The sequence below is a fragment of the Polynucleobacter sp. JS-JIR-5-A7 genome (assembly GCF_018687935.1).
Lineage (GTDB): Bacteria > Pseudomonadota > Gammaproteobacteria > Burkholderiales > Burkholderiaceae > Polynucleobacter.
The window spans coordinates 118,048-175,718 of record NZ_CP061308.1; the positions used below are offsets into that span (position 1 = coordinate 118,048).

Annotated in this window: 56 protein-coding genes and 1 tRNA gene (1 of these 57 running past the window's edge); 34 read left to right on the plus strand and 23 right to left on the minus strand. The window is 45.5% G+C overall.

The window, feature by feature from the left end:
* Positions 1-533 (minus strand): lipopolysaccharide assembly protein LapB (locus AOC29_RS00685; RefSeq protein ID WP_215296153.1); only part of this gene is annotated, 533 nt, incomplete at its 3' end.
* An 80-nt stretch (positions 534-613) separates the two neighbouring features.
* Positions 614-1,039, minus strand: a complete 426-nt coding sequence (mscL, locus tag AOC29_RS00690; RefSeq protein ID WP_215296154.1) for a large conductance mechanosensitive channel protein MscL — start codon at positions 1,037-1,039, stop codon at positions 614-616.
* A 138-nt stretch (positions 1,040-1,177) separates the two neighbouring features.
* On the opposite strand from mscL, the gene petA reads away from it, so the two are divergent.
* The 7 genes from petA to AOC29_RS00725 all read left to right on the plus strand — a co-directional run bounded on the left by petA (position 1,178) and on the right by AOC29_RS00725 (position 6,335).
* Positions 1,178-1,780 carry a ubiquinol-cytochrome c reductase iron-sulfur subunit gene (petA, locus tag AOC29_RS00695; RefSeq protein WP_215296155.1) on the plus strand — a complete coding sequence of 201 codons (603 nt, stop codon included), beginning with the start codon at positions 1,178-1,180 and terminating at the stop codon, positions 1,778-1,780.
* A gap of 10 nt (positions 1,781-1,790) precedes the next feature.
* Complete coding sequence (locus AOC29_RS00700; RefSeq protein ID WP_215296156.1) at positions 1,791-3,191, plus strand: cytochrome bc complex cytochrome b subunit; 1,401 nt, start codon at positions 1,791-1,793, stop codon at positions 3,189-3,191.
* 41 nt (positions 3,192-3,232) lie between these two features.
* The gene (locus AOC29_RS00705) at positions 3,233-4,006 is read left to right on the plus strand and encodes a cytochrome c1 (RefSeq protein WP_215296157.1); all 774 of its coding nucleotides are present in this window, start codon (positions 3,233-3,235) and stop codon (positions 4,004-4,006) included.
* Positions 4,007-4,098: 92 nt separating this feature from the next.
* Positions 4,099-4,710, plus strand: a complete 612-nt coding sequence (locus AOC29_RS00710; RefSeq protein WP_028819209.1) for a glutathione S-transferase N-terminal domain-containing protein — start codon at positions 4,099-4,101, stop codon at positions 4,708-4,710.
* 27 nt (positions 4,711-4,737) lie between these two features.
* The gene (locus tag AOC29_RS00715; protein ID WP_215296158.1) at positions 4,738-5,145 is read left to right on the plus strand and encodes a ClpXP protease specificity-enhancing factor; all 408 of its coding nucleotides are present in this window, start codon (positions 4,738-4,740) and stop codon (positions 5,143-5,145) included.
* A gap of 17 nt (positions 5,146-5,162) precedes the next feature.
* Positions 5,163-5,238: transfer RNA gene (locus AOC29_RS00720), tRNA-Thr, on the plus strand.
* A 29-nt stretch (positions 5,239-5,267) separates the two neighbouring features.
* Positions 5,268-6,335 carry a hypothetical protein gene (locus tag AOC29_RS00725; protein ID WP_251370021.1) on the plus strand — a complete coding sequence of 356 codons (1,068 nt, stop codon included), beginning with the start codon at positions 5,268-5,270 and terminating at the stop codon, positions 6,333-6,335.
* 1 nt (position 6,336) lies between these two features.
* Here the strand turns inward: AOC29_RS00725 and AOC29_RS00730 are convergent, their stop codons facing one another.
* From AOC29_RS00730 to AOC29_RS00775, 10 genes are all read right to left on the minus strand, one after another.
* Positions 6,337-7,683: an MFS transporter gene (locus AOC29_RS00730; RefSeq protein ID WP_215296159.1), complete on the minus strand. Its 1,347-nt coding sequence runs from the start codon at positions 7,681-7,683 to the stop codon at positions 6,337-6,339.
* Between the two features lies 1 nt (position 7,684).
* Positions 7,685-8,959: a DNA recombination protein RmuC gene (gene rmuC / locus AOC29_RS00735; protein WP_215296160.1), complete on the minus strand. Its 1,275-nt coding sequence runs from the start codon at positions 8,957-8,959 to the stop codon at positions 7,685-7,687.
* A 13-nt stretch (positions 8,960-8,972) separates the two neighbouring features.
* The gene (gene grxD, locus AOC29_RS00740) at positions 8,973-9,281 is read right to left on the minus strand and encodes a Grx4 family monothiol glutaredoxin (RefSeq protein ID WP_215296161.1); all 309 of its coding nucleotides are present in this window, start codon (positions 9,279-9,281) and stop codon (positions 8,973-8,975) included.
* A 90-nt stretch (positions 9,282-9,371) separates the two neighbouring features.
* Positions 9,372-10,223 carry a peptide chain release factor N(5)-glutamine methyltransferase gene (prmC, locus tag AOC29_RS00745; protein WP_215296162.1) on the minus strand — a complete coding sequence of 284 codons (852 nt, stop codon included), beginning with the start codon at positions 10,221-10,223 and terminating at the stop codon, positions 9,372-9,374.
* 17 nt (positions 10,224-10,240) lie between these two features.
* Positions 10,241-11,320 (minus strand): peptide chain release factor 1, encoded by a 1,080-nt coding sequence (prfA, locus tag AOC29_RS00750; protein ID WP_215296163.1) that lies wholly within the window; start codon positions 11,318-11,320, stop codon positions 10,241-10,243.
* On the minus strand, positions 11,321-12,637 hold the full coding sequence (gene hemA / locus AOC29_RS00755) for a glutamyl-tRNA reductase (protein ID WP_215296164.1): 1,317 nt from the start codon (positions 12,635-12,637) through the stop codon (positions 11,321-11,323). It abuts the gene before it with no gap.
* A gap of 229 nt (positions 12,638-12,866) precedes the next feature.
* Positions 12,867-13,700 (minus strand): uracil-DNA glycosylase, encoded by an 834-nt coding sequence (locus tag AOC29_RS00760; protein WP_215296165.1) that lies wholly within the window; start codon positions 13,698-13,700, stop codon positions 12,867-12,869.
* Complete coding sequence (locus AOC29_RS00765) at positions 13,700-15,493, minus strand: M61 family metallopeptidase (RefSeq protein ID WP_215296166.1); 1,794 nt, start codon at positions 15,491-15,493, stop codon at positions 13,700-13,702. Before AOC29_RS00765 ends, AOC29_RS00760 begins: the two co-directional genes overlap by 1 nt.
* A 14-nt stretch (positions 15,494-15,507) precedes the next feature.
* Positions 15,508-16,236 carry a DsbC family protein gene (locus tag AOC29_RS00770; RefSeq protein ID WP_251370022.1) on the minus strand — a complete coding sequence of 243 codons (729 nt, stop codon included), beginning with the start codon at positions 16,234-16,236 and terminating at the stop codon, positions 15,508-15,510.
* On the minus strand, positions 16,229-17,503 hold the full coding sequence (locus AOC29_RS00775; protein WP_215296167.1) for an FAD-dependent monooxygenase: 1,275 nt from the start codon (positions 17,501-17,503) through the stop codon (positions 16,229-16,231). Before AOC29_RS00775 ends, AOC29_RS00770 begins: the two co-directional genes overlap by 8 nt.
* A gap of 40 nt (positions 17,504-17,543) precedes the next feature.
* Between AOC29_RS00775 and ychF the strand changes: the two genes are divergently transcribed.
* The gene (gene ychF, locus AOC29_RS00780; RefSeq protein ID WP_215296168.1) at positions 17,544-18,638 is read left to right on the plus strand and encodes a redox-regulated ATPase YchF; all 1,095 of its coding nucleotides are present in this window, start codon (positions 17,544-17,546) and stop codon (positions 18,636-18,638) included.
* A gap of 81 nt (positions 18,639-18,719) precedes the next feature.
* Here ychF and trpC read toward each other — a convergent pair whose 3' ends face one another.
* The 5 genes from trpC to rpe are packed head-to-tail and all read right to left on the minus strand — an operon-like array spanning position 18,720 to position 23,363.
* Entirely contained in the window at positions 18,720-19,523 is an 804-nt protein-coding gene (gene trpC, locus AOC29_RS00785; protein ID WP_215296169.1) for an indole-3-glycerol phosphate synthase TrpC, read from the minus strand.
* Positions 19,524-19,533: 10 nt separating this feature from the next.
* Positions 19,534-20,559: an anthranilate phosphoribosyltransferase gene (gene trpD / locus AOC29_RS00790; protein ID WP_215296170.1), complete on the minus strand. Its 1,026-nt coding sequence runs from the start codon at positions 20,557-20,559 to the stop codon at positions 19,534-19,536.
* A gap of 23 nt (positions 20,560-20,582) precedes the next feature.
* Positions 20,583-21,149 (minus strand): aminodeoxychorismate/anthranilate synthase component II, encoded by a 567-nt coding sequence (locus AOC29_RS00795; RefSeq protein WP_215296171.1) that lies wholly within the window; start codon positions 21,147-21,149, stop codon positions 20,583-20,585.
* The gene (trpE, locus tag AOC29_RS00800) at positions 21,133-22,638 is read right to left on the minus strand and encodes an anthranilate synthase component I (protein ID WP_215296172.1); all 1,506 of its coding nucleotides are present in this window, start codon (positions 22,636-22,638) and stop codon (positions 21,133-21,135) included. The genes AOC29_RS00795 and trpE overlap by 17 nt, the downstream gene beginning before the upstream one ends.
* Positions 22,638-23,363 carry a ribulose-phosphate 3-epimerase gene (gene rpe, locus AOC29_RS00805; RefSeq protein ID WP_215296173.1) on the minus strand — a complete coding sequence of 242 codons (726 nt, stop codon included), beginning with the start codon at positions 23,361-23,363 and terminating at the stop codon, positions 22,638-22,640. Before rpe ends, trpE begins: the two co-directional genes overlap by 1 nt.
* A 49-nt stretch (positions 23,364-23,412) precedes the next feature.
* On the opposite strand from rpe, the gene apaG reads away from it, so the two are divergent.
* The 3 genes from apaG to AOC29_RS00820 all read left to right on the plus strand — a co-directional run bounded on the left by apaG (position 23,413) and on the right by AOC29_RS00820 (position 25,857).
* Positions 23,413-23,787, plus strand: coding sequence for a Co2+/Mg2+ efflux protein ApaG (gene apaG, locus AOC29_RS00810; RefSeq protein ID WP_215296174.1), 375 nt, complete (start codon positions 23,413-23,415; stop codon positions 23,785-23,787).
* 137 nt (positions 23,788-23,924) lie between these two features.
* Complete coding sequence (locus AOC29_RS00815; RefSeq protein ID WP_215296175.1) at positions 23,925-25,055, plus strand: murein transglycosylase A; 1,131 nt, start codon at positions 23,925-23,927, stop codon at positions 25,053-25,055.
* A 25-nt stretch (positions 25,056-25,080) separates the two neighbouring features.
* Positions 25,081-25,857, plus strand: coding sequence for an enoyl-CoA hydratase (locus AOC29_RS00820; protein WP_215296176.1), 777 nt, complete (start codon positions 25,081-25,083; stop codon positions 25,855-25,857).
* A gap of 12 nt (positions 25,858-25,869) precedes the next feature.
* Here the strand turns inward: AOC29_RS00820 and AOC29_RS00825 are convergent, their stop codons facing one another.
* From AOC29_RS00825 to bioA, 4 genes are all read right to left on the minus strand, one after another.
* The gene (locus AOC29_RS00825; protein WP_215296177.1) at positions 25,870-27,066 is read right to left on the minus strand and encodes a M20 aminoacylase family protein; all 1,197 of its coding nucleotides are present in this window, start codon (positions 27,064-27,066) and stop codon (positions 25,870-25,872) included.
* A gap of 80 nt (positions 27,067-27,146) precedes the next feature.
* Positions 27,147-27,866, minus strand: a complete 720-nt coding sequence (gene bioD, locus AOC29_RS00830; protein WP_215296178.1) for a dethiobiotin synthase — start codon at positions 27,864-27,866, stop codon at positions 27,147-27,149.
* On the minus strand, positions 27,866-29,098 hold the full coding sequence (locus tag AOC29_RS00835) for an 8-amino-7-oxononanoate synthase (protein ID WP_215296180.1): 1,233 nt from the start codon (positions 29,096-29,098) through the stop codon (positions 27,866-27,868). Before AOC29_RS00835 ends, bioD begins: the two co-directional genes overlap by 1 nt.
* Positions 29,091-30,440, minus strand: a complete 1,350-nt coding sequence (gene bioA, locus AOC29_RS00840) for an adenosylmethionine--8-amino-7-oxononanoate transaminase (RefSeq protein ID WP_215296181.1) — start codon at positions 30,438-30,440, stop codon at positions 29,091-29,093. The genes AOC29_RS00835 and bioA overlap by 8 nt, the downstream gene beginning before the upstream one ends.
* An 89-nt stretch (positions 30,441-30,529) precedes the next feature.
* Here bioA and bioB point away from each other — a divergent pair, with 89 nt between their 5' ends.
* The 19 genes from bioB to lpxC all read left to right on the plus strand — a co-directional run bounded on the left by bioB (position 30,530) and on the right by lpxC (position 51,536).
* Complete coding sequence (gene bioB / locus AOC29_RS00845) at positions 30,530-31,567, plus strand: biotin synthase BioB (RefSeq protein ID WP_215296183.1); 1,038 nt, start codon at positions 30,530-30,532, stop codon at positions 31,565-31,567.
* Positions 31,568-31,577: 10 nt separating this feature from the next.
* The gene (gene coq7 / locus AOC29_RS00850) at positions 31,578-32,210 is read left to right on the plus strand and encodes a 2-polyprenyl-3-methyl-6-methoxy-1,4-benzoquinone monooxygenase (RefSeq protein WP_215296184.1); all 633 of its coding nucleotides are present in this window, start codon (positions 31,578-31,580) and stop codon (positions 32,208-32,210) included.
* Between the two features lie 298 nt (positions 32,211-32,508).
* Positions 32,509-32,937, plus strand: a complete 429-nt coding sequence (mraZ, locus tag AOC29_RS00855) for a division/cell wall cluster transcriptional repressor MraZ (protein WP_215297238.1) — start codon at positions 32,509-32,511, stop codon at positions 32,935-32,937.
* Between the two features lie 12 nt (positions 32,938-32,949).
* Positions 32,950-33,900 (plus strand): 16S rRNA (cytosine(1402)-N(4))-methyltransferase RsmH, encoded by a 951-nt coding sequence (gene rsmH, locus AOC29_RS00860; protein ID WP_215296185.1) that lies wholly within the window; start codon positions 32,950-32,952, stop codon positions 33,898-33,900.
* Complete coding sequence (gene ftsL, locus AOC29_RS00865; protein ID WP_215296187.1) at positions 33,897-34,163, plus strand: cell division protein FtsL; 267 nt, start codon at positions 33,897-33,899, stop codon at positions 34,161-34,163. Before rsmH ends, ftsL begins: the two co-directional genes overlap by 4 nt.
* The gene (locus AOC29_RS00870; protein WP_215296189.1) at positions 34,160-35,932 is read left to right on the plus strand and encodes a penicillin-binding protein 2; all 1,773 of its coding nucleotides are present in this window, start codon (positions 34,160-34,162) and stop codon (positions 35,930-35,932) included. The genes ftsL and AOC29_RS00870 overlap by 4 nt, the downstream gene beginning before the upstream one ends.
* A gap of 14 nt (positions 35,933-35,946) precedes the next feature.
* Complete coding sequence (locus AOC29_RS00875) at positions 35,947-37,476, plus strand: UDP-N-acetylmuramoyl-L-alanyl-D-glutamate--2,6-diaminopimelate ligase (protein WP_251370023.1); 1,530 nt, start codon at positions 35,947-35,949, stop codon at positions 37,474-37,476.
* On the plus strand, positions 37,473-38,915 hold the full coding sequence (gene murF / locus AOC29_RS00880; RefSeq protein WP_371819543.1) for a UDP-N-acetylmuramoyl-tripeptide--D-alanyl-D-alanine ligase: 1,443 nt from the start codon (positions 37,473-37,475) through the stop codon (positions 38,913-38,915). Before AOC29_RS00875 ends, murF begins: the two co-directional genes overlap by 4 nt.
* Positions 38,906-40,075 carry a phospho-N-acetylmuramoyl-pentapeptide-transferase gene (gene mraY / locus AOC29_RS00885; RefSeq protein ID WP_215296192.1) on the plus strand — a complete coding sequence of 390 codons (1,170 nt, stop codon included), beginning with the start codon at positions 38,906-38,908 and terminating at the stop codon, positions 40,073-40,075. The genes murF and mraY overlap by 10 nt, the downstream gene beginning before the upstream one ends.
* A 14-nt stretch (positions 40,076-40,089) precedes the next feature.
* On the plus strand, positions 40,090-41,712 hold the full coding sequence (gene murD / locus AOC29_RS00890) for a UDP-N-acetylmuramoyl-L-alanine--D-glutamate ligase (RefSeq protein ID WP_215296193.1): 1,623 nt from the start codon (positions 40,090-40,092) through the stop codon (positions 41,710-41,712).
* Positions 41,709-42,980, plus strand: a complete 1,272-nt coding sequence (gene ftsW / locus AOC29_RS00895; protein ID WP_215296195.1) for a putative lipid II flippase FtsW — start codon at positions 41,709-41,711, stop codon at positions 42,978-42,980. The genes murD and ftsW overlap by 4 nt, the downstream gene beginning before the upstream one ends.
* Entirely contained in the window at positions 42,977-44,050 is a 1,074-nt protein-coding gene (gene murG / locus AOC29_RS00900; protein WP_256441761.1) for an undecaprenyldiphospho-muramoylpentapeptide beta-N-acetylglucosaminyltransferase, read from the plus strand. The genes ftsW and murG overlap by 4 nt, the downstream gene beginning before the upstream one ends.
* A complete protein-coding gene (gene murC, locus AOC29_RS00905; protein WP_215296196.1) occupies positions 44,047-45,483 on the plus strand; it encodes a UDP-N-acetylmuramate--L-alanine ligase in 1,437 nt (478 codons plus the stop codon). The genes murG and murC overlap by 4 nt, the downstream gene beginning before the upstream one ends.
* A complete protein-coding gene (locus AOC29_RS00910) occupies positions 45,476-46,483 on the plus strand; it encodes a D-alanine--D-alanine ligase (protein WP_215296197.1) in 1,008 nt (335 codons plus the stop codon). The genes murC and AOC29_RS00910 overlap by 8 nt, the downstream gene beginning before the upstream one ends.
* Positions 46,480-47,337, plus strand: a complete 858-nt coding sequence (locus AOC29_RS00915) for a cell division protein FtsQ/DivIB (protein WP_215296198.1) — start codon at positions 46,480-46,482, stop codon at positions 47,335-47,337. The genes AOC29_RS00910 and AOC29_RS00915 overlap by 4 nt, the downstream gene beginning before the upstream one ends.
* A gap of 10 nt (positions 47,338-47,347) precedes the next feature.
* Entirely contained in the window at positions 47,348-48,577 is a 1,230-nt protein-coding gene (gene ftsA / locus AOC29_RS00920; protein ID WP_215296200.1) for a cell division protein FtsA, read from the plus strand.
* Positions 48,578-48,624: 47 nt separating this feature from the next.
* Positions 48,625-49,965 (plus strand): cell division protein FtsZ, encoded by a 1,341-nt coding sequence (ftsZ, locus tag AOC29_RS00925; protein WP_215296202.1) that lies wholly within the window; start codon positions 48,625-48,627, stop codon positions 49,963-49,965.
* Between the two features lie 112 nt (positions 49,966-50,077).
* A complete protein-coding gene (locus AOC29_RS00930) occupies positions 50,078-50,578 on the plus strand; it encodes a peroxiredoxin (protein WP_215296203.1) in 501 nt (166 codons plus the stop codon).
* Positions 50,579-50,621: 43 nt separating this feature from the next.
* A complete protein-coding gene (gene lpxC, locus AOC29_RS00935) occupies positions 50,622-51,536 on the plus strand; it encodes a UDP-3-O-acyl-N-acetylglucosamine deacetylase (RefSeq protein WP_215296204.1) in 915 nt (304 codons plus the stop codon).
* An 8-nt stretch (positions 51,537-51,544) separates the two neighbouring features.
* On the opposite strand, the gene AOC29_RS00940 is transcribed toward lpxC, so the two are convergent.
* Positions 51,545-52,087 carry a hypothetical protein gene (locus AOC29_RS00940; protein WP_251370025.1) on the minus strand — a complete coding sequence of 181 codons (543 nt, stop codon included), beginning with the start codon at positions 52,085-52,087 and terminating at the stop codon, positions 51,545-51,547.
* Between the two features lie 15 nt (positions 52,088-52,102).
* On the opposite strand from AOC29_RS00940, the gene secA reads away from it, so the two are divergent.
* The 4 genes from secA (at position 52,103) to AOC29_RS00960 (ending at position 57,550) form a co-directional block, all read left to right on the plus strand.
* Positions 52,103-54,868, plus strand: a complete 2,766-nt coding sequence (secA, locus tag AOC29_RS00945; protein WP_215296205.1) for a preprotein translocase subunit SecA — start codon at positions 52,103-52,105, stop codon at positions 54,866-54,868.
* A gap of 143 nt (positions 54,869-55,011) precedes the next feature.
* Positions 55,012-56,247: a bifunctional glutamate N-acetyltransferase/amino-acid acetyltransferase ArgJ gene (gene argJ, locus AOC29_RS00950; RefSeq protein ID WP_215296206.1), complete on the plus strand. Its 1,236-nt coding sequence runs from the start codon at positions 55,012-55,014 to the stop codon at positions 56,245-56,247.
* Between the two features lie 13 nt (positions 56,248-56,260).
* The gene (locus AOC29_RS00955; RefSeq protein ID WP_215297246.1) at positions 56,261-57,118 is read left to right on the plus strand and encodes an ATP-binding protein; all 858 of its coding nucleotides are present in this window, start codon (positions 56,261-56,263) and stop codon (positions 57,116-57,118) included.
* 15 nt (positions 57,119-57,133) lie between these two features.
* Positions 57,134-57,550 (plus strand): NUDIX domain-containing protein, encoded by a 417-nt coding sequence (locus tag AOC29_RS00960; protein WP_215296207.1) that lies wholly within the window; start codon positions 57,134-57,136, stop codon positions 57,548-57,550.
* On the opposite strand, the gene zapD is transcribed toward AOC29_RS00960, so the two are convergent.
* Positions 57,547-57,671 carry the end of a cell division protein ZapD gene (gene zapD / locus AOC29_RS00965; protein WP_215296208.1) on the minus strand. Its footprint extends 628 nt past the window's final position, so the window shows 125 of its 753 coding nt (coding positions 629-753); its start codon lies beyond the right edge, outside the window — the gene reads right to left on this strand; its stop codon occupies positions 57,547-57,549. The genes AOC29_RS00960 and zapD overlap by 4 nt on opposite strands.

Sequence of the window (57,671 nt, forward strand, 5' to 3'; positions counted from 1 at the left end):
TAAATGGCGTTACCCCCCTCTAGTTCGCAGGCTCTGAGGATAAAAGGGAGGGCATCCTCATTTTTATGGAGGGCGGTAAGGCAATTGTTGAGATTATTTAGAGACTCAGTTGATGCTGGGTTGACAGAGACAGCTTTTTTAAATGCATTAATGGCGTTTTCGTAATCAAAACCTTTTGCGTAAGCCAGGCCTAAGTAGTGGTGAGATTCAAAAAAATGGACATTTTTAGAAATAGATTTTTTTAGTAAAGAAAGTCCCTTAAGAGGCTCTTCAGAGTCAACATAATATTTGCCTAAGTTATAGAGGGCCTCTGAGGAGCAGTTTTTTTGAGCGCATGCAATAGTCAGTAGTTCAATTGCAACGTTAATATTCCCAGTGCCTCCTTCCAAATAAGCTAGAAGTTCATTGGCTTTTGAAGAGTCGGGATTTTTTTGAAGAATTTTTAACAAGGTTTTTTTAGCAAGGTCAGAATTTCTGACATTCATGTATTGATGCGCAAGTGTGAGCAATGTTGATTCTTCAAGAGTATTCATGAGCATTAGCAGAGATTTGAATGAATACGATTATCCTCTTAGCCTAGTTGCATTGGCATTATGAGAATTTTGCAACTAAGCTATTTCTTCAGGCCATCTCGAATCTCTCTTAACAGAATAATATCTTCGGGGGTTGGTGGTGCTGATGATGGTGCATCCATGATGCGGATCTTATTTACTACTTTCACCATTTGAAAGATAACAAATGCCAGAAGAACAAAGTTGATTGAAATCGTGATGAAGTTGCCATAGGCAAAAATCGGCACCCCCGCTTTTTTGAGCGCATCAAAAGTTCTTGGCACCCCTTCTGGGACGCGCCCAAGAATAAGAAAGAGATTGGTAAAGTCAATATGGCCTCCTAAAAGAGTTGAAAAGACAGGCATAACGATGTCATTTACCAGGGAATCCACGATTTTTCCAAAAGCGCCACCAATAATGACACCCACGGCCAAATCGATCACATTACCCTTGATTGCAAAGTCCCGAAATTCCTTTAAAACACTCATAGATGCCCCCTTTTTTTGGTTGAAAACTAATTAACCCAAGATTAACCCCATAACTTTCTTGCTTACCCCACTTTTTACTTTAAAATGCTAGGTTTAAGTAATTTCCACCCCTAAATACCCTTTCTAGGAATTTTGTAAATGAGTGACAAGCCCAGTATGGACAAGGATCGTCGCAATTGGCTGATCGCCACATCCGCAGTAGGTGGCGTAGGTGCAGCAACAGCCCTTTACCCTTTTGTAGACAGTTTTGAGCCTTCCGAGCGTGCTAAAGCCGCTGGAGCTGCTGTTGAGATCGATATTACTGGCATGAAGCCAGATGAAATGCGCATGGTTGAGTGGCGCGGTAAGCCAGTATGGGTTGTGCGTCGAACCCCAGAGCAGGTTGCTGAATTATCCAAAATTGATGGTGAGTTAGCTGACCCAGATTCATTGCGTGATCCAGCTCAATTTACCCCTTCTTACGCCCAAAATCAATGGCGTTCAATCAAGCCTGAGTATTTGGTAGTAGTGGGCATTTGCACTCACTTAGGCTGCTCTCCAACGCCTAAATTTGAAGCAGGCGCACAGCCTTCTTTACCAAATACTTGGCCAGGCGGTTTTCTTTGCCCTTGTCATGGCTCGACCTTTGACATGGCAGGCCGTGTCTACAAAAACAAACCAGCCCCTGATAATCTTGAAGTTCCGCCACATATGTACTTGAGCGATACCAAGATTCTGGTTGGCGATGACAAGAAGGCCTAAGGAGAGATAAATGGCATTTCAAGAAAAACAAGTCCCAGAAAACGCTCCTCTAGCCCAGAAGGTATTGGCATGGGTTGACTCCCGTTTGCCCGTTACTGATGCATTTAAGCGGCATATGAGTGAGTATTACGCTCCGAAGAATCTGAATTTTTTCTACATCTTTGGAGCTTTAGCCATCGTGGTTTTGGCGATCCAAATTATTACTGGTATTTTCTTGGTCATGAACTACAAGCCTGATGCTGCAAAAGCATTTGAGTCTGTTGAGTACATCATGCGCGAAGTGCCATGGGGCTGGTTGATTCGCTATATGCATTCCACTGGTGCTTCAATGTTCTTCGTAGTGGTTTATTTGCATATGTTCCGCGGCTTGATCTACGGTTCATATCGCAAGCCACGTGAGCTCATTTGGATTTTCGGTTGTGCGATTTTCTTGTGCTTGATGGGCGAAGCTTTCTTTGGCTACTTGCTCCCGTGGGGACAAATGTCATATTGGGGTGCTCAAGTAATCGTTAACTTGTTCTCTGCAATTCCACTTATTGGTCCAGACCTATCGTTATGGTTGCGGGGCGATTATGTTGTGGGTGACGCTACCCTTAATCGCTTCTTTGCATTCCATGTGATTGCGATTCCTTTGGTATTGATTGGCTTGGTTGCTGCTCATATTCTTGCGCTACATGAAGTAGGCTCTAATAATCCAGATGGCGTTGAAATTAAAAATACGCTGGATGCGAATGGGCACCCTGTTGATGGTATTCCATTCCATCCTTTTTATAGCGTACACGATGTAATGTATCTGGGTGGCTTCTTGATGGTGTTTGCTTGCATCGTATTTTTTGCTCCGGAAATGGGCGGATATTTCTTAGAGGCGAATAACTTCATACCAGCAAATCCATTTGTGACCCCAACGCATATTGCACCGGTATGGTATTTCACGCCTTTCTACTCAATGTTGCGCGCAACAACGACTAACTTCTTATTGCCTTTATGGATCTTCTTAGCTGTCATTCTTGGAACGTTTGCTATGAGCGCCAAAGATATCAAAATCAAAGGTATTTGTGCTGCTATTGCAGTGGTTTTGGCTGCCGGCTTCTACGCGCTTGACGCAAAATTTTGGGGTGTGGTCATCATGGGCGGCTCAGTCGTGATTATGTTCTTTTTGCCATGGTTAGATCATTCTCCTGTGAAGTCGATTCGCTATCGTCCACAGTTTCATAAATACATCTATGGCATTTTTGTTGTGACTTTTGTAATCTTGGGTTATTTAGGTATTCAGCCACCATCACCTATCTTTGAAAAGATATCTCAGATCTGCACGATTTATTATCTGGGTTTTTTCTTGGCAATGCCCTTCTGGAGCAAGCTTGGCACATTTAAGCCAGTTCCAGACCGCGTAACTTTTGAGTCCCATTAATTCACGCTTGAGATATCAGCTAAGAGAAATTAGGAACTAGTATGAAACGAATTCTGCAAACTTTGATGGGCATCTGCCAAGTAACGGTATTGGTTACCGCCCTTGGCTTTAGTCTTAACGCCAATGCAAATGAAGGTGGCTTCCCATTGGATACTGCCCCTAACCGTGTCAGTAGCAATGCCTCTTTGCAAAATGGTGCGAAGATATTTGTTAACTACTGCTTGAACTGCCATGCAGCTGCGAGCATGCGTTATAACCGCTTGCGCGATATTGGTTTGACCGATCAACAAATTAAAGACAACTTGATTTTGACTGATGCAAAGGTTGGCGATTTAATGGCCATTGCAATGACGCCAAAAGAAGGTAAGGCTTATTTTGGCAAGACGCCGCCAGATCTCTCTGTTGAGGCTCGTGCGCGGGGTACTGATTGGCTTTATACCTACTTTCGCACTTTCTATAAAGATGACACTACTCAAACCGGTTGGAATAATATGGTGTATCCAAACGTAGGTATGCCGCATGTGCTCTGGCAGTTGCAAGGTGAGCGTGCTGCTAAGTTTGAGGAGCGCAAAGATCCTCATGACGAGAGCAGAATGGAAAAAGTATTCATTGGCTTTGAGCAGTTAACTCCGGGGACGATGAAGCCGCAAGAGTATGACGACAATATTGCTGATTTGGTCGCATTCATGTCTTGGATGGCTGAGCCTGTTCAACTTGAGCGCAAGCGCCTTGGCGTGGTGGCTCTCTTGTTTTTGGCAATCTTCACCATCTTAGCCTGGCGCTTAAATAAAGCTTATTGGAAAGATATCCACTAAAAATAGATGGTGCTAGATTCCCATCTTTCAGTTAAAGCCGCTAGTTGTCATGCGTTTGTTGTATTGAAGTTGAAATTTAAGGAAATAAATTTATGATGGTGTTGTACTCGGGTACTAATTGCCCATTCTCGCAACGCTGCCGTTTGGTGCTTTTTGAAAAAGGTATGGATTTTGAAATCCGTGATGTCGACTTGTTTAATAAACCAGAAGATATCTCAGTGATGAACCCTTATGGTCAAGTTCCCATTCTGGTTGAGCGCGATTTAATTTTGTATGAATCAAACATCATCAATGAATATATTGATGAGCGTTTTCCTCATCCACAGTTGATGCCTCCTGATCCTGTAGCACGCGCACGCGCACGCCTTTTTCTCTTTAATTTTGAAAAAGAGTTGTTTGTCCACGTGGCTGCTTTGGAAAACGAAAAAGGGAAAGCTGCTGAAAAAACTCATGAAAAAGCTCGCTTAGCCATACGTGATCGTTTAACTCAGTTAGCGCCAATTTTCGTAAAGAATAAGTACATGTTGGGCGATGAGTTCTCCATGCTAGATGTCGCTATTGCCCCATTATTATGGCGTCTCGAACACTATGGCATTGATCTTTCTCGTAATGCCGCCGCTCTATTGAAATACGCTGAGCGTATTTTTAGTAGACCCGCTTACATCGAGGCATTGACCCCTTCCGAAAAGGTCATGCGCCGCTAAATTTGCTAGCGGTTCATTTTGCTCAGAATGTCTGGCATCCCAAGTAACAAACCCTACCTAATCCGTGCTCTACATCAGTGGTGTACGGATTTTGGTTTTACACCTTTCATAGCTGTGTTTGTAGATGCTAGCGTTGAGGTGCCCATGGAGTTTGTTAAGAATGACGAGATTGTCTTAAATCTCTCCCTAGAGGCCTGCCATCAGCTAGAAATGGAAAATGATTGGATTAGTTTCCAGGCTAGGTTTGGGGGTATTCCAAAGAAGATTATGGTACCTGTGAGCCATATTTTGGCAATTTATGCTAGGGAGAGCGGCCAGGGAATGTCATTCCCGTTTGATCCATCCCAGATTAGAGATTTGCAGGCTGCAGGCTCATCAGATAATGTGCTTGAAAAGCCAAAAACTGCCAGACCGTCTTTGAAGATTGTGAAATAGGCTAAAATAGTGCCATTGCCCCTTTAGCTCATCTGGTAGAGCAACTGATTTGTAATCAGTAGGTGGTCTGTTCGAGTCGGACAAGGGGCACCATCCAATTTCTGGCATTTAAAATTATCTAGATGTCATATACCAAAATCGGATTTGATGCAGGCTTAATGTCTCTTCGAGGCACTCATGTAGCCATCTTTGATTACGCCCTTCAGAATCAAAAAATTTTAGGAAAAGAGTCGGTTGTCTTCTATGATCGCCGCTCGGAGCATATGCAATCAACAGTTTTACAAAAATTTCAGTCAAAATTTCGATTGATTCCCTATGATCAATTGAATGACATTCAATCTTCAGTTGCTAAACACTCGATCGATGCGATGTACTTAATTAAGTCTGGAGAGTGTGATAACTATTCGGTTGCCAATATTCCTAACTTGATTCATGCAGTCTTTCCCCAGAAATTGCGAGAGATACACGGCGATATTTATGCATTTGTATCGAAGTGGCTTAGTAATGAATGTTCAAATGGAAAGATTCCATTTGTACCCCATATGATTACCTTGCCTTTAAATGGACCCTCGCTAAAAAATAGTTTAGGTATTTCGGGGCATTCGACTATCTTCGGGTGCTATGGAGGGAGCGATAGTTTCAATATTGGATTTGTAAGATCAACAATTGCTGAAGTGCTGGCCCAAAGTCCTCACACTTTCTTTCTTTTTATGAATATCGATCATCCCCGAGCAATTTTTTTGCCAGGCAATTCTGATCCTTTATATAAATCTAGCTTCATTAACACCTGCGATGCTATGATTCATGCTCGCGGCATTGGTGAGAGTTTTGGTTTGGCTTGCGGCGAATTCTCAATACATAATAAGCCAGTAATTACATATGCGCTTTCACCGCAACGAAATCATATTGATGTTCTAGGAAAAAAAGCTATCTTGTATAGGGGGCCTAGGGAGCTTCAAAAAATCTTTTTAGATTTTGATAAGTCTTGGTATCAAAAACAAGATTGGGATTGTTACTCCCTTGATTTTTCCCCGCCAGTTGTTATGAAAAAGTTTGCATCAGTTTTTCTAGATGAGCGGGTATTGCCAGTAGAAAAAATCCAAATAAGTCCTTTGGATATGGCAGTTATTCAAACAAAACGCTTCAGAAAAAAATACGCAGCTTATCGCGAAAGTTATATCAATAATTAGCTTAGCGAAGAAGTACGATTTTTTTTGTTTCAGGCAGATATAAGAACGCAATAATCGCACTAGCTGCTAAAAATAGTGTTGGATACCAGAGGCCGGCAATACTACTCGCCAATTTTTGATTGATCCACATCACAATTAGTGGTAATAGTCCTCCAATCCAGCCAGCAGCTAAATTATGTGGAAGAGTTGCGGCACTGTTACGATTTTTAGCTGGAAATAGTTCTGCCAAGAGTGCAGTCTGTGGCCCCACTACTAGTCCAAGGGATAACGCAAGTACCATCAATATTGCTCCTATTCCCAGTAGTGAACTGAAAGCCGGAGACTGAATATATAGATTGCCCAAGACCTGAAGTAATTGAAAGGCGGGTTGTATAAAAATTACTCCAAGAATAATACCGCTCAAAATAATGGGCTTTCGGCCAACTCGATCCGAAAGCCATCCGGCAAAGATTGTTAGAGGAAAAAGCACGATGGTAGCGAAGATGCTGAATTGATCAACTAATGCTGGATTTAGTCCTACAGATATTTTCAAAAAAATCGCTGTGTAAACCTGAACGCAAAAGAATAAAATTGCTCCGCTAGAGGATATGCAAAAAAATAACAAAATCATTCTCTTGCGTATTTCTGGATCTTTGAAATTATTGATTAGCTGTGATTCATTTTTCTCAACATTTTTACTGAGCTCTAAAAATATGGGGGTTTCCTCAAGAGCCATACGTGCTTTGAATGCAATAAGCAGCAGCAATATCGAAATCCAAAACGGCACGCGCCAACCCCATGCCTGAAATTCTTCTGGTGAAAGCCATTGCTGAAGGGAGGCAATTTGCATTGTCGATACTAAGATCCCCAATGGCCCCATTAGTTGTAAAAAACTTGTTTTGAACCCTCGGTTTTCGTTGCCCGCATGTTCTGTGAGATAGACGGCACTGCCACCAATTTCACCCCCAGCAGAGAGCCCCTGAAGTAGTCGTAAGCCAACTAAAAGTATGGGCGCCCAAATGCCAATTTGGGCATAGGTCGGTAAAAAGCCTATGCTTACGGTTGCTATACCCATTAAGGCAATTGTGATCATAAAGACCGGTTTTCGGCCTATGCGATCCCCCAAAGACCCAAATATGGCTGATCCAATAGGCCTTACTACCATTCCAACCCCAAAAGTTGCAAGGCTGGCTAAAAGACCCGTATTAGGGTCATTGGAGGGAAAAAATAAAGGACCAAGAACAACTGCTAGGGTTGCAAATGTTAGGAAGTCGTACCACTCTAGAAAAGTCCCAAAACAAGCGGCAATAGCCACCTTTCTGTAATGCTGTGAAGCTCTTACTTCTTCTATCTTTTTAAGATTGTTCAATTTATTCAGAATCTGATGAAGATTCTATTAGGGGGGCGGATAGATTTTTGCTGGGTTTAACGCCGAGTTCACGCACTCTCTCTGCAGAGCGAATCAAATTACCTTTGCCAGTCTTCAGTTTATTAAAGACATCGTGGTAGCTAGTTTGAGCCTGGTCCAATCGCTGACCGAGTTTCTCGAGATCCTCTACAAATCCTACAAACTTGTCGTAGAGACTGCCGCATTGTTTTGCAATCTCTAAAGCGTTGCGGTTTTGGTGATCCTGCCTCCAGAGATGGGCCACTGTTCGCAGAGTAGCCATTAAAGTGCTTGGGCATACCAACACAATATTTTTGGCAAGCGCTTCTTGATATAAGTTTGGCGCAGTTTTCAGGGCTAGCAAGAACGCAGGCTCAATGGGAACAAACATGAGTACAAAATCTACGGATCCTGCGCCATAGAGAGAGCTGTAGTTCTTTCCAGATAACCCTTGGATATGCTGACGTAATGATTGAATATGGGTAGCCAGTTCTCGCTCTGCAGTATCTGCATCGGTGGTTTCTGCATGGCGGGCATAGGCCGTAATCGATACTTTGCTATCAACCACCAAACTCCTACCTTCGGGAAGTTTAATTACTACATCAGGTTGAAGGCGTGAGCCATCACTTTGTGTATGGCTATCTTGAACTACATATTCCTCGCCTTTACGAAGACCTGATGATTCAAGAATGGATTCAAGCACTAGTTCACCCCAGTTGCCTTGAACTTTGGAGTCACCCTTTAGGGCTTGAGTCAAAGAGCGAGTCTCATCTGACATGCGTAAATTGAGATTTGCTAGGCGCTCAATTTCACTTTTGAGTGCAAAGCGTTCACGGGCTTCATTCCCATAGGAGGTATTAACTTGCTCTTTGAATTCAGTGAGCTTGGTTTGCAATGGTTTTAAAAGAGCATCAAGGCTAGCAGCGTTTTGTTCTGTGAAACGTTTGGATTTGTCTTCCAGAATTTCATTAGCCAAATTTTTGAATTGGCTAGTTAGTGCTTCTTTAGCTTCATTGAGCGACTCAATCCGTCCAAGTCCTTGTTTGCGTTCTGAATCAAGTTCTGCTTCAAGCCGAATGGCGTTTTGTAATGCTTGATCTCGTTCAGCTCTTAGGCTGAGAGCTGAAGCAATTTCTGTTTTGGCTTGAAGTTCAGCTCTAGTAATACTAGAGCGTAAATTTAGTACATAAACCAAAAGGCCTGCGCACAATCCGAGTGGCAGACCAAATAGTAGAAGGGAACTTAGATCAAAAGTCACCAGGAAAACGAATTTAAGCTTTAACTAATTTTTGAAGTTCACCAGACTCGAACATCTCTGACATGATGTCTGAGCCACCGATGAATTCACCATTGATATAGAGCTGAGGTATTGTTGGCCAATTGGCAAATTGCTTAATACCTTCCCGAATCCCGGCATCTTCCAATACATTGACAGTATGGAGTGTTTCAACGCCACTAGCGCGAAGAATATTGATGGCGTTGCCAGAGAAGCCGCACTGCGGAAATTGAGCAGTACCCTTCATAAACAAAACAACGGGATGGCTAGTAACGATTTCTTTGATTTGAGCTTGAGTATCCATAAATTCTTTCTATAAAAACGATAACGATAGTTTGACGCCTGCTATGGGTTTGATTTTAAGACTTAATGCAAAAAAGGGTGATTTAAGGTCTCATTTTCGTGCTGATACTGCCCGGTTATGACCAGCTAAATCTTGGTGGGTTTGAATATCGCACAATCCTGCATCTTTCATCAGGCTGACCACCGCCTCTGATTGATCAAACCCATGCTCCACGGCAATCAGACCCATGGATTTTAAGTGGTTTGAAGCCCCATGAATGATTGCTTCAAGGCAGGTGAGCCCATTGGCATGGTCGGTTAATGCGGAAATGGGTTCAAAACGTAGATCGCCTTGAGTGAGATGGGGATCCTCGTTAGCGATATAGGGAGGGTTGCTTAAGATGACATCAAACAAGGTGATATCTCCCAAGGCTTCATACCAGCTCCCTTGGGCAAATTGCACCCTAGATTCAAGATCTAACTGCTTTGCATTGGCTCTAGCAATTGCGAGGGCCTCAGGAGACTGATCAGTTGCAGTAACGATGGCATCTGGAGCTGCATGAGCAATTGCTAATGCAATCGCGCCAGAACCCGTTCCCAGATCAAGCAACTTAGGGGTGGAAACCTCATTTTCAATTCGCCCAATCTCACGAAGTCCAATGTCTACTAGTAGCTCAGTTTCAGGTCGTGGTATCAATACCCCTGATGCAACCTGTAGTTCAATATTGTGGAAGCCTCGTTTACCGATGAGGTAGGCAATAGGTTCACCTTTTAGTCGCCTCAATTCAAGTACTTTCCAGTCCTCAAGGGCATTGGCATTCAGCTCCATATCATCACGCGATAGCAGGGCAGAGCGCGGAAGTTGGTAGTGCTTATCCAGTACATTTGCCATCAGAATGCGCGCTTCATTTAGGGGAAGAGGCGAAGCGCCCAACAAAGAGCGCAGACTGAAATCTTGACTCATGAAAGTGATGCTATCGCTTAATTGTCACCAAGAGCGGCAAGTAATTCTGCTTGATGCTCAGATGCAAGGGCATTGCAAAGATCATTAATATCGCCATCCATCATGGCATCAATTTTGTAGAGCGTAAGATTAATGCGGTGATCGGTAATACGACCTTGTGGAAAGTTGTAAGTCCGAATGCGGTCACTACGATCGCCTGAGCCAATCAAGGATTTCCTAGTTTGTGCTTCGAGCTGATGCTTCTCACGCTCGCGTGCATCCATGATGCGTGAAACCAATACTTTCATTGCCTGCTCACGGTTGCGGTGTTGGCTGCGATCGTCCTGACATTCCACTACGGTGCCTGTTGGTAGGTGAGTAATACGAACAGCTGAATCCGTCTTATTAATGTGCTGGCCACCAGCACCAGAAGCACGGAAGGTATCGATGCGTAATTCGGCAGGATTAATTTTAACGGCCTCTAGTTCATCAGCTTCTGGCATGACTGCAACGGTACAAGCAGATGTATGAATACGTCCTTGGGTCTCTGTTTGGGGTACACGTTGTACGCGATGACCGCCCGACTCAAATTTCAGGCGCGAGTATACAGATTGACCTACCAAGCGCAGGACAACCTCTTTATAACCCCCTAAATCGGATTCAGCTGCACTGACTACTTCCACTTTCCAGCCTTGACGTTCTGCAAAGCGGGTATACATCCGCAAAAGATCGCCAGCAAATAGAGCACTTTCATCGCCGCCAGTCCCCGCACGAATCTCTAAGAACACATTGCGCTCATCATTTTCGTCTTTGGGTAACAAGAGCTTTTGCAGTGCTGCCTCAAGCTCTTCCATAGTTGATTGAGCTTGTTTCTGCTCTTCGTCCGCAAAGTCCTTCATATCGGGATCTTTGCGCATCTCTTCTGCAGCTTGCGCGTCCGCCTCAGCCTGTTTGTAAAGGCCAAATTGCTCAACGACAGTTGCAATATCCGAATGCTCACGCGTGAGCTTCCGATAAGCATCCATATCTTTGGTTGCTTCTTCAGAAGTTAAAAGGGAGTTGAGTTCGGCTAAGCGCGTGTCTAGATGATCTAGCTTAGCCCGCATGCTGGGCTTCATCTAATGGTCTTCTGGTTTGGAATGTGAGGCGAATAGTTTTGGTAACAATTTAATCAAAGCATCACGCTCAGCGCCGTTTGAGTGCTGCAAAGCATGGAGTGAGCCATGCAAGAATTTATTGGTAAGACCTTGTGCCATTGCATTAAGGACTTCTTGTGGATCATCACCACGTATTAAGCGTTTCATGGCACGCTCTAACTCAAGTTGTCTTAAACGCTCGCCTTGCTGCTGAATATCTTGAATTATAGGAACGGCATTACGGCCTTGCATCCAATGCATAAAATTACCAACACGATCTTCAATGATCGCCTCTGCTTGGCTCACAGCCGCTTGGCGCAAACTTGCTCCTGTTTGAATCATGACACCTAAGTCATCAACTGTATAAAGATACACATCACCCAGCCTAGAAATTTCTGGCTCAAAGTCACGCGGCACTGCTAAATCAATCATCACCATAGGCTTTTGGCGGCGCTGCTTGAGAGCACTTTCTACCATCCCCAAGCCAATGATAGGCAAAGATGAAGCAGTGCTTGAAACAATAATGTCGAACTCATGTAAGCGGCTAGGGAGTTCAGAAAGCTTGAAGGATTCAGCTTGGATATCTTGTTCAGCAATCGAGTCTGCTAATTCTTGTCCACGTTCGATAGTGCGATTGGCAATGGCTACATTTTTTGGTTTACGAGCAACAAAGTGAGTTGCGCATAATGTGATCATTTCACCAGCGCCAATGAATAAAACTTTTTGATTGGATATTTTTTCAAAGATCCGCTCTGAAAGTCGCACTGATGCAGCAGCCATAGAAATCGAGTGCGCGCCAATTTCAGTAGAGCCGCGAACTTCCTTGGCAACGGCAAACGTTTTTTGAAATAACTGATTGAGGTAAGTGCCCAAAACACCTGCATCATTTGCAGTACGGACAGCATCTTTCATCTGACCCAAAATTTGGGTTTCACCAATCACCATCGAATCTAAACCGCAGGCTACTCTAAAGGCATGACGCACGGCATCGGATTGGGGAAGAGAGTAGATGTGCGGTTCAAGACTGCTTGGGGCAAGCTGCTGAGTTTTGGCAAGCCAATCAAACGTCGCTTCGTGAAGAATATCGGCAGCATGAGGATCATTGGCGGCGCAATAGACCTCGGTGCGGTTGCAAGTTGATAGGATGGTGGCTTCGGGCAGGCCGGATTGATTCGCCCCAAGCAAATGTTGGCGAAGATCGTGCAACGCTTCTTGAAGAAATTCAGGATCAAAGGCGACCTTTTCCCGAATGGCGACCGGCGCTGTGTGATGATTGATGCCGAGTGTCAACAACTTCATAATGGTGATTATAGATTTGATGACGTCATTATTGGGGGTAAGAATGGGGTTTTTGGCTTTTCTGCTAATTGGGGGTTTATCTGGGGCTTCTTCCTGGATTTTTTACCCTGGTCGATCCAGAAGTCCAAACACTTTAGGCTTCCTCATGGCTGCATTGATGGGCTTTATTGCAGCGGCAGCAAGCTCTTACTTGGGTCAATACACCGGTTTTTTTCAATCCGGCCAAATGCTAGAGTGGCTTGCAGCTATCTTGGCCTCTTGCACCATTGGGTGCATCTATACCGCTTTCGCTAAATAGATCGACTTGCTCCCCTTTTCTTGGGGCTTTTGCAGAGCTATTAATCCATTCAATAGGAGCAAGCTTATTTGCTAGTAGCCATTCATTGGTTTTGGTGAAGTGATTACAACTACCAGCGCCACCCGGATCTAAAAACGGCTTATCGGTTTTATAGACTCCTAGCCCTGAAGGATGTGAGGATTGCAAAATCAACTGATCTTTTCCTGCTTCAATGAGGGGTAACTTAGATTGAGCATGCCCTCCCCAAAGCATCCAGACTAAGCATGGCTTTTCTAGAGCAAGCGATGAAATTAAGCGATCAATTAGATCTTGCCATCCGAGCTTAGTATGACTACCGGCTTCACCTAATTGAACGCTGAGTGCCGTGTTGAGCAGCAGCACTCCTTGCTTGCTCCAAGCGTGTAAGTCACCATTAGGGAGGCTACCAAAACCCTCAAGTGTTAGTGCCTTGCTAATATTGCGCAGCGAACTCGGAAACGCACGAGAATTTGTTGGAATGCTCTCGGGAATTGAAAATGCAAGCCCTTGAGCAAGCCTGGGTGAGTGATAGGGATCTTGTCCAATAATCACGACCTTTACTGAATTTAATGGGGTTAACTTGAGCGCTTTAAAAAAATTCTGTGGCTCAGGGCAGACACTTGCAAAATCAGCATCTAAGACTGCTCGAATATTTTTTTCTAAATTACTCCAAGCCGGTGAAGCGAAATAGTCACCCAATAATTTACGCCAGTCCTGCGGGATATCATCTTTAGAAAAAGAGGACATTAGTTTTGTTTGGAGCTAGTGTTCGCCGAAATCAGCTCATATTGTGCCGGGAGCTGAGTAGGTCCTAGAACCAAGATACGTTCATGTTCAAGATCGTCGCGATAAAACGATATGCTGATGGTCTCGTTTTCTGAAAGACCCTGGAGTACCTTATCCCAGCGTGTATTCGTGATGCGTTGACCATTGATGCTTGCTAGTAAGTCACCTGCTGCTAAGCCTGCTGCTTGTGCTGCACCACCATCTAACACATGAGTGACTTTAAGCCAGCCATTGACATCAGTGTGGCGTATACCTAGCTGCAACTTTATTTTCTCCAGCTTAGTTTGTGTTTTCGGTTTCACTGACACTAGCTTTGAAGTAATCCATGTTTGAATTGGAATATCTTCGACGCCAAAAACATAGCGAGACTTGATGTCGCTCCATATTTTGCTAAAGCCATTTCCTAGTAGCTCATAGATCAACTCATCCAAGCCATCCTCAGAAATTCCATCTAATGTGACGCCGTGTCTTTGCCAAATGAGGCGCATGAGATCATCCAAAGATTTTTTATTCTTGGAGAATGAACGAATTTGTAAATCTAAGCCTAGGGCTAGCAAAGCCCCTTTACCGTAATAGCTCACAACTGCGTTAGGAGTGTTCTCATCTGCTTGGTAGTACTTGGTCCAAGCATCAAATGAGCTATCAGCCAAGCTTTGCTTTAATCTGCCTGGCCCACGTAAGACGCCGTTCCAATTATCAGAAACCAGCTTCAAATACGTGCTTAGATCAATGCGTTTGCTACGGAATAGTTGCAGATCATCATAGTAGCTAGTAAAGCCTTCAAATAACCAAAGAAGGCGAGTGTGATGTCTATCTCCTAGTGCGTAGGGTTGGAAAGCCTTCGGCTGAATACGCTTTACTAACCATGCATGGAAATACTCATGACTACATAAGCCTAAGAATTCACGATAACTTACTTCGTCTAAGGGAATATTCTTCTGCGGGATTTGATCTCGACGACACAATAGTGCAGTGCTATTGCGATGCTCAAGACCACCATAAGCATTTAAAACAGCATTGACTAAAAATAAGTAGTTAGTGAATGGCGCCTTTTTTATTTTGGGCTCGAAAAGATTGATAGTGCAAGAGCAAATTGCTTGCAAGTCACTTGCTAGGCGTACTTCATCAATTGGATTTATACATCCTTGAATCGCCATGCTATGAGACGTATTGTTTGATTTCCAGTGCACCATCTGAAACTCGCCCATAGCCACTGGGTGATCAATCAGATCATCATAGTTTTGGGCAAGATAAAACCCAAAACCACGCTCATCAGTTTTTGCAGATCGCAAAGTGGTTTGCACAGTCCAGTGATCAGCAAATCCACCTTCAGGCGACACGATTGCTAAAGAGCAGGGAATATTTTCTTGCCCCTTGACTGTCAGGCAGAGACTGGTTGCGTTGAAGAATGCACGTTCTGTATCAAGGTAAGCTGCTCGAACAGAGTTATCGAAAGCATAAACTGTTGTCAGGATATCTACGGCACCAACCGCTGTTGGTAAAAGCCATTGATTGTTATCAATACGCTCCAGAGCAATTTTTTTCTTAGTGGATTCTGCGCTAAACGCCTCGATGGTTTCAATATGTTTTGAAAAGTCCCGAATCAAATAGCTGCCCGGTATCCATGCAGGCATTTGTAGAATTTGTCCTTTGGGATCAGGGTGAGCAATATGAAGCTTTACCTGAAAACGATGGCCATGAAGGTCTGCAGGCCAGACAGTGTATTGAATTGCTGGCAGATCGGTTTTATTCATTATTCTTTAATTCGTTATTTCAGAGACGAAAATTTCTTTTCAATATCGGCAATCTGAACTGCGCCTGGGAAGCGGCTGCCATCGGTAAAGAAGAGGGTAGGGGTGCCGGTGATGCCATAGGTTTTGGCAAAGGTTAGATTTTTATCTAGTGGATTACTACAGTCCGTTTTCCCGGTAGGCGCAATACCATTGACCATCCAATCAATATAAGCTTTATTAGGATCAGCTGAGCACCATATCTGCTTAGATTTCTGTGCGGAGTCTGCCGAGAGAATCGGAATGAGATAGGTATAAATAGTGACATTGTCTAATTGCTGCAACGATTTCTCGAGGCGCTTGCAATAGCCACAATTTGGATCTGAAAAAATAGCTAATTGGCGAGTGCCATTGCCCCGTACTACCTTGAAGGCATTAGCTTGATTAAGATCAGCCCATTTAATTCGGTTTAAGTCAGTCTGTCTTTGCTCCGTAATGTTTTTACCAGTAGCGAGCTCAATGATTTCACCTTGGATTAGGTATTTTCCTGAGCTGTCAGTGTAGAAAATATCATTACCCACCAGCACCTCATATAGCCCGGGTACTGGTGCAGGCGTAACGCTGCGTACTTTAGCATTTGCACCTAGTTTTTTCTGGATATCTGCTTTGATTTGCTGATCAACTTGGGCTTGAACTGATCCAGAAAAAATCATGCTGGTGCACATGAATGCAAGCATGGATAAAGCTACCGATAAAAATTTATTCAAAATCAATTTCTCCTAATGCGCGCTCAATGAGGCGCTGTTTAATGAAGTGACTTTTATTCACCAAGCCTAGCCCCCAATTACGTAACTGCTTTTCAGTGCTGCTGCTACCAGAGAACAATTTTTTCAACTTATCGGTAACCCATAAAAGTGCGCTAGTGTCGCCTTGTCGCTGACGTTCATAGCGACGTAATAAGTTCAGATCGCTTAGTGAGCGAAAAGATTCCCGTTTGCTAAAGATATTGAGTAGAACGGCTACATCTCTCAATCCCAAGTTGAGGCCTTGGCCTGCTAGTGGGTGCATAACATGAGCCGCATCGCCAATCAATACCACTTTTGGATTTGCCTCTGGGCCAATAAAGCGCGTAGCCCGAATCTTTCTTAGTGGATATGCGGCAGGAGCGGAGTTAAGGGTGAGCTCGCCCAATTGTTTAGTAATTGCACCATTCGCAATGGATGTGAAACGATCTAACCACTGGGATTGACTCAGTTGCAAGAGTTCTGCAGCCAGCTCCGGTGAAGTAGACCACACCATAGATACTTGTTTATTGGGCAAGGGGAGCATGGCAACAATATCACCCCCTGGTAGGAACCACTGAAAAGCAGTTTCTAGGTGAGGATAAGTACAAGTCCAATTGGCTACAACAGCACTTTGTGAATAACTTTCTTCGTTAGCACTGATACCAATCTCAGATCGAATCGGTGAGTTCGCGCCATCAGCAGCGATCACGAGCGATGCGCGAATAATGCCACCATTTTTTAAATATAATGAACTTCCTTCTGTATCAACTTCAATTTTTTCTACAGTATCTGAAATCCGCTCTAATTTATTTTGAAAACGCGATGCTTGATCTAGTGTGTGCTCGATAAAATTCGATTCACCAATCCATGCGAGTTGTGGTGTACCAGCTTCAAATGCAGAAAGATGAAGCTGATCATTTTTCTCGCCGCGATCACCGTATATCCGCATATCGCGGACCACTTGAAGGCGACTATGGTCTAGTGCATCCCAAATCTGTAAATGGGCCAGGAGCTTTTGGGTGCTCGGTGAAAAGGCATAAATTCGTTGGCCCCATTGACTTCCTTGAGGGTTAGGGACGGTTTGCCCTAAATCAGGGGCAATTTCTAGGGTCTGAAGCCCAAGTTGAGCCATGCCAAGGGCACAAGCCTTGCCAGTAATGCCTCCACCGACCACAACAACATCAACAGAGCGAATTTGTGGCGAATGGGAAGGCATCTTAGATAAATGATTTGAGTGAGCTTCTGACATAACTCGATGATATCGAAACCAGCCCCTTTACAATAAAGCCATGTCTTTAAAATGTGGCATCGTCGGCCTGCCTAATGTCGGCAAATCTACCCTCTTTAATGCGCTTACCAAGGCTGGGATCGCAGCGGAAAACTATCCTTTCTGCACGATTGAGCCTAATGTAGGCGTAGTTGAGGTTCCTGACCCCCGTCTGGCTGCTTTGGCTGAGATCGTGAAGCCTGAGCGAATTCTGCCTGCCGCAGTAGAGTTTGTTGATATTGCAGGATTAGTGGCGGGTGCCTCAAAAGGCGAAGGTCTTGGCAATCAATTTTTGGCCAATATTCGGGAAACTGACGCTATTACCCATGTGGTGCGCTGTTTTGAAGATCCTAACGTGATCCACGTCGCAGGCAAGATTGATCCGATTGCTGATATTGGTGTCATTGATACCGAGCTAGCACTCTCTGATTTAGCGACAGTGGAAAAGACACTCAATCGTTCTACTAAAGCTGCAAAGTCAGGTAATGATAAAGAGGCTGCTGCTTTGGTGGCGGTCCTAACAAAAGTTCAAGCCCATCTAGACTCTGCTTTACCGGTGCGCAGTATGAATTTATCTGATGATGAAAAACTCCTAATTAAGCCCCTTTGCTTGATTACCGCCAAGCCTGCGATGTATGTAGCCAATGTAAAAGAAGATGGCTTTGAAAATAATCCACATCTTGAGGCTGTCAAGCAACATGCTTCTAAAGAAAAAGCCCCAGTTGTGGCTGTATGTGCAGCGATTGAGGCTGAAATTGCCGATTTAGATGATGCAGATAAAACGGAGTTCTTGGCTGATTTAGGGATGGAAGAGCCGGGCTTAGATCGTGTCATCCGTGCGGGTTATTCATTGTTGGGTCTACATACTTATTTCACGGCAGGTGTTAAAGAAGTACGCGCTTGGACTATTCACCAAGGCGATACTGCTCCACAAGCCGCTGGTGTGATCCATACCGATTTTGAGCGCGGGTTTATTCGGGCGCAAACTATTGCTTATGATGACTTCATTCAATTTAAGGGTGAGTCAGGCGCTAAAGAAGCCGGCAAGATGCGCGCTGAAGGGAAAGAGTATGTTGTAAAAGATGGCGATGTCTTGAACTTCTTGTTCAATGTATAAATCTTGACTCATTACTCGTTTGAGCCCTAAATAAAAAAGCCCTTCTTGAAGGGCTTTTTAACAATGAAATTCAAAAGCAGCCTAGGAAAACAGCTCGCTGAGGGCGACGCCAGGATCGGGTGAGCGCATAAATGCTTCGCCAACTAAGAATGCATTTATATGATTGGCACGCATGAGTTGAACATCTGCGCGACTCAATATTCCCGATTCAGTGACTAATATTTTATTGCTTGGAATAGAGGATAGGAGCGAGAGAGTAGTTTGAAGAGTTACTTCAAATGTTTTAAGGTTGCGATTATTGATTCCTAGCAATGGTGTCTTGAGTTCCAGCGCTTGATCAAGTTCAGCAGCGTTATGCACCTCTACTAAGACATCAAGACCTAATTCATGAGCACAAGCTTCAAGCTCTTTCATTTGGTTTAATTCAAGGCAGGCCACAATCAGCAAAATAGCATCCGCACCAATCGCCCGCGCTTCATAAATTTGGTAGGGATCAATCGTGAAATCTTTCCGCAATACTGGAATACTACAAGCGGCGCGAGCTTGCTGAAGAAATGCGTTGCAGCCTTGAAAGTAATCGATATCTGTTAAGACTGATAAGCAGGCCGCACTATGTTTTTCATAGGACTTAGCAATGTTGGCTGGAATAAAGTTCTCACGCAAAATACCCTTACTTGGGCTTGCTTTCTTGATTTCGGTGATCACGCCAGCTTTACCCGCTGCGATTTTCTGCTCAATGGAACGTATAAAGCCTCTAGGCTTTAACGCTGGATCTTGATTGTTTGCCTGCGCTTGATCGCGTTGATTTGCGAGCGAGAGTTGTTTTAAGTTTTGTGCAATCTCTATCTTCTTTGTTGCAACAATTTTTTCGAGAATATCGCTCATGAACCGTGATTTATTTAGATTGAGTTGCTGCAACAAAGGCATCTAATTTTTGCCGGGCAGCGCCTGATGTAATGGCAGCTTTAGCTTTTGCAATACCGCTGGCAATATCAGGGGCAACGCCAGCTACATACAGTGTGGCGCCTGCATTAAGGCAGACAATATCACTTGCTGCACCAGGCTTATTGTCGATGACATCAAGCACAATGTTCTTGGATTCTTCAGCATTAGCAACCTTGAAACTACTCGTGAGAGCGGTATTTAATCCAAAGTCTTTTGGATGAATTTCATATTCACGCACAATCCCGTCTTTAAGCTCGCCTACAAGAGTAGGGCCTTCAAGTGAAATTTCATCAAGGCCATCACGACCATACACTACTAAAGCATGTTCCATGCCGAGTGCCTCTAATACGCGCGCCTGAATGCCAACGAGATCTGCATGGAATACACCCATCAAAATACGTTTAGCATCTGCTGGATTGGTTAATGGACCCAGGATATTAAAAATAGTGCGCACACCCAATTGCTTACGAATCGGTACAACATTTTTCATGGCAGGGTGATGATTGGGCGCAAACATGAAACCAGCGCCAGCTTGAGAGATACATGCTGCCACTTGCTCTGCGGAAAGTGCGAGATTGACGCCAAGCGCCTCTAATACGTCGGCGCTACCAGACTTACTGCTTACGCTGCGATTGCCATGTTTAGCAATTTTTGCACCTGCTGCCGCTGCAACAAACATCGCTGCAGTAGAAATATTGAATGTATGGGCTCCATCGCCACCAGTACCCACAACATCAACTAAATGAGAGCGGTCATCTACATGAACCGCAGTAGCAAACTCACGCATCACTTGTGCGGCGGCTGCGATTTCACCAACGGTTTCTTTTTTAGTGCGTAGAGCAACTAAGAGACCGGCTACAAGCTCGGGTGACATTTCGCCACTCATGATGAGGCGCATCATTGCCGTCATTTCATCATGGAAGAGTTCGCGATGTTCGATGCAACGTTGGAGGGCTTCTTGTGGAGTAATTGGCATGACGCTTTTATATGTTTGCTGAGTTACTTGTTTTCTAGAAAATTCTTGAGCAGGGCATGACCATGCTCAGAAAGAATTGATTCTGGATGAAACTGGACGCCTTCAACTGCCAATTCTTTGTGACGCACACCCATGATCTCTCCATCAGAGGAGGTGGCAGTAACTTCCAAGCATGCTGGCAAAGAGCTTTTTTCAATTGCCAAAGAGTGATAGCGAGTGACCTTGAATGGGTCTGGTAGGTTTTTAAATACACCAACGCCAGTGTGATGAATGCTATCCGTCTTGCCGTGCATTACTTTCTGAGCGCGAATTACCTTGCCCCCAAAAGCTTCACCAATCGCTTGATGACCTAAGCACACACCCAAGATAGGAATCTTTCCAGCATATTGTTTGATAGTCTCTACAGAGATACCAGCTTCTGCTGGGCTGCATGGTCCTGGAGAAATGCAAATGCGTGCAGGATTGAGTTTTGCAATCGCTTCAACGGTAATTTCATCATTTCGAAATACTTTGACCTCTTCACCTAGCTCAGCAAAGTACTGCACGAGGTTGTAGGTAAATGAATCATAGTTATCAATCATTAGGAGCATCGAGTCCTCCTTGTACTAAATCGGCCGCTGTTAATACTGCGCGTGCCTTAGCTTCAGTTTCTTTCCATTCAGCTGTGGGATCTGAGTCAGCTACGACACCAGCGCCAGCCTGCGAGTGCAGCATACCATCACGAATGATTCCAGTGCGAATCGCAATCGCTACATCCATATCACCTGAGAAGGAGAGGTAACCTACTGCGCCACCATAAACACCGCGTTTCACAATTTCCATTTCATCAATGATTTCCATTGCCCGAATTTTTGGCGCGCCTGATAAGGTGCCTGCAGGGAAAGTGGCACGCAAAACATCCATATTGCTCATATTGTCTAAAAGATCACCCTCAACCGAGCTCACAATATGTTGCACGTGAGAGTACTTTTCAATGGACATAGAGTCAGTCACCTTGACCGAGCCTGTTTTAGCAATACGACCAACGTCATTGCGAGCAAGGTCAATCAGCATAACGTGCTCAGCGATTTCTTTCGGGTCTGCTAAGAGTTCTTTAGCAAGGCGCTCATCTTCTTCTGGGTTGGCGCCACGGGGACGTGTTCCAGCAAGCGGCCGAATCGTCACAATTTTTTCTGCTGCACGTTTTTCTTGGCGTACTAAGATTTCTGGGGAAGAGCCAACGATCTGCATATCGCCAAAATCATAGAAATACATATAGGGCGATGGGTTCAATGAGCGCAATGCTCTGTAGAGCGCAAGCGGTGAATCGGTAAAGGGTTTACTAATGCGCTGACCGATAACTACCTGCATACAATCGCCAGCCAAAATATATTCTTTAGTTTTACGAACGGCATCTTCGAAATCTACCACTTTGAATTTACGAATCAGATCAGTTTTACTGCTTGCCAAAGAAGGCGGCATGTTGACTTGCTTGCTCAGACAGGCAAGTAATTCTTTCAAGCGAGCCTGGGCTTTTTCAAAGTCATCAGTCAAGCTCGGATCAGCATAGACGATGAGATAAATTTTTCCCGCAACGTTATCAATGACAGCCAACTCTTCAGTGAGCATGAGTTGAATATCAGGAACACCCAGCTCATCTGGTAGTGAATGTTTGGCAAGACGTGATTCGATATAACGAACTGTGTCATATCCAAAGTAGCCAGCTAGACCTCCACAAAAGCGCGGTAGCCCCACCTCTACTGCAACCTTAAATCTTTTGAAATAAGCATCTATAAAATCTAGTGGATTATCTGTATTGGTCTCAACTACTTTGCCATCAGTAAGCACTTCGTTAACGGGTTTAGATGGGGTGCCTACTGAACGAATAACAGTCCTGGCAGGCAGGCCAATAAAGGAGAAGCGACCAAAGCGCTCGCCACCTAAAACTGATTCCAAAAGGTAGGTATTTTTTTTGCCAAAAGCTTGGCTCAACTTGACGTAGAGCGATAGCGGCGTTTCTAAATCCGCCAAAACCTCTTTCACTAGAGGAATGCGATTGAAACCCTGCTTTGCTAGGGCATTGAATTCCTCGCGCAGCATTAGGCTTTTCCTGACTTTCCTAACTCTGCGCGCATTGCGTCAATGACTTGGGCGTAATTCTCTTGACCAAAAATAGCTGAGCCTGCAACAAAAGTATCTGCACCTGCTTGTGCAACTTGTGCAATGTTATCGACCTTAATCCCACCATCCACTTCAAGACGAATGTGACGACCTGTCTCTGCTTCGTAGCGATCTAAACGGGAACGCACTTGAGCAATCTTTTGAAGAGTGCTTGGAATAAATGATTGACCACCAAAGCCAGGATTGACTGACATGAGTAGTACAAGATCTAGCAGGTCTAAGGTGTGATCCAAATGATCAAGTGGTGTTGCGGGATTGAAAACTAGCCCTGCTTGACAGCCTTGATCACGAATTAAATTCAATGTGCGATTCACATGAGGGCTTGCCTCTGGATGAATGCTAATCAAATTGGCGCCAGCTTTTGCAAAATCAGGAACGATGCGATCAACCGGTTCAATCATTAAGTGAACATCGATAAGCGCAGACGTGCCATTTTTATTTGCATAGGGGCGAATGGCCTCACACACTAAGGGGCCAATAGTGAGATTAGGCACGTAATGGTTGTCCATCACGTCAAAGTGAATCCAGTCAGCGCCAGCCCCTAAAACATCTTGTACTTCCTTGCCAAGGCAGGCAAAGTCAGCCGACAAAATGGAGGGGGCAATCAGAAATTGATGATCAGATGATGTTTTTTGGCTTTCCATCCCTAGATTCTAGCTTGCAGTTGGCCTTGGGATGGAGCAGAATTCGAGCATGAATCCCCATGAAATCAGCATTACGGTTAAGACCCAGTACCTTCCAGACCAATCTGACCCAGATAATCGCCAATTTGCCTTTGCCTATACGGTCATCATCCGCAATACGGGATCAGCCAGTATTCAGTTGATTGCCCGCCATTGGTTCATTACAGACGGGGACAACGACGTCCAAGAGGTGCGCGGTCTTGGGGTTGTTGGTCAGCAACCTCTATTGCGCTCCGGTGAGCATTTTGAGTACACCAGTTGGGCTACCCTGCCAACGCCCGCCGGAACGATGCGGGGCGAGTATTTTTGCGTAACCGAGGATGCGCAGTTTTTTCAGGCGCCCATCCCAGAATTTGCACTGGTAATGCCCCGCACCCTCCACTAAGCAAGGGGCCTTATTTTTTGGAGGCTTACTTTTTGCCTTTGCCAGTCCAAAGGACGATGAATAATAAAAGTCCTAAGGCAATAGCACCCTCAAGGACAAACAGTAGCATTGGGTATTCATCAAGTAAATTGGCAATCATGATTTCTAAAGTTAAATTGTTCCAGACAAGTGTATTCGCTATTGTTCTTGCCAGCTTGCTGGTTGCTTGTTCAACGCCCCCTACTCGAAGTACCGGATATCGATCCAGTGGGTCGGGTACTGCACCATCCACCTATAGCTCATCCATTGCCAGTTTTAGCGCCGTATCTTGGCAAGCCTTACCGGGTTGGCAGGAAGATGATATGGCGCTGGCATGGCCAGCTTGGCTCAAGAGCTGCGAGGCCTTGCGCAGACGCAGTGGCGAAACCAACTGGCGCCAAGTCTGTAGTCAGGCCACCAGTGTCTCGAGCAGCGATAGCCAAGCGATTCGTCGCTATTTTGAAAATTATTTTCAGGCTTATGAAATTCGCAATAGCTCTGGAAGTGATACAGGCTTGATCACAGGTTATTACGAGCCAGTCATGAATGGTTCGCAAACGAGAACCGGTATGTACAGCGTGCCGCTCTATGCCTACCCCAATGCTTGGAAAAAATCTAAGCCAAATCCAGGACCATCGCGAGCAGAGTTAATGAGCTCAGGAATGCTGAAGGGATCTGAAATTGCATGGGTACAAGATCCTGTTGCGGCTGTGTTTATGCAAATACAAGGCTCTGGAAAAATTCGCCTTGACGATGGTCGCGTTCTGCGTTTAGGTTACGCGGGTACGAATGACCAACCCTTTAAATCTTTTGCGCAATGGTTGCTTGATCGCAAAGAAATTACACGCAGCGAGGCAACGATGCAGGGAATTTCACAATGGGCTAAGCGCAACCCAGGGCGTGTGAATGAAATGCTCAACGCTAATCCTCGGTTTGTCTTTTTCAAAGAGCTGCCAGGCAATGTAGAGGCTGATTTGGGCCCCAATGGTGCGCTAGGAGTACCTTTAACGAGTGAGCGGAGTGTTGCGATCGATCTTCAGGCAATGCCTTTAGGCGCGCCTGTATTCTTGGCCACCACCAAACCCTTAAGTAGCCAGCCCCTGCAAAAGCTGGTAATGGCGCAGGATACTGGCAAAGCAATTGTGGGCGGCGTCAGAGCTGATTACTATTGGGGATCGGGTGAGGCTGCCGGAGAAATGGCGGGGCGCATGAAACAAAATGGCAAGATGTGGTTATTGTTGCCGCGTTAATGAATGTCACATTAGAGAGAAAACTATGAGCTACAAAACTATTTTGACTGAGGTGGATGGCAAGGTTGCTACCATTACTTTGAATCGTCCTGAGGTACTCAATGCACTTAACGATCAACTAATGGATGAGCTTGGCGCTGCATTACTGAGTTTTGATGCGGATGACAATATTGCTTGCATCATCGTTACAGGCAGTGAAAAAGCTTTTGCTGCTGGCGCTGATATTGCATCAATGGCAAAGCGTAACTTGCAAGATGTCTATCGTCACAATTTTATTTCGCGTAACTGGGAGCATATGCAAAAAGTACGCAAGCCTGTAATTGCTGCGGTATCAGGCTATGCACTAGGTGGTGGTTGTGAACTGGCCATGATGTGCGACACCATCATGGCGGCTGATAACGCTAAGTTTGCTCAGCCAGAAATTAAATTAGGCATCATCCCAGGCGCTGGTGGTACACAACGTTTGCCACGTGCGATATCTAAAGCGAAGGCGATGGATCTTGCGTTGACAGGTCGCATGATGGATGCAGCAGAAGCTGAACGTTCAGGCTTGGTATCCCGCGTCTTTCCCAAAGCGGATTTATTAAAAGAGGTGAAAGCAATTGCTAAAGACATTGCTGATATGCCCTTATTGACCACAATGATGGTGAAAGAGGCGGTGAATACCGCTTACGAAACTACACTGTCACAAGGCATTCATTTTGAACGCCGTTTGTTCCATACCTGCTTTGGAACAAATGATCAAAAAGAAGGCATGGCAGCATTTATTGAAAAACGCCCTGCCAAATTTACGAATTCTTAACGATTCAATTGCTTAATTTTTTTCTAGGTAGCGTTGAGCTAGTTTGACCCAATAGCTCACACCTACTGGTATCAAAGCGTCATTGAAGTCATATGAAGGATTATGAAGATGGCACGGTCCCATGCCATGTCCTACTGAGCGATGATCACCATCGCCATTGCCTAAAAAAACGTAGCAACCAGGCTTATCTAGCAACATAAAAGCAAAATCCTCTGCACCCATGGTTGGGTCAATCGAGGTATTTACATTTTGCTTACCAACTAACTCGCTCATCACCTCGCTGGCAAATACGACTTCCTTTTCATGATTGATTAATGGTGGATAGTTTCTTGAGAACTGAATTTCCGCCTGACAATCAAATGCAGCTGCGACCTGATGGGTGATATCTCGCAAGCGTTGCTCAATTAAATCTAAGACCTCAAGCGTAAAGGTGCGAACAGTGCCGCCAATGAACGCACTATCAGGAATGACATTGCTGGTCTCGCCTGCATGAAATTGTGTGACTGAAAGCACGGCTGCGTCTACAGGTCGTTTATTACGGGTAATGATGCTCTGTAGGGCCAGCACTACTTGCGCACCCGTAAGCACGGGATCAGCGCTGTTGTGCGGCAAGGCGGCATGACCACCTTTGCCAGTAATAGTAATTTCAAAAGCATTGCTCGATGCCATCATTGGGCCTGCGGTCACACCAAAATGACCTTCAGCCAAACCAGGCCAATTGTGTAATCCAAATACAGCATCACACGGAAACTGCTCAAACAAGCCATCTTTGATCATTTCGCGAGCACCGGCACCACCCTCTTCGGCCGGCTGAAAAATAAAAATCACCGCACCTTTAAAGTCGCGATGATTCGATAAATATTGTGCTGCGCCCAAGAGCATGGCAGTGTGACCATCATGACCGCAGGCATGCATCTTTCCAGGATTACGAGAGGTGTGCGCAAAGTTGTTGTGTTCCTGGAGTGGGAGTGCATCCATGTCTGCACGCAAACCAATCATCTTGCCTGCGCCTAAATCTCCATCTAGTCGTCCAACCACCCCGGTTTTGCCCATGCCACGAAAGACAGTAATGCCCCAGCTTGATAAAGCTTCTGCAACAAGATCAGCTGTGCGGTTTTCTTCGAAACGCAATTCAGGATGAGCATGAATATTGCGACGAATATCTTGGATTGCTTCTGTGGATGCAACGATTTCAGAAAGTAAATGCATGCCTTTATCTTATCTGAAAGTGGCTCTAGGCGCACCCTAGCTGGGCTTAATGGGGCGATTACAGATAGCTATGAATGTATTTATGTATTGGGTAGTTGAATGTGCTGTGCAGCAAATTCGAGCGCTTCTACAGAGTAGGGGCTGTTATCAGGCTTTTGAATTGCAGCGGGCAATTGAGGGATCAGCCCTAAAAAAGGAGCATCTATCTTAGATTGCAGCGATTCGATGTTTTCAGTGAGTAAATGCATTTTTTGAGAAAGGGTATTCGCAACCCAGCCAGCAATTTTTAAGTGGCGTACCTTGATTGCTTCTATGGTGAGTAAAGCATGATTCATGCAGCCTAATTGCATGCCTACAACCAGAAGGGCCGGTAAATTGATTCGCTCTGCGAAGTTTCCCAAATCTTCATGATCATTTAGTGGGGTTAAAAAACCACCAGCTCCTTCCACCACCATACAGTCGCTTTGCTTCTGAATCTCACTGTAAGCTCTCATCATTGTGTCAAGCTCAAGCCGAATATTTTTAGATTTGGCAACTAAGTGGGGTGCTGCTGGAGTATCTAAAACATAAGGACATAGAGTTAGTTGACCTGGGGCTAAATTCGAAGCGATACGTAAAGTCTCTACATCTTCATTGAGCCATTGACCTTCATTGCTTTGATAGGTACCAGCAACCACAGGCTTAAAGCCAAGAACATGTTTACCTTGCTTACGCAATTTGAGAATCAAGGCGCCGCTGACTAGCGTTTTGCCAACTTCAGTATCCGTGCCGGTAATAAAGAACCCAGGATGTTGATTCATCAAAGACTCTTTTCAATCACTTGTTGTTCGATTGACTGTAGTGTGTTGATCAGGGCGCGCAGATCATCTTCGCTATGGTTTGCAGAAAACGTAATACGCAAGCGTGCACTGCCTACGGGAACGGTGGGCGGCCTAATTGCCGGAATCCAATAGCCTGCATCATCCAATAACTGAGCCGCTAATAAAGCATTGGCATTGCTACCAAGAATCAGTGGCTGAATGGGTGTGCTTGAAGAAATCTTTTTCCATGCTGAGAAATGCATTTCTTTTTGCCAGATATCAATCAGTTTATCTAAGTGAGCGCGGCGTTGTTTGCCGTCATCTGTTTCAATAATCTCTAGGCTTGTGAGAAGTGCATGAGCAATCGCAGGGGGCGTAGCTGTGCTGTAGATATAAGGACGACCCTTTTGAATCAGCCACTCGATAAAAGAGTCTTGTGCGCAGATAAAAGCACCACTGACCCCAGCAGCCTTGCCTAGCGTGCCGATATAGATGATACGATCCGAGCAAATATTCTTTTGCTCCAAAATACCATGACCCTGTTTGCCTAGCACTCCAAATCCATGAGCATCATCTACCATCAAGAGGGCATCGTATTGCTCAGCAATAGCTAGCAGTTCTGTGACAGACGCGAGATCACCATCCATGCTGAACACGCCATCAGTCACAATCAATTTAAAAGGCCTGGCATCCTTTTTGATTGCTTCAATTAAAGAGTCTAGTTGTGTGTGATCAAACAGCGTCACTACAGCGTTGGTTTGTGCGCTCGCTAAGCGAACACCATCAATCAAAGAAGCATGATTGAGTTTTGCTGAATAAATACTGGCATTACCCGGAGAAGCAAGCCTTACCAAGCCAGTAATAGCCGTGAGGTTTGCAAGATAGCCGGCACTAAAAAATAATGTACGCGGCTTAGGAATGTGGTGGCTCTGAAATGCAGCGAGTCTTTTTTCTAGTAACTCATGGGCAATGCTATGGCCACTGATGAGGTGGGAGGCACCACTTCCTACGCCATATTTTTGAGCGCCCTCAGACCATGCATTGGCAATCTCAGGGTGGTTTGCAAGACCAAGATAGTCATTACTACAAAAGGCTTTCAGTTCTCGTTCTTCTATCAATACTTTGGAATCGCAAGGGGATGAAGTAATACGCAGCTTGCGCTTAAGTAATTGCAGATCTAAATCTGCAATTTGCTCTTCTGCTAATTTGAGCGCATTAAAAGATTTAGACATTTACAACCTGATTGAGTGCACGTTGTACTGCCTGACCCATTTGCTCAGTTTCTTGTGCAGACAAAATATAGGGAGGCATTACATAAACAGTATTACCAATTGGTCTTATCAAAATACCTTCATTCAAACTCTTTGCAAACATCTCGCGAGGAAAAGCATTGGCATTTGTGAGCTTAGAAGCTTTGACATCAAACGCCAAGATCATCCCTTGTTGGCGCCAATGCTCAATGCGGGCATCTGATTTAGCCCAAGCAAATGCATTGGCTAAATCTTGTGAGCGAATGATATTTTTTTCAAGAACTTGTTCTGTTTCAAAGAGCTCGAGACTGGCTAGCGCCGCTGCGCAAGCCAGTGGGTTACCAGTGTAAGAATGCGAATGTAAGAATCCATGCTTGGTTTGATCGTTGTAAAAGGCGCGATAAATTTTATCGGTAGTCATGCAAAGCGAGAGGGGTAAATACCCTCCGCTAATTCCTTTGGAGAGCGTTAAAAAGTCAGGCCAAATTCCAGCATGTTCGCAGGCAAAGAACTTTCCGCTGCGACCGCATCCTACTGCGATCTCGTCCGCAATTAGGTGGACTTGATAGCGTTCACATAAATCTTTAATGAGTCGTAGATATTCGGGGGAATACATCGCCATTTGGCCAGCACATTGCACGAGCGGTTCAATAATGATTGCGGCAATCTGTTCATGCTCTTTTGCAAATAATTGCTCGAGCTCATTCGCTGCCTGTCTTGCAACATCCTCTGCGCTTTCACCATTTTTTGCTTTACGCACATCGGGTGAGCTTACTGTGTAGACATCCTGCAAAAGCGATCCGTAAGCCTCTCGGAAAATCGCAACATCGGTAACCGCAAGTGCACCAAGCGTTTCTCCGTGATAGCCATTTTCAAGACAAACAAACTTTTTCTTTTGTGGTTTGCCATTGAGTTGCCAAAAGTGGTGACTCATCTTTAATGCAATCTCCACTGCGGAAGCGCCATCAGATGCGTAGAAGACGTGACCTAAATTCCCTTTGGTCAGTACTGCTAGTTTTTCAGACAACTCTATTACTGGAGGATGTGTGAAGCCGGCAAGCATGACATGCTCAATCTTTTCTAGTTGTCTAGTGATGGCTTGATTGATGTGAGGGTTCGAGTGTCCAAAGAGATTGGTCCACCATGAGCTGATGCAATCGAGTAGGGCATTTCCATGCTCGTCATAAAGCCAGGCCCCTTTGCCTTTAGTGATCGCCACCAGCGGAAAAGATTCATGGTGTTTCATTTGGGTGCAGGGGTGCCAAACAGCAGCTAGGCTGCGATCTACTAAGCGGGTTTGATTTAAATCAGAAATAACCTTCATGTTTGATATTTGACCACTAGTTTTTCCTAATTCAGGCTTGTATCTGTTATGTTTATGCCTTGGATTGACCTATTTTCTGGAATTTACCGATGCAGTACGCTCAAACCGTAGAAAAACCCCTGACCCAAGTTAAATCGAAGGCTGATTTGCGAAAAGAGCTTGATGTATCTGGTAAGTGGACGGTTGCTCAGGTTGAGGCCCTATTTGCCTTGTCTTTCAATGAGTTGATGCTTAAGGCCCAAGAGACCCATAAAGCTTATTTCCCTGAGGGTGATGTGGAGTTAGCCACTTTGCTGTCGATTAAGACTGGTGGCTGCCCAGAGGATTGTGCATATTGCCCCCAAGCTGCTCGCTATGACACTGATGTGAAGGCTGAAAAGCTTATGGGTCTAGAGGAGGTTTTAGAGGCGGCTAAGGCGGCTAAGGCGGCTGGTTCGAACCGTTTCTGTATGGGCGCTGCTTGGCGCGAACCCAAAGATCGTGATATTGAAAAAGTGACCGCCATGATTAAGGGGGTTAAGGCTTTAGGTCTTGAGACTTGCGCCACCTTGGGCATGTTGGAGGCTAAGCAAGCCCAGGCCCTGTCAGATGCGGGCTTAGATTTTTATAACCACAATCTTGATACGAGTGAAGATTTTTATCGCTCCGTGATTTCTACCCGCGACTATCAAGATCGCTTAGATACCATTTCTCATGTTCGTTCAGCAGGCATGTCTGTTTGTTGTGGCGGCATTGTGGGGATGGGCGAATCCCGTGAACAGCGTGCCGCATTTTTGACCCGTTTAGCTAACTTGAGCCCTTATCCCGAGTCAGTGCCAATCAATCATTTAGTGCCAGTTGCAGGTACACCATTGGCGGATCAAAAGCCTTTAGACCCCCTTGAATTTGTCAGAACAATTGCAGTTGCCCGCATCACGATGCCTCAGGCACGCGTGCGTTTATCTGCTGGTCGACAAGAGCTTGGCAGGGCTGTTCAGGCTATGTGTTTCTTGGCTGGTGCCAATTCCATTTTCTATGGTGAGCAACTACTCACTACCGCTAACCCTGAGGCGGAGCAAGATCGTGCGCTCTTAACTGAGCTGGGCCTCAAGACCAAGCAAAGCTGTAAAACCGAGGTTTTAGTTTAAGTTTATGGCCATGACCTCGCCCATTGATAAGCTGATTATTGAGTTTGATACCGCCTTGCGATCTGTCTTTGGTGGGGCAAATGCTGGGCGACCAACACCAGGGTCAGCAGTGACTCCAAGCCATTCTTTGGATGCAGCGGAACGTAAACATGCTGCAGGTCTCATGCGCGTCAATCACGTTGGCGAGGTGTGCGCGCAGGCGCTCTATCAATCACAAAAATTAGTTGCCAGAAATCCGCAAATTCAAGAGATGTTCAATCATTCCGCTCAAGAAGAAATGGACCACTTGGCATGGTGCGAAACTCGCCTGGAAGAGCTTGGCTCGCATACCAGTTATCTCAATCCATTATGGTACGCAGGATCCTTTGCAATCGGCTTGGCAGCTGGCTTAGCGGGTGATCAATGGAGTCTAGGTTTTGTGGTTGAAACAGAAAAGCAAGTTGAAAATCATCTTCAGAGTCATCTTGAAAAATTACCACCAGAAGATCATCGCTCACGCGCGATTGTTGATCAAATGCGGATCGATGAAATTGAGCACGGACAAGCTGCCTTGCATGCTGGCGGAGTAAGCTTGCCTGAGCCAGTTCATAAAATGATGCAGGCCGCATCTAAAGTGATGACTACAACCGCTTACAAAATTTAAGTTGCCTGATAGTGGCACTGAAGAGTTTGAAAATAATTTTTTTTGATTTATTTTTTACAGATACTGTTTATAAAAACAGTATATTTATCCATTATCTAGCTCTATAGCTAAGATGTATTCTTAAGTATATTTTCCAAGCCATTGTTTCAAGTAGCTATTTTATTATCACCATTTTATGAACATACGACGCTAAGTGTTTGTAAACACTAGAGAAATTCCCAAAAAATAGCCAAAAACACTTGACCCCCCTATTGCAATCCTCTAAAGTGGGAGGAAGTGTGAAAAAGTGGGGTAAATGGTGTTTCAAGGTGCGTCAGCTCTCAATTTAGATGCAAAAGGTCGGATGTCGATTCCGGCAAAGCATCGTGACGCCCTAATGGTGCAGGGTGACGGCCGTGTCACGCTCACAAAACACCCCGATGGCTGCCTTCTTTTGTTCCCAAGACCAGAGTGGGAGGGCTTCAGAGCTAGGGTTGCGCAACTGCCCATGGACGCTCATTGGTGGCGCAGAATTTTTCTTGGCAATGCTGCTGAGATTGATCTTGATAGCGCAGGTCGTGTTTTGGTCAGTCCAGAATTACGTGCTGCCGCAGGAATCGAAAAAGAAGTGATCTTGCTCGGTATGGGCAGTCACTTGGAATTGTGGGACGCAGCTACATACGCCGCAAAAGAACAGGCTGCGATTGCGCAAGGTATGCCTGAAGCGCTCAAGCAATTTAATTTTTGATGACAGGGTGCTATGAACATAACTCATCGCCCAGTGTTACTGGCCGAGGCGGTGACGGCGCTAGTCAATGGTCCGCTCATTCGGAATCAAAGTGCAACCCAAAACATGCTAGTCATCGATGGAACGTTTGGGCGCGGCGGTCATACACAAGCACTGCTCAAGCAATTACCAGCCTCAGCTCGCATGATTTCATTCGACAAGGATTTGGATGCGATTGCCGTAGCACAACAAATCAACGATCCACGCTTAAGGATCGTACACGACAGTTTTGCGCAGATGGATCAGTACGCAGCACCAGAATCGGTCGATGGAATTTTGTTAGATCTGGGGATCAGTTCGCCCCAAGTGGACGAAGCGCATCGGGGATTTTCTTTTCGGCGCGAAGGTCCACTCGATATGCGGATGAACACCAATCAAGGTTTGACGGCTGCAGAGTGGTTAGAGCAAGCACCGCAGGAGGAAATCACGCACGTGATTAAGACTTACGGGGAAGAGCGTTTTGCATTTCAAATCGCAAAGGCGATTGTGGCTAAGCGAGAAGAGGGCTTGTCGCCGCAAACGACTACGCAATTAGCAAGTCTCGTTGCAGGTGTAGTGCGTACCCGCGAGGCTGGACAAGATCCTGCCACTAGAACTTTTCAGGCCTTACGTATCTTTATCAATCGTGAGCTAGAAGATTTAGAGTTAGGTCTAAAGGCGGCCCTGAAATTATTGAAGCCAGGCGCAAGGCTTGCAGTGATTAGTTTTCACTCATTAGAAGATCGCATTGTTAAACAATTTTTACAAGCCCATGCAAAAGTAGAAATACCTCGTGGGTTACCGGTGCGTGAAAAAGATTTACCCCAAAGTATGATTGAGATTATTGGGCGCATAAAGCCCAGCGATGAAGAGGTTGCGGAAAATCCGCGCGCTCGCTCAGCCATTATGCGAGTAGCAGAAAAGCGATTGGGGGTGGTCACATGAATCGCGCAACCTTGACCTTATTAGCTTTGTTATTGCTTTGTGCATTATCTTTGGTCGCCGCACAGCAACGTGCTCGTCAATTATTCATCGCCCAAGAGCGCGCTCAGATTGAAGAGCGTAAGTTGAATCAAGAGTGGTTGCGTTTGGAATACGAGCAGCGCAATCTTTCAAAATCCGCGCGTATACGAAGCGTAGCGCGTAATCAATTGCATATGGCACCGATTTCTCCTGAACGTACTTTGTACATCAAGGAGGCCCCATGAGAACGGTTGGATTTTCAACGACGCCAAACTTAGTATTGCGTCTGCCTATGTGGCGGTCGCGCTTGATGCTATTTCTTTTGTTTTTTGTCTTCATGTTGCTATTGCTGCGCGCGTTCTGGATTCAAGGTCCAGGTAATGCCTTTTATGAGGCAAAGGGCGTGAGAGGTACACAGCGTGAGTTAGAGTTGCCAGCTAGTCGCGGAAAGATCTTGGATCGCAATGGGCAGGTGATTGCAACTAGCCTTGAAGCAAAATCGGTGATTGCATATAACGATACTGTGCCAGATGACTTAGCTGCGGATAAGGTAAAAAAACTGGCTGGCTTATTGCAAATTAGCGAAGCTGAATTGCGTAAAAAGCTAAAAGATGATCGCAAGCAAGTCTTCTTAAAGCGTCAAGTCGATCCAGAAATTGCGCTACAGATTAAGCAACTAGAAATTCCAGGCATTGGTCTGAATAATGAATATCGACGCTTTTATCCTGAAGGTGAGGCAATGGCTCACGTTGTGGGATTTACTAACGTTGAGGATAAGGGTCAAGAAGGTATGGAGCTCTCTAGAGAAAGAGAGCTTGCAGCTCATCCTGGTCAAAGACGTGTAGTAATCGATCGCCTAGGGCGTGTAGTAGAGGACATCGCTATTGAGCAGTTGCCGCAGAATGGTAAAGATTTGCAATTATCGATCGATAGCAAAATTCAATATCTTGCTTATAACGCGGTAAAGAGTGCAGTAGAGCAACATCATGCAAAAGCGGGTGGTGCCGTTGTTCTAGATACGCAGACTGGTGAAATCCTGGCTTTGGCAAATTACCCAAGCTACAACCCAAATGATCGTCGGAATTTAAGTGGCGAGCAACTGCGTAATCGGGTGCTGACAGATACTTTTGAGCCTGGCTCAACAATGAAACCTTTGACGATTTCCATCGCTCTAGAAAAGGGAGTAGTTAAACCAAATACCAATATGGTGATTGGTGCAAAGTATCTGGTCGGACCTAAGCCAATTACAGATTCACACCCTTTTGCTAACTTAACTGTTTCCCAAGTAATTCAGAAGTCGAGCAATATTGGCACTGCAAAGATCGCATTGAATAATCTCTCCGCAGAAGAGATGTGGGATTTTTATACATCAGTAGGTTTGGGACAAGCGCCAAAAATTGGTTTCCCAGGCGCTGTTGCTGGCACAGTGCATCCCTTTAAAAAATGGGTGCCCACTGACCAGGCACGTATCGCTTTTGGATACGGCATTTCTGCTTCACTCTTTCAAGTTGCGCGTGCATATACGATATTTGCGCGCGATGGTGAGTTGATTCCACTAACCATCGAGCGTAGTCCGGGCGTGAAAAATGGTACGCAAGTGCTTTCAGCAAAAACTGCTATTGAAATGCGGGAAATGATGGAAACGGTAACTGAGACTGGCGGCACAGCTGTCAAGGCGCAGACTGAAGGTTATCGGGTTGGCGGTAAGACAGGCACAGCGCATAAGCTTGTTGGCAAGGGGTACGGAAATTCTTATCGTGCTTACTTTGCTGGACTTGCCCCTATTAGCGCACCGAGGATTGTTGTGGCGGTCATGATTGATGAGCCTACTGGTGGTAGCCACTACGGTGGAGATGTGGCAGCCCCTGTTTTTTCTACGATTGTTGGTGAAACATTGAGGGCTTTAAATGTTGCGCCTGATACGAGACCAAATTTAATGGCATTAGATGATAAGAACTCTACAGAGGTTCGTGCTGCTAATGTACAGACACAGCATGTGGTTCTGAAAAGATGACGGTGGCATTGAATATGAAACCCAATCATTTGATTGACCACTTGCACACCCTAGCAAATTCTTCAGCAAAGGTGAGCGCGGATAGTCGTCAGATTGAATCTGGCGATATCTTTTTTGCATACCCTGTTGGCCACGGAAACGCCTTGCGTGATGGGCGCCAATTTATCGATGCTGCTTTACAAAAAGGCGCAGTAGTAGTCGTATTTGACTCTGTTGGCGCTGATGCTGATTATTTAGATCATCCCCAATGTATTGCGATTGAAAATCTTGCAGAGAAAGTAGGTAAGTTTTGCGCCCAATGGTATGGCGAGCCAAGCAAGCAATTACAAGTGATCGGGGTTACGGGTACTAACGGTAAGACCAGTATTACTCAGTGGTTAGCTAACGCATTGGATCAACCGAATCACCGTACAGCAGTACTGGGCACCTTGGGAACGGGTTTTCCAGGTTCGCTGGAGAAGACTGGATACACAACCCCAGACGCGCCAAAGCTACAGACTCAGTTAAAGCAGTTATTAGACGCTGGTGCTAAACAAGTGGCAATGGAAGTGTCATCTCACGCATTGCAACAGGAGCGCGTCGCAGGAACTACATTTCATTGCGCAGTATTTACCAACTTAAGCCAAGATCATCTCGACTACCACGGAAGTATGGCTAACTATGCTGAAGCAAAAGCAAAGTTATTTAGTCAGCCTGGTTTAGAGCATGCCGTCGTAAATTTAGATGATCCTTTTGGTCGTGAGCTGGCGATGAATCTGTTGGCTAGGGATGAACTGAGAGTTTGGGCTTACGCTTTAAATCTATCAGCTTTCAAGGGCTTTGAAAAATTTGGTGACCGTCTACAACGTATTTATGCAGTAGATAGTGTCTTAAATGGCTTTGGATATGATTCTGTTTTCACATACGAAGGTGTGGGTAAAAATTCTCTCCATATTTCTCTGCTTGGCGAGTTTAATTTAAGCAATGCGCTGGCAGTGTGGACAACGCTATTGACGCAAGGCCTCACTCGGGATGAAGCAAGTAAATGTGTCGGTCAATTGCAGTCGGTCATCGGGCGCTTGGAGCTCATCTCATTAGGTAAGAGTCAGTCCGAAGGTCCTTTGGCGGTTGTGGATTACGCACATACGCCGGATGCTTTGCAGAAGACTCTGCAGGCATTGCTCCCAATTGCCCAGCAACGCGGTGGCAAGTTATGGTGTGTATTTGGTTGCGGTGGTGATCGCGATAGTGGCAAACGTTCTCAAATGGGTACCGTTGTTGCTAACATTGCCGATCAAATCATCATTACCAGTGATAATCCGCGCTCTGAAGATCCTGAGGCGATTATGGAGATGATTCGTCAAGGAATTCACTCGTCTAGTGCAAATGTGCAGGTGATTGCAGATCGTGCAGTAGCAATCATGGCCGCTATTCGACATGCAGATATAAAGGATGTGGTGCTGGTTGCCGGCAAAGGTCATGAGACTTCGCAAGAGATTAAAGGCAAGCGTTTTGATTTTTCTGATCAAGAGCATATTCGTCTGGCTGCCGGAGGTCTAGTCTGATGATGACGACATTAGCCCAAGTACACACTATGTTGCCCGGAAGTAGATTGCTGAATGTTTCTGATGAGGCTGCAAGAGTTATTGTGCTATCGAGGGTTGGCACAGATAGCCGTCAAATTGATACTGGTGAGCTATTTATTGCTTTGTCAGGCGAGCGGTTTGATGCCCATGATTTTTTAGTAGATGTTGCAAAGTCTGGTGCTGGAGCAGCATTAGTGAGCAGCGCAGAGAAGTGCCCAGGAAATTTGCCGGCAGTTTGTGTTGCGGATACACGCATTAGTTTGGGTGATTTAGCGAAAGCTTGGCGCGCAAATCATGAGATTCCATTAGCCTTGGTTACCGGTAGCAATGGTAAGACTACGGTTAAAGAGATGATTGCCTCTATATTTAAAGTGGCAGCCGGCGAGACTCATACCTTAGTCACGAAAGGTAATCTCAATAATGAGATTGGTTTGCCCTTGACCTTGTTGAAGCTGCGTTCGACAGATCGCCTTGCAGTAGTGGAGTTGGGTATGAATCATCCCGGCGAAACGGCACAACTAGCGGCGATTGCTCAAGCGAATATTGCCCTCATTAATAATGCCCAACGCGAGCATCAAGAATTTATGGCAACGGTTGCTGCGGTTGCTGAGGAGCATGCCGATGTGATCCGCGCTTTACCTAAAGATGGTATTGCTGTGTTTCCCGCAGACTCCGAGTTCACTTCGGTATGGCGTATAGCTGCGGGCGCAAGAAAGGTGATTGATTTCGCTTTGTTGTCTGCTCAAGCAGATACGAATGCTTCAGTAAGGGGTCGTTTATTAAACAATGGTCTCGTAGAGGTGATTACCGATATGGGATCAGTTGAAATTCAGCTGAATACTCTTGGTAGCCACAATGTACGTAATGCTTTGGCTGCAAGTGCTGTAGCTTTGGCTGCTGGACTTAGTCTTGAAAAAATCAAGCAAGGTCTGGAGGCTTTTGCGCCCGTGAATGGACGCATGCAGCCTAAAAAGATTCATCCAAATTACACATTGATTGATGATAGCTACAACGCTAATCCAGATTCAGTGCGGGCTGCCATTGATGCGTTGAAGCAGTCTGGAAATATTGCTTGGTTGATTCTGGGTGATATGGGAGAGGTTGGTCATCAGGGTCCTGAGTTTCATCGTGAAGTAGGTGCTTATGCGGCTGAGCAGGGAGTTACTCAGTTATTTGCTCTTGGTGAGCAATGCCAGTTTGCGATTCAAGGTTTTGATGGCGCTATAAAAACTAACCCAGCATCAAAAGCCATACATTTTTCCAATATGGATAGTTTGATTGCTCAATTAAGAGATGCATTGCATGCACAGAACGCAGGCAGTAATCAGCATCTCAATATTTTGGTTAAGGGTTCCCGTTTTATGCGCATGGAACGTGTAGTGCAAGCCTTGTTAGAGGAGGCTAAGACATGTTCATAATTTTGGCGCAATGGTTACAAGAGGATTTCGGCTTTTTCCGAGTAATTAATTACATCACCTTTAGAGCGGTAATGGCGACCGTTACTGCATTGTTAATTGGCTTGGCTGCAGGTCCCTGGGTGATTCGAAAGTTAACTGCATTGAAGATGGGGCAGGCCGTGCGTACGGATGGTCCAGAAACCCATTTAGTGAAATCGGGAACGCCAACGATGGGTGGCGTATTAATTCTCATTGGTATTTTTGTCTCTTGCATGCTCTGGGCTGATCTCAGTAATCGCTTTATATGGATTGTGATGATCGTGACTTTTGGTTTTGGGGCTGTGGGTTGGGTGGATGACTATCGTAAGGTCGCACGCAAAGATCCTAAGGGCATGGCATCAAGAGAAAAGTTTTTCTGGCAAACCTTGATTGGTTTATTTGCTGCGATTTACCTAGCGTTCTCAGTGTCTGAGGTGAATAACCTCAAGGTATTGCAATTGTTTTATGAGTGGCTCAAAAGTGCCTTTGCTTTAGATCTACCAGCCAAAACGAATTTACTAATACCTTTTATGAAAGAAGTGAGTTATCCCTTGGGCATGATGGGCTTCATCATCTTAAGTTATCTCGTCATTGTCGGCAGTAGTAATGCCGTCAATTTGACTGATGGCCTTGATGGCTTAGTAATCATGCCAGTGATTTTGGTAGGCGCTGCATTGGGTGCTTTTGCCTATGTGATGGGTAATGCTATCTACGCTAAATATTTATTGTTTCCGTATATCCCAGGTGCTGGTGAGTTATTGATCTTTTGTGGCGCCATGGGCGGAGCAGGTCTAGCTTTCCTTTGGTACAACGCGCATCCAGCGCAAGTATTTATGGGTGATGTGGGTGCCTTAGCTCTCGGTGGCGCGCTTGGAACAATTGCAGTGATTGTGCGTCAAGAAATTGTTCTCTTTGTGATGGGCGGTATTTTTGTGGCTGAAACACTTTCAGTGATGCTGCAAGTCTTTTGGTTCAAGCTCACTAAAAAACATTTTGGTGAGGGTCGTCGCATCTTCCGAATGGCGCCTTTACATCACCATTTTGAATTAGGCGGTTGGAAAGAAACACAAGTGGTGGTTCGTTTTTGGATTATCACGATCCTCTTGGTATTAATTGGTTTATCAAGTTTGAAATTACGGTGAACCACAGAGTAAATATGCTGACTATAGAAAATACTTTCGCTAATCCCACGGCCGTAGCTGATGCTAGCTACGTAGCCCCACATCGCTTTTTGATTTTGGGTCTCGGCGAGTCTGGCGTTGCCATGGCAAAGTGGTGCTTGCGTAATGGTGCAGTAGTGTACTTAGTTGATACACGCGATCGTTCCCAGTTATCTGAGCGTCAGCTAGCATGGCTTGCCGAGCTTGAGTTGGCCGGATTACAAGCCTCTCAGTTTGGTCCTCTCAGCGATGAACTGCTGACGGATATTGATGTGATTGGTATTAGCCCCGGACTTTCGCCCTTACAAGAGCCAACAGAATCATTCTTGGTCAAAGCACGTAAAGCAAGAGTAGATGTTTGGAGTGAAATTGAATTTTTTGCTCGCGCAATCGCTGCTATATCACGCATGGCATTGGATAAGCAATCTAGCTATACAGCTTCAGTGTTGGCTATTACGGGCACTAATGGCAAAACAACTACGACGGCATTAACCGGTCAGCTGTGTGAACGCGCTGGCAAGAAAGTAGCAGTTGCTGGCAATATCAGTCCTGCAGCACTTGATAAGCTCATGACATGTTTGAATGGTGCTGATCAGATTGAGGATTTGCCAGACGTTTGGGTATTGGAGCTTTCAAGCTTCCAATTGGTTTACACCTATTCTTTAAATGCTACTGCGGCAACCGTTCTGAATATCACCCAAGATCATTTAGATTGGCACGGGGATATGGGCGCCTATGCAGAGGCTAAAGCCAAGATATTTGGCTCTGACACGATATGTATCTTGAATCGCGATGACCTAGCAGTGATGGGTTTATTGACTGATGAGCAAAAAGTAGAAAAAGCGCTTGTCACTTTTGGTTCGAATCGCCCTGACGAACAAGGTGCATTTGGCATTGAGCACGATTTGCGCGCTGGTGGCATTGATTGGTTGGTATGGGCTGAGGTCGATGAAGATCTTGATCCCAAACCGAAGCGTCGTCGCAAGTCTGCTGCGATTCAAGAGGATGAGCCATTGCGTTTGAGGCGTTTGATTCCTGCAGATGCATTACGCATTCGGGGTCGTCATAATGCTTTGAATGCGCTTGCTGCTCTAGCATTAGCACGCGCAGCCAATTTGCCGATGAATGTATTACTCCATGGTTTGCGCGATTACCATGGCGAGCCGCACCGTGTACAAAGTATCGCAATTGTGAATGATGTTGAGTATGTGGATGATAGCAAGGGCACTAACGTTGGTGCTACAGTCGCCGCTTTAAATGGTTTGGGTAGCAACGAAGCTGGTAAGAGAATTTGGCTCATTGCAGGGGGTGATGGCAAGGGTCAAGACTTTAGTCCATTGCGCGAGCCCGCATTACGTTTTGTTAAGGGTGTTTTCTTAATTGGTAAAGATGGTGAAAAGATTGCCCAAGCAATCGGTGGCGATGTCTCTTTTACCAATAGTGGTAATTTAGCAGCGGCCGTGCAAGCGGCTGCAGCAAAGGCGATCTCTGGTGATTTGGTTTTACTATCGCCAGCATGTGCAAGCCTCGATCAGTTCCGAGACTATAAGGAGCGGGCACAGGTATTTGCATCAGAGGTTGAAGAATTGGGAATGCGTTTTGAAGGGGTTCAGGTATGAACTTTAGAGAAAAACTATCTCCTGAAAACCGTCTTGGCTTAGATCGCTTTTGGAATTTTTCTAGGGGCGGTATTGATAATTTCCGAACTGGCTTAAGAGACGCAGTCTCTGGCGTGGAGCAAACTCGTTCACGCATGATGGAATATGACCAATTATTGGTGTGGGCAGTGTTATCGCTCATGCTGATTGGTTTAGTCATGGTTTACTCGGCATCGATTACTTTGGCTGATGGTCCTAAATATGCCAACTACAGTAGTAACTATTTTTTGATTCGCCATTTGATCTCATTAGCTATTGCTGTTGTTGTTGGTATTACAGTTTTTAAGATACCGACCAAGGTTTGGGATCGCTATTCACCGGTCATTTTTGGTTTTACCGTTCTATTGCTGATTTTGGTTTTGATTCCTGGCATCGGTAAGGGGGTGAATGGTGCAAGGCGCTGGATATCCTTGGGCGTGATGAATTTCCAACCATCCGAATTAATGAAATTTGCTGCGGTGATCTTTGCTGCAAGTTATACGGTTCAGCGACAAGAGTATCTACATTCTTTTTCTAAAGGAATGCTGCCAATGGGTATTGCAGTTGCGCTGGTTGGCGGACTCTTAATGAAAGAGCCAGATATGGGCGCCTTTGTAGTGGTTGCCATCATTGCATTCGGTATTTTGTTTTTAGGTGGCATCAACGCAAAATTATTTGGGGGTTTGATTCTGGTCGGCTTGATGAGTGGTGCAGCCATGATTGCGCTCTCACCATTCCGGCGTGGTCGTATGTTGGCATTTATGGATCCATGGCAAGTGGATAACGCTGCTAATAAAGGCTATCAATTGACGCATTCGCTGATGGCTTTTGGTCGAGGTGAATGGTTTGGTACTGGTCTAGGCGGAAGCGTGGAAAAACTTCACTATCTTCCGGAAGCGCATACCGACTTCATCATGGCGGTGATTGGTGAAGAACTCGGCTTTGTTGGTGTTGTCGTAATGATTTTCTTGTTCTACTGGATTGTGCGTAGAGCCTTCATCATTGGCCGAACTGCTTTGCAATTAGATCGAAGCTTTGCAGGCTTAGCAGCAAAAGGAGTGGCCATCTGGATTGGTTGGCAGGCATTTATCAATATGGGTGTGAACTTGGGTTTACTTCCCACAAAAGGCTTAACTCTGCCATTAGTGAGTTATGGCGGATCCGGAATTTTGATGAATGCAGTAGCGATTGCGATGCTATTGCGAATTGATTATGAGAATCGCATTCTGATGCGCGGAGGGAAGCTGTGACCAAACCCTCAATATTAGTCATGGCTGGCGGTACTGGTGGGCATATCTTCCCAGGCCTTGCTGTGGCTGAATATTTGCGGATATGTGGTTGGAATGTGTCATGGCTGGGTAATCAAAGTGGCATGGAATATCGGCTCGTGAAGTCTTGTGATTTTCCGTTTGAGGCAGTCGAGTTTGGCGGTTTGCGTGGTAAGGGCTTGAAAGCTAAGCTCATGCTGCCGATTAATTTGGTACGAGCATGCTTTCAGAGCTGGAAGATCATGCGCCGTTTAAAGCCAAGCGTTGTTTTGGGGATGGGTGGATACATTACCTTCCCGGGTGGCTTGGTGACAAAATTCTTGAAGCGACCATTGGTACTACATGAATCAAACTCTGTAGCGGGAAGCGCTAATCGTGCGCTGACAAAAATTGCCATGCGCACCTTAACAGGCTTTCCTAACACCATGGAAAAGGCAGAGTGGGTTGGTAATCCTATTCGTGAGGAATTTGACCACATACAAAAACCAGATCTACGTTATCAGCAACGCCAAGGCCCCTTATCTATTTTAGTTGTTGGGGGTAGTTTGGGGGCAGCAGCGCTAAATGAAAATATTCCAGCTGCGTTAGCGTTGATACCAAAAAATGCTCGACCAACAGTGATCCACCAAGCGGGTGATAAGCATTTAGTTGATTTACAAAAACGTTATGCGGAGTGTGGCGTTGAGGCTGATATTCGTCCGTTCATTGACGATATGCCAACTGCGTATGCACAGGCGGATTTAGTGATTTGTCGATCTGGTGCAATGACAGTTTCAGAGTTGGCAGCATGCGGTGTGGCTTCTTGCTTGATTCCCTTCCCCTATGCGATTGATGATCATCAAACCGCTAATGCCAAATTTTTATCAGATGCTAATGCAGCAGTCCTGTTACCTCAGCAATATCTCAATCCTCAGGATTTAGCTTTGATGATTCAAAACTTCAATCGTGATGATCTTCAAGAAATGGCCATGCGTGCTCATGCATTGGCTAAGCCACATGCAACTCAGCGCGTAGCTGAAGTGTGTGCTGATTGTGCGGGGGTGGGCGTATGAAACATATCGTTCAACAAATTCATTTCATTGGTATTGGCGGCGCCGGTATGAGCGGTATCGCCGAAGTACTTTTGAATTTGGGCTATCAAGTCTCGGGCTCTGATTTAGCCGAGAGCGTTACAACGAAGCGCTTAAAAGACTTGGGCGCGGTGATTCATATTGGACATGATCCAAAAAATGTAGGTACTGCAGAAGCGGTGGTTATTTCTACGGCAGTGGCTGGGAATAATCCTGAGGTATTGGCTGCACGCGCAGCAAAAATTCCTGTGATCCAGCGTGCTGTGATGTTGGGTGAGTTAATGCGTTTGAAGCAAGGCATTGCGATTGCTGGCACGCATGGCAAGACAACGACAACAAGTTTAGTAGCCTCCGTACTGGCTGAGGGCGGCCTGGATCCAACCTTTGTGATTGGTGGCAAGCTGAATTCTGCTGGTGCCAATGCCCGTTTAGGCCAGGGTGATTTTATTGTCGTTGAAGCGGATGAATCCGATGCTTCGTTCTTACAACTATTCCCCGCAATGGAAGTAGTGACCAATATTGATGCTGATCATATGGACACGTATCAGCACGATATGGCGAGATTGAAACAAGCTTTCGTGCAATTTATCCAGCGGATGCCTTTTTATGGCGTAGCTGTTTTATGTATTGATGATGCAAATGTACGCGACATCATTCCTTTTGTTTCGCAGCCTGTATTACGCTATGGCCTCTCAGAAGATGCAGACATTCGTGCAAGCAATATTCGTGCTGATGGCACCAGCATGCACTTTACGGTTGAGCGTCGTACTGTTCGGCGTCATGGCAACAAACCTGGACCACTCAACGTAACGCTGAATTTGCCTGGCTTGCATAACGTGCGAAATGCGCTTGCGGCAATTGGTATTGCTACTGAATTGGGTGTTGGCGATGAAGCGATCACAAAAGCACTATCTGAATTTGGCGGTGTTGGTCGACGTTTCCAGCGTTATGGCGAGCTTCCACTTGCCTCTGGAGGGAGTTTTACTTTGATCGATGACTATGGTCATCACCCGGTAGAGATGGCTGCTACTTTAGCCGCAGCACGTGGCGCATTTCCAGGTCGTCGCTTAGTTCTCGCATTCCAGCCACATCGCTTTACAAGAACACGGGATTGTTTTGGTGAATTTGTACAAGTAATTCGAAATTTTGATGCTTTGGTATTAACCGAGGTTTATCCCGCTGGAGAGGCGAAGATTCCAGGCGCAGATGGTAAGAGTTTGATGAAAGCTACTTTAGCTGAAGAGAAAAATTCGAAAGCACCACTCAATTCTTCCGCAGTGGTATTTGCATCCAATGTTGCTGAGATGCCAGAAAAATTAAGTCAAGTTTTAAAAGATGGGGATGTATTAATTACGATGGGCGCGGGTTCAATTTCTGCTTTGCCTCACACCTTGTCGGAGGCAAAAAATGTCTGAGCATATTCTCAGCGCATGGGGTGGCCGTGTTAAATCAAGGCTAGCAAGCTTAGATGTGAAGTCTCTCGGTCGAGTAGGAGTTTTGCTTGGCGGGCGCTCTGGTGAGCGTGAAATTTCTTTGTTGTCTGGCAATGGTGTGCTGCAAGCCCTTCTATCTAAGGGAGTTGACGCCCATGGCTTTGATCCAGGATTGCGTAATCCGACAGAATTAGTTTCTGAGAAATTTGATCGTATTTTTATTTCCTTGCATGGTCGATATGGTGAGGATGGAACTATTCAAGGCTTGCTAGATCTACTTGATTTACCTTATACCGGTAGTGGTGTCTTGGCATCAGCCTTAGCAATTGACAAGATTGTCACTAAGCAAGTGTGGATTAGTAATGGGCTCGCTACTCCTGAATTTGAAGAGTTAACTGCCAACAGTGACTGGAATGCAGTAGTGAAGCATCTTGGTTTACCTTTGATTGTGAAGCCTGCTCATGAAGGATCTTCACTCGGTTTAACCAAAGTGCAATCCGTCGATGAATTACCGGCTGCTTATCAATTGGCTGCAGGACTGGACAAGAAGGTCATTGCAGAAACATGCATCATTGGTGATGAGTTGACTTGCCCCTTAGTTGGTCAGGGTAGCAATGCCGAAGCTTTGCCAGTAATCAAAATTATTCCGCCGCAAGCCAATTACGATTTCCATAACAAATATTTTTCAGATGAAACGCAGTACCTATGTCCCACTGGACTTGCTTCAGAAGTAAACGAGCGAGTTCAAGCACTGGCTTTGGCTGCCTATAAAGCACTCGGTTGCCGTACCTGGGGTCGCGCCGATGTGATGTTAGATCAAAAAACCGGCAAACCTTATTTGCTTGAAATGAATACCTCTCCGGGCATGACTTCCCATTCTTTGGTGCCAATGGCTGCAAAAGCTGCCGGCATTGACTATGCAGATTTAGTTCTTTGGTTACTCAGTCAAACCTTAGAACAAAAAGAAGGCGCCCTTGCATGAGTAATTTCATGGACCGGTTCGGTGAAATTTTCGGCATGTTGATATCACCACTCTGGAATCATCCAGATCGGATGCAAAAGCTCAGTCGTTTCTTAATGAGTTGCTTCGTATTAATGATGGTGCTAGGGGCCTTGGTGTGGCTTAGTCAGCGCCCCGTATTTGCGCTAAAGCAAATTCAGATTGAACCAGTTGCTGGTCAAACACTAAAACACATTAATAAAGCCATTGTGAAGCGGCAGGTTTATGAAACTGTGCAGGGAAACTTCTTTAGTGTGCGTCTTGAGGAAGTAAAGCGCGGCTTTGAAAGTATGCCGTGGGTACGCCATGCCAATGTGCGCCGAGTTTGGCCTAACGGTTTGATTGTGAGTATTGAAGAACAGAAACCATTTGGTACATGGGGCGGTTCCGATAGTCATGTGCTAATTAACAATCACGGAGAAATTTTTGCTGGTCGCATTTCTGAGATTAGTGATGACATTCGATTGGTCGATTTCTATGGTCCGGATGATGCGAGTAAGGAAGTGATGAGTCTTTATGAGCGATCCAATAACTGGTTTAAACCTTGGGGTGCTGAGGTTGTCAGTCTTGCCTTGACTGAGCGCTATGCCTGGCATATCAAGCTATCCAACGGTATGAGAGTTGAATTTGGGCGTGATGAAGAGAATTCAGACAAAACATTAACGGAAGAGCGCATTGCGCGCCTCTTTAAATATTGGCCACAAGTGCAAGAAAAGTGGGCCAACCGAATTGATGCCGTGGATTTACGTTATCCCAATGGTTTTGCAGTTCATCTGGCATCTGCAAGTGTGAAAAAGAATGATGTTGATGGCAAGAAAAGTGAGTTGAAGCAATGAAGGAATGGGAATGAGTAAAGACAATCGCGACCTATTGGTTGGTTTAGATATTGGAACCTCCAAGGTGGTTGCCTTAGTTGCTGAATTAGCACCCGATGGCAAATTTAATGTGGTGGGTGTTGGTCAAACTTCTTCAAAAGGGTTGAAGAAGGGCGTTGTCGTCAACATTGAAGCTACTGTTCAATCGATTCAGAAGGCTTTAGAAGAAGCCGAGATCATGGCTGATCGTCAAATCGTTCAGGCCTTTACGGGTATCGCAGGTAACCATATTGTGAGTTTCAACTCGAGTGGTATGGTGGCTATCCGCGATAAAGAAGTTACCGCAGGTGATGTGGAGCGCGTTCTAGAGACAGCCAAAGCAATCAACATTCCAACGGATCAACAAATTTTGCACATTCTTGTTCAAGAATTCATTATCGATGGACAGGAAGATGTTCGCGAACCGATTGGGATGAGCGGCCTTCGCTTAGAAGTCAAAGTACATATTGTTACGGGTGCGGTAAGTGCCGCACAAAATATTGTGAAGTGTGTGCGTCGCTGCGGTCTTGAAGTCAATGACCTCATTTTGCAGCCTTTGGCCTCGAGCCTGGCAGTCTTAACTGAAGATGAAAAAGAGCTTGGTGTTGTCTTGGTGGATATTGGTGGCGGCACAACTGATATTGCAATCTATTGCCAAGGATCGATTCGTCATACAGCGGTAATTCCTATTGCTGGTGATCAAATCACCAATGACATCGCGATGGCATTACGTACGCCAACAATTGATGCCGAAGATTTAAAGATTGCTCACGGTATTGCACGTCAAGAAATGGCCGATCCAACCGCCATGATCGATGTCCCTGGTATGGGTGATCGTGACCCACGGCCAATGTCCAAACAAGCTTTAGCTGCGGTGATCGAGCCGCGGGTTGAAGAGCTATTTACTTTGGTTAGAGGAGTTGTGCGTGATTCTGGCTATGAAGACATGGTTTCTTCTGGAATTGTTTTGACTGGCGGTACTTCATTGATGCCAGGAATGGTTGAGCTAGCCGAGCAAGTGTTCTTAAGACCGGCTCGTATTGGCACTCCAGAATATCGCGGTCATTTGCATGAGGTCTTACGTAGTCCGAGATTTGCTACCAGCATCGGTTTATTAATGGAAGGTCAGGTGCAGTTATTGCGTGGCCGCCGTTTTTCTCAATCAGGCGCGTTGCAAGGTGTGATGTCACGCATGAAGGAATGGTTTGCAGGAAATTTTTAAGTTTTTCGTCGTCGTCAATGTAGTCCGTTTTTTACCTAGGAGGGTATATGGAATTTGAAATGTTAGATCAAGAAACAGCCGGTAAAACCATTATTAAAGTGGTTGGAGTCGGTGGGGCTGGTGGTAATGCAGTCCAGCACATGATCCGTCGCGGTGTCAATGGCGTAGAGTTCATTTGCATGAACACCGATGCTGGCGCATTACAGCGCTCTGAGGCATCTGTGAATTTGCAACTGGGCTCTAGCGGATTGGGTGCGGGCGCTAAACCAGAAATTGGTGCAGCTTCTGCAGAAGAAGCTCGTGCACGTATTGCTGATGTATTGCAAGGTGCACATATGGTGTTTATCACTGCTGGTATGGGTGGCGGCACTGGAACAGGTGCGGCACCTATCGTTGCTCAAGTGGCAAAAGAAATGGGCATTTTGACCGTTGGCGTGATTAGTAAGCCATTTGATTTTGAGGGCGTCAAGCGCTTGAAAGTGGCGGAGAATGGGGCAACCGAACTTGAGTCCTATGTGGATTCATTGATTGTGGTGCTCAATGAAAAGCTCTTTGAAGTGATGGGTGAAGATGCTGAGTTTGATAAGGCCTTTGCTTGTGCTGATGATGTATTACACAACGCTGTTTCTGGTATTGCAGAAATCATCAATGTTCAAGGCTTAATTAACGTTGACTTTGAAGACGTGAAGACTGTTATGGGCGAGCAAGGTAAAGCAATGATGGGAACCGCAACGGTTTCAGGTATGGATCGTGCCCGCTTGGCTGCTGAAGCTGCTGTTGCTTCTCCACTGCTTGAGGGGGTTGATTTATCTGGTGCTCGCGGCGTTTTGGTCAACATTACTGCCAATCGTTCATTGAAGCTGTCTGAAACACGTGAAGTCATGGCTGCTATTCGTGGATATGCTGCTGATGATGCAACTGTGATCTTCGGAACGGTATATGACGAGAGCTTAGGCGATGCATTGCGTGTCACGGTAGTTGCTACTGGCTTGAATAATCCACAAGCCCGCCAAAATCACCAACCAGAAGTGGTATGGAGACAAGCGACTGGTACGCATGATGCAATGCCAACGATGGCAGATCTCAATAGCTTTGCTCCTGCTAGTGCATCAGCAGCGATGAGCAAGGTTAGCTTAGATTCTGCTTTGAGTACTAGCGCGGGTATGGCTTTGACAGGTTCTGGTAGTGCGCCTGCAACAGCTGCGCAACCAGCAAGCAGCGGTGTTGATTACAGTCAGTATGATTTGCCACGAGTATTTCGTAGCTCTCGTGAGGCAAGCGCTGCACCGACTTTAGGTGCCGATAGCTCCCCTCAAGCAAAGACCTTGCTTGATAAAGGGGCTGATTACTATGAAATCCCTGCTTTTTTACGTAAGCAAGCAGATTAATTGACTGCTTAATACAATAGGTCATTGCGAAATGCCAGCGCGGCGCCCCTCCGGACGACGAATCCCGCGCTTGCGTTGGCATGCTTACTAACAATTACCTATTGGAGACATCATGATTGCTGTTGGACAAAAATTACCAAATGCTACTCTTTATGAATTTTTTAACGAAGAGACTGAAGGCTGTGCATTAGGGCCTAATGCTTTTGAAGTTGAAAAGCTGATGGCTGGCAAAAAGATTGTGATCTTTGCATTGCCTGGCGCCTTTACGCCGACCTGCTCTGCAAAGCATGTCCCTGGATATGTTGAGCACTACGATGCGATTAAAGCAAAGGGTGTGGATGAGATTTGGTGTATCTCTGTGAATGACCCATTTGTGATGGGCGCATGGGGCCGTGACCAAAAGGTAGGTAAAAAAATTCGCATGTTGGGTGACGGCAGTGCTGAGTTTACCAAAAAGGTAGGCTCGGAGCTGGATTTGACTGCCCGTGGTTTTGGTGTGCGTTCTGATCGCTATGCCATGATTGTGGAAGATGGCGTAGTAAAAACTCTGGAGCGCGAAGCGCCAGGTAAATTTGAAGTCAGTGATGCCGCTTCTATTCTGAAAAAACTGTAATTCAATTTATTAACTAACCTCCCCTGAATTTAGAGACGTCATCATGATGAAGCAAAGAACGATTGCCACTCCGGTTAAAACCGTGGGAATTGGTTTGCATTCTGGCAGCAAGGTGACGATCTCTATTAAACCTGCGCCAGTTGATTCAGGGATTCAGTTTGTCCGTGTTGATACTCCAGAGCAGTCGGTAGTACCCGCAACTGCTTTGGCTGTATGCGATACACGGCTTGCGTCTGTGATCCAAAAAGATGGTGTGAGAGTTTCTACAGTAGAGCACTTGCTCTCGGCTTGTGCTGGCTTAGGTTTGGATAATCTCTTGATTGAGCTTGATGGTGAAGAAGTCCCCATCATGGATGGAAGTGCTGCTTCATTTCTATTTTTGATTGAATCTGCTGGTATTGTTGAGCAAGCGGCTGCTCGTCAATTTGTAGTCATTAAAAAACCAGTTGAAGTACGTGATGGCGACAAGCTTGCTCGCCTCGAACCTTTTTTCGGGTTTAAGTTGGATTTCACAATCGACTTTAAACATCCCGCTGTTGATAAAACGGGTCAGCGATTTATTGTCGATTTTGCAGAGCATGCATATCGTAGTGAAATTGGACGGGCACGCACGTTTGGTTTTGCTCACGAAGTAGAGGCTCTAAGAGAAATGGGCCTAGCGCGAGGCGGTAGCTTAGATAACGCGATTGTTTTAGATGAGCACCGTATTTTGAATAACGAAGAACTTCGTTATGAGGATGAGTTTGTGCGCCACAAAATTTTAGATGCGATTGGCGACCTCTACTTAGTAGGTCATCCCATTGTGGGAGCTTATGTTGCTGAAAAATCAGGTCATGCACTTAATAACGCTTTATTACGTAAGCTCTTGGAAGATCCCAGTTCTTATGAAATTAGCAGCTTTGCTGAAAATAAGGCCCCTGAGGCTTTCTCTCAAGAAAGCCAACCTTTATTCTTTTGAGTGTTGAATTACTTCGCTTTATGCTGCAGTAATCGCTCTACCGTCTTCCGCAGTTCAGAGTCTGGAGCAAGCTTTTCTAGTAACTCTTCCCATGATTTTTTAGCAATGGCATTAAAACCTTGGGGTTTGCGATGCTGCTGATCGTTAGCGCGAGGTTTTACTTCCCACCCTGCGGGCGTTGGCTTCATTTTGACTTTAATAGTGCTGCATTTCAGCCCTAATTTTGATAACTCATTGATTAAGCTAGGTAAATTTTGTTGCAAACGACTGGCGATGCTGGCACTACTGACCAGTAAAAAGAGTTCATCTTGGCTTCCAGAGTGCCACCCAGCATCAATTTTGGGGCTGAGATGGCCCAAACCCAGTTTATCCAGCGCTATTCCTAAGGCGGACTTGATTCTGGCTAGATCTTCGGTCTTAGCCAGTATTCCCCCAAGACCATTGGATTTGCGTAGGTAATCAAGCCAGTCATAGGCCTTGTGCTTGCGGGATGGTTTAGGGGCAGAGTTCATAAAAAATGGGGTTACGGGTGATAAACTCAAGGTCTTCATTTTCTTCAATATCCCATGGTAATCGGTCTTCTTAAAACCCTGGTCGGCAGTCGTAACGACCGCCTCTTAAAACAGTATCGCAAAGTCGTTGCCAAGGTTGGCGCTTTCGAGCCAAGCCTGCAATCTTTGGATGATGTTGCGCTTGCCGCTAAAACTGCTGAATTTAAGTCTCGACTGGCTGCTGGCGAATCTTTAGATGACATTGCGCCTGAAGCATTCGCAGTAGTGCGTGAAGCTAGCGTACGCGTTATGAAAATGCGTCACTTTGATGCTCAGCTCATGGGTGGACTGGCACTTCACCAAGGCAAGATTGCTGAGATGGGTACGGGTGAGGGTAAAACTTTAACTGCCACACTCCCAGTGTATTTGAATGCTTTGACCGGTAAAGGTGTTCATGTTGTTACGGTGAACGATTATTTGGCACAACGTGACGCTGAATGGATGGCGAAGTTGTATAACTTCTTGGGTATGAAGGTGGGTGTCAATTTATCGCAGATGGATCACAACACCAAGCAAGAAGCATACGCAGCCGACATTACTTATGGTACCAACAATGAATTCGGTTTCGATTACTTGCGCGACAACATGGTCCAAGATTTGGATCAGCGTGTGCAACGTGGCTTAGCTTATGCGATCGTTGACGAAGTTGATTCGATTTTGATTGATGAGGCTCGCACACCATTAATTATTTCTGGTCAAGCGGATGATCACACCGATCTCTATATCAAAATGAATGCGCTGCCTTCTCATTTAGAGCGTCAGATTGGTGAAGAGAAAGCAGATGGTACTGGTGTTGAAAAGCCAGGTGACTATTGGGTAGATGAAAAGTCTCAGCAGGTCTATTTAACTGAGCAGGGTCACGATAAAGCTGAGCAAGTATTGGTTCAGATTGGCGCTTTAAATGATGGCGACTCTCTCTATGCGCCACAGAACATCACCTTGATGCACCATGTATATGCAGCCTTACGTGCACATACTTTGTACAATCGAGACCAACACTATGTTGTGCAAAACAAAGAAGTCATCATTGTTGATGAATTTACTGGTCGTTTAATGCAAGGCCGTCGTTGGTCTGATGGTTTACATCAGGCAGTCGAGGCTAAAGAAGGTGTACCGATTCAGAATGAGAATCAAACCTTAGCAACGATTACTTTCCAGAACTATTTCCGGATGTATGGCAAGTTGGCTGGTATGACTGGTACTGCTGATACTGAAGCATATGAGTTCAAGGAAATTTATAACCTTGAAACCGTAGTCATTCCACCCAATCGTATTAGCCAAAGAAAAGACAAACAAGATCAAATCTATAAGTCTTCTCGCGAACGTTATGACGCTGTTATCAAAGATATTGAAGATTGCTATGAGCGTGGTCAACCTGTATTGGTGGGTACAACCTCGATTGAAAACTCAGAATTAATCTCTGGCTTATTAGATAAGCGTAAGTTGCCGCATCAAGTCTTGAATGCGAAACAACATGCCCGTGAAGCAGAAATCATTGCGCAGGCAGGTCGTCCGAAGATGATTACGATTGCCACCAATATGGCTGGTCGTGGTACCGACATCGTGCTTGGTGGTAATGTGGGCAAGCAGTCCGCCTTGATTGAAGCTGATGAGGCTTTATCAGATCCAGAAAAAGCGAGCAAGATTAAGCAGCTTCAAGATGAATGGCAAAGCATTCATGATCAAGTGTTAGCTGCAGGTGGTTTGCATATTATTGGTACTGAGCGCCATGAGAGTCGTCGTATCGACAATCAATTAAGAGGTCGCTCTGGCCGACAAGGTGATCCAGGCTCTTCACGTTTTTTTCTGTCTTTAGATGATCCATTGCTGCGTATCTTTGCTGGTGACCGCTTAAGGTCTGTCATGGAGCGCTTGAAAATGCCTGACGGCGAGCCGATTGAAGCGGGTATGGTGACACGTTCTATTGAGTCTGCGCAACGTAAGGTCGAGGGTCGTAACTTTGATATTCGTAAGCAGTTGCTCGAGTATGACGACGTTGCTAATGATCAGCGCAAAGAAACCTATCGCCTCAGAAATGAAGTACTTGAGAGCCAGGATATTGGCGAGCTGATTGCTAATTTGCGCGAGGATGTATTGCGTTCCGTTTGCTCTTTCTATGTTCCCCTAGAGTCTATGGAAGAGCAGTGGGATTTGCTTGGACTGGAGAATGCCCTAGCTAATGAGTGGGGTCTGGCGGTTGATTTGCAGAAATGGGTTGAGGGCGCGGAAAGTGTCGATGACGCAGAGATCGTGGAACGTGTATTAGCTGCTGCTAAAGAGTCTTATGATGCGAAGGTTGATCTCTCTGGACGTGAATCTTTTGCTGGCTTTGAGCGCTCTGTACTGCTCTATAGCGTAGATACCCATTGGCGTGAGCACTTGGCTGCTTTAGATCATTTGCGCCAAGGAATTCACTTGCGGGGCTATGCCCAAAAAGATCCAAAACAAGAGTATCGCCGCGAAGCCTTTGAGCTATATGGCGAACTCTTGAGTACTATTAAGAATGATGTTGTTAAGAGCATCACGACGGTACAAATTCGTAGTGCGAGTGAATTAGATCGCGCAGCAGAATCGATGAATGAAGATTTAGCTAAGTTAAAAGATCTTCAGTACCAGCATGCAGATGCCGATATGGAAGTTGCTGGCTCTACTGGTGATCGCGGCGCTGCAATTGATATTCAACCAGCGCCAGTCCGTACTGGTCCGAAGATTGGTCGAAACGATCCTTGTTCTTGTGGTAGTGGCAAGAAGTACAAGAACTGCTGTGGTGCATTAACTTAACCATCGCCCTGAATGCGTTAATCATCAAATGGCTCGGCTAATGCAGAGCCTTTTTTTTGGCTATTTTTATTTCAATGCCGAAATTGGAGATAAATTGATATCTCCCCCTGTTTTTGATACGCCTCATCTACAATTATCGGACTATGACAGTTAATTTACCTCTCCCCCAAAAAGCCGATCTGAAGCCTGTTAAAGGTTTTGAGATGGGTATCGCTGAAGCTGGAATTAAGAAGGCCAATCGTAAAGATTTATTGGTGATGACTCTTGCTCCTGGCTCACAAGTCGCTGGTGTTTTTACCTTGAATCGTTTTTGCGCCGCCCCTGTTCAAGTTTGCCGCGAGCATCTGGCGCAAGAGGGTCGAAATGGCGAAATTCGGGCCTTAGTTGTCAACACTGGTAATGCAAACGCCGGCACAGGTGAGCAGGGTATGAAACATGCTTTAGAAACATGCGCTGCTTTAGCCAAGGATCTCAAGATCAATCCAGAGCAGATCTTGCCATTTTCAACAGGGGTGATTCTGGAGTCTTTACCGATTCAGAAAATCATTACTGCGCTTCCCAAGGCAGTAGCTAATTTGGGTGAGGACAACTGGTTTGATGCGGCCCAAGCAATCATGACTACAGATACTCAGCCAAAGGCAAGTTCAGTCACGGTTCAAACGCCAGCTGGTCAAGTTGTGTTGACGGGTATTTGTAAGGGCGCAGGAATGATTCATCCCAATATGGCAACCATGTTGGGATTTATCGCCACTGACGCTGGTTTTGCCCCTGGCTTATTGAGCGAACTCACTCGCGAGGTTGCTGATCTTTCGTTTAACGCTATCACGATTGATGGTGATACCTCGACTAATGATTCCTTCATCATCATGGCGACTGATCAATCGTTAGTACACATCAAGTCGACCAGCGACCCCAGTTACACCATCGTGCGCGAGGCTTTAATTACCCTAGCTAGAAAATTAGCGCAGATGATTGTGCGTGATGGCGAAGGTGCCACTAAGTTCATGACAATTGAAGTGGTTGGTGGCAAGACTGCTGAAGAATGCCGTCTAGTAGCAAAAGCAGTAGCTCATTCACCATTGGTTAAAACCGCATTCTTCGCGAGTGATCCTAATTTGGGTCGTATTCTTGCGGCTATTGGTTACGCAGGCATAAAAGACTTAGACGTTAATCATGTCCAAATGTGGCTGGGTGATGTTTGGGTTGCTAAAGATGGCGGGCGCAATCCAAGTTATCAAGAGGCAGATGGTCAAAGAGTAATGCAGGCTCCAGAAATTACAGTCAAGATTGACCTAGGGCGCGGAACTGCTACTCAAACGATGTGGACCTGTGACTTGTCGCATGACTATGTTTCGATTAATGCGGACTATCGCTCTTAAAGATATCAATCATATGAATGAAAAATTAGACCGTCTTTTAGATCATCTCGAAACCTTTTTACCAAAACCATTAACTGATGAACAGTGGAAATCTTCCACTGCATTTAGATGGCGTCGTAGAGACAGTATCTTTGGCAGTATTGGATTTTTACAGCCAGTCAAGCATGTGTCTGATATTACCTTTGAAGACCTTCAAAACATTGATCGTCAAAGAGATGCGATTCGGGATAACACTAAAAATTTCATCCAGAAAAAACCGGCTAATAATATTCTGCTTACTGGCGCCCGAGGAACGGGTAAGTCTTCCTTGATTAAAGCCAGCTTGCACGAGTTTGCAAGCCAAGGCCTGCGTCTGGTAGAGGTGGAAAAAGAGCATCTTGCTGACTTGGCCGATATCACGGAGCTTCTGGCTGATCGTCCCGAGCGCTTCATTATTTTCTGCGACGATCTCTCCTTTGAAGACGGTGAGTCAGGCTATAAGGCTATGAAATCTGCTCTTGATGGCTCCGTATCGGCTCAAGTCGATAATATTTTGATCTATGCCACCTCTAATCGTCGTCATTTATTGCCGGAGTATATGAAGGATAACGAAGGTTATGTACACGGCGATGATGGCGAAATTCATCCAGGTGAGGTAGTGGAAGAAAAGATTTCTTTATCAGAGCGCTTTGGTTTGTGGCTCTCGTTTTATCCGCCTAAGCAAGATGAGTATTTAGCAATTGTGGCTCACTGGTTGGCACATTTTGGTCTGAGTGCTGAGCAAATTGCGGCTGCTCGTGCAGAGGCGCTCGTTTGGGCTTTAGAGCGCGGTTCTCGTTCTGGCCGCGTGGCTTGGCAGTTTGCAAAACATTGGGCTGGATCACACGCCTAAGATGGATTGATTCTGGTGAGTGAAATTAATCGACCCGTTACTGAAGTAGCCGCTGGAATATTGCTGGATCAATCCGGTCGCTATCTATTGGGACAAAGACCAGAAGGCAAGCCCTATGCAGGTTATTGGGAAGTACCTGGCGGCAAGATTGAAAAAGGCGAATCTGTTTTCGAGGCGCTGAAACGTGAGCTACAAGAAGAGCTTGGTATAGACATTCATGCGAGTGAAGAATTAACTATCCTCGAGTATGACTATCCGCATGCTTATGTACGCTTACATGTGAGTATTATTCGAGAATGGATAGGTACTCCAAAAGGCTGCGAAGGCCAGTCCCTGTCCTGGCAATTATTAAGCTCAGAAAAGCCTAGTGTGGAACCGCTATTACCAGCCGCTTGGCCAATGCTGGACAGGCTGAAAGCCCTTTTGACCTAGAAGTGGCAGAGCGTCAGCTTGAATGACACATCCTTATTTGCAGGCTGTGATTTTTTATCACGATCTGTTTGCATAAAGCGCACGGATAGTAAATATTTATTGGCGCTAATCTCGGAGAAGA

Coding starts and splice junctions, on each gene's coding strand:
- AOC29_RS00915 (WP_215296198.1), top strand. CDS start 46,480: ATGAGTAATTTCATGGACCGGTTCGGTGAAATTTTCGGCATGTTGATA.
- mscL (WP_215296154.1), bottom strand. CDS start 1,039: ATGAGTGTTTTAAAGGAATTTCGGGACTTTGCAATCAAGGGTAATGTG.
- AOC29_RS00875 (WP_251370023.1), top strand. CDS start 35,947: ATGAAACCCAATCATTTGATTGACCACTTGCACACCCTAGCAAATTCT.
- ftsZ (WP_215296202.1), top strand. CDS start 48,625: ATGGAATTTGAAATGTTAGATCAAGAAACAGCCGGTAAAACCATTATT.
- AOC29_RS00835 (WP_215296180.1), bottom strand. CDS start 29,098: ATGTCTAAATCTTTTAATGCGCTCAAATTAGCAGAAGAGCAAATTGCA.
- apaG (WP_215296174.1), top strand. CDS start 23,413: ATGAATCCCCATGAAATCAGCATTACGGTTAAGACCCAGTACCTTCCA.
- prmC (WP_215296162.1), bottom strand. CDS start 10,223: ATGAGTCAAGATTTCAGTCTGCGCTCTTTGTTGGGCGCTTCGCCTCTT.
- AOC29_RS00775 (WP_215296167.1), bottom strand. CDS start 17,503: ATGTCAGAAGCTCACTCAAATCATTTATCTAAGATGCCTTCCCATTCG.
- prfA (WP_215296163.1), bottom strand. CDS start 11,320: ATGAAGCCCAGCATGCGGGCTAAGCTAGATCATCTAGACACGCGCTTA.
- AOC29_RS00700 (WP_215296156.1), top strand. CDS start 1,791: ATGGCATTTCAAGAAAAACAAGTCCCAGAAAACGCTCCTCTAGCCCAG.
- AOC29_RS00795 (WP_215296171.1), bottom strand. CDS start 21,149: ATGCTCCTAATGATTGATAACTATGATTCATTTACCTACAACCTCGTG.
- hemA (WP_215296164.1), bottom strand. CDS start 12,637: ATGAAGTTGTTGACACTCGGCATCAATCATCACACAGCGCCGGTCGCC.
- grxD (WP_215296161.1), bottom strand. CDS start 9,281: ATGGATACTCAAGCTCAAATCAAAGAAATCGTTACTAGCCATCCCGTT.
- AOC29_RS00710 (WP_028819209.1), top strand. CDS start 4,099: ATGATGGTGTTGTACTCGGGTACTAATTGCCCATTCTCGCAACGCTGC.
- bioA (WP_215296181.1), bottom strand. CDS start 30,440: ATGAAGGTTATTTCTGATTTAAATCAAACCCGCTTAGTAGATCGCAGC.
- AOC29_RS00715 (WP_215296158.1), top strand. CDS start 4,738: ATGTCTGGCATCCCAAGTAACAAACCCTACCTAATCCGTGCTCTACAT.
- trpD (WP_215296170.1), bottom strand. CDS start 20,559: ATGCCAATTACTCCACAAGAAGCCCTCCAACGTTGCATCGAACATCGC.
- rsmH (WP_215296185.1), top strand. CDS start 32,950: ATGAACATAACTCATCGCCCAGTGTTACTGGCCGAGGCGGTGACGGCG.
- AOC29_RS00760 (WP_215296165.1), bottom strand. CDS start 13,700: ATGTCCTCTTTTTCTAAAGATGATATCCCGCAGGACTGGCGTAAATTA.
- mraY (WP_215296192.1), top strand. CDS start 38,906: ATGTTCATAATTTTGGCGCAATGGTTACAAGAGGATTTCGGCTTTTTC.
- murD (WP_215296193.1), top strand. CDS start 40,090: ATGCTGACTATAGAAAATACTTTCGCTAATCCCACGGCCGTAGCTGAT.
- AOC29_RS00765 (WP_215296166.1), bottom strand. CDS start 15,493: ATGAATAAAACCGATCTGCCAGCAATTCAATACACTGTCTGGCCTGCA.
- murC (WP_215296196.1), top strand. CDS start 44,047: ATGAAACATATCGTTCAACAAATTCATTTCATTGGTATTGGCGGCGCC.
- AOC29_RS00940 (WP_251370025.1), bottom strand. CDS start 52,087: ATGAAGACCTTGAGTTTATCACCCGTAACCCCATTTTTTATGAACTCT.
- AOC29_RS00705 (WP_215296157.1), top strand. CDS start 3,233: ATGAAACGAATTCTGCAAACTTTGATGGGCATCTGCCAAGTAACGGTA.
- ftsA (WP_215296200.1), top strand. CDS start 47,348: ATGAGTAAAGACAATCGCGACCTATTGGTTGGTTTAGATATTGGAACC.
- AOC29_RS00825 (WP_215296177.1), bottom strand. CDS start 27,066: ATGCATTTACTTTCTGAAATCGTTGCATCCACAGAAGCAATCCAAGAT.
- coq7 (WP_215296184.1), top strand. CDS start 31,578: ATGACCTCGCCCATTGATAAGCTGATTATTGAGTTTGATACCGCCTTG.
- bioD (WP_215296178.1), bottom strand. CDS start 27,866: ATGAATCAACATCCTGGGTTCTTTATTACCGGCACGGATACTGAAGTT.
- ftsW (WP_215296195.1), top strand. CDS start 41,709: ATGAACTTTAGAGAAAAACTATCTCCTGAAAACCGTCTTGGCTTAGAT.
- rpe (WP_215296173.1), bottom strand. CDS start 23,363: ATGGAAAGCCAAAAAACATCATCTGATCATCAATTTCTGATTGCCCCC.
- AOC29_RS00955 (WP_215297246.1), top strand. CDS start 56,261: ATGAATGAAAAATTAGACCGTCTTTTAGATCATCTCGAAACCTTTTTA.
- ychF (WP_215296168.1), top strand. CDS start 17,544: ATGTCTTTAAAATGTGGCATCGTCGGCCTGCCTAATGTCGGCAAATCT.
- petA (WP_215296155.1), top strand. CDS start 1,178: ATGAGTGACAAGCCCAGTATGGACAAGGATCGTCGCAATTGGCTGATC.
- lpxC (WP_215296204.1), top strand. CDS start 50,622: ATGATGAAGCAAAGAACGATTGCCACTCCGGTTAAAACCGTGGGAATT.
- trpC (WP_215296169.1), bottom strand. CDS start 19,523: ATGAGCGATATTCTCGAAAAAATTGTTGCAACAAAGAAGATAGAGATT.
- trpE (WP_215296172.1), bottom strand. CDS start 22,638: ATGCTGCGCGAGGAATTCAATGCCCTAGCAAAGCAGGGTTTCAATCGC.
- argJ (WP_215296206.1), top strand. CDS start 55,012: ATGACAGTTAATTTACCTCTCCCCCAAAAAGCCGATCTGAAGCCTGTT.
- bioB (WP_215296183.1), top strand. CDS start 30,530: ATGCAGTACGCTCAAACCGTAGAAAAACCCCTGACCCAAGTTAAATCG.
- AOC29_RS00930 (WP_215296203.1), top strand. CDS start 50,078: ATGATTGCTGTTGGACAAAAATTACCAAATGCTACTCTTTATGAATTT.
- AOC29_RS00815 (WP_215296175.1), top strand. CDS start 23,925: ATGATTTCTAAAGTTAAATTGTTCCAGACAAGTGTATTCGCTATTGTT.
- AOC29_RS00820 (WP_215296176.1), top strand. CDS start 25,081: ATGAGCTACAAAACTATTTTGACTGAGGTGGATGGCAAGGTTGCTACC.
- AOC29_RS00870 (WP_215296189.1), top strand. CDS start 34,160: ATGAGAACGGTTGGATTTTCAACGACGCCAAACTTAGTATTGCGTCTG.
- ftsL (WP_215296187.1), top strand. CDS start 33,897: ATGAATCGCGCAACCTTGACCTTATTAGCTTTGTTATTGCTTTGTGCA.
- secA (WP_215296205.1), top strand. CDS start 52,103: ATGGTAATCGGTCTTCTTAAAACCCTGGTCGGCAGTCGTAACGACCGC.
- AOC29_RS00910 (WP_215296197.1), top strand. CDS start 45,476: ATGTCTGAGCATATTCTCAGCGCATGGGGTGGCCGTGTTAAATCAAGG.
- AOC29_RS00725 (WP_251370021.1), top strand. CDS start 5,268: ATGTCATATACCAAAATCGGATTTGATGCAGGCTTAATGTCTCTTCGA.